This is a genomic window from Shewanella sp. 10N.286.52.B9 (genome assembly GCF_002873635.1).
Taxonomy (GTDB): domain Bacteria; phylum Pseudomonadota; class Gammaproteobacteria; order Enterobacterales; family Shewanellaceae; genus Shewanella.
On record NZ_MCTY01000196.1, the window covers coordinates 57,672 to 102,874 of the forward strand.

Consider the following 45,203-nt stretch of genomic DNA (forward strand, 5'->3'; position numbering starts at 1 on the left):
TGTGACTCTAAACCTTCAACGCGACGCTCATATTGCTCAAACTTCACCATCGCATCATCAATTTTACTTGAATCAAGCTGCTTTTTAACTTCTAAACGTGAAGTGGCAGTTTGCTTGCGCATAATAATGGTTTTTTGGCGTGCTCTGGCATCATTCAGTTTTTCTTGTAACTGTTCAACTTCATGTTTAAGACGAGCAATGTGCTCTTCTACTACTTGAAGTTCCATCTCAAGGGTTTCTAATAATGAAACCGTTTTTTGTTTTTCAATTAGCGCAGCTTTTGCTAAGTCTTCTCTATCTTTCGATAAAGCTAATTCAGCTTTAGCTTGCCAATCAATCACTTGCTCTTGAACTCGGCTAATGCGTCTTAGTAATTCTTTCTTTTCTGCTAATACTTTTGCAGAAGTAGAGCGTACTTCAACTAACGTGTCTTCCATTTCCTGAATGATCAGGCGTACCATTTTTTCTGGATCTTCAGCTTTATCAAGTAAAGCACTGATGTTCGAATTAATGATATCTGCAAAGCGTGAGAAGATTCCCATAATGTGTCCCTCAAAAATATTGTTAATGTCGAAGTTTACTATTCACGAGTTGTGCCAACTTTTAAAAAACCAGACAATTCAACATCATAACCAAAATATTAACTTTTTCTTTCTTTTAATGCCGCAGCCCACTATTATGATTTTCACCACTTGTTAGCGTAATAGACTAAAAATTACAGTGACTAAACAATTTGAGCAAGACAATCTTATCGGACAATCTAATGCTTTGTTAGAGGTATTAGAACATGTTTCTAAAGTTGCCCCACTTTCTAAGCCGGTATTAATTATTGGTGAACGCGGCACAGGTAAAGAATTAATCGCCGAGCGGTTACACTATTTATCAGGCCGTTGGGATAAAGAGTTTATTAAATTAAACTGCTCTTCATTAAGTGAATCATTACTTGAAAGCGAACTGTTTGGCCACGAGTCTGGTGCGTTTACGGGCGCGAAAGGCAAACATGAAGGTCGCTTCGAACGCGCCGATGAAGGCACCTTATTTTTAGATGAGCTGGCCAATACCTCAGGATTAATTCAAGAGAAACTGTTACGTGTCATCGAATACGGTGAATTCGAACGAGTGGGTGGCAGTAAAACAGTTAATACCAATGTAAGGTTAATTTGTGCTGCCAATGAGGACTTACCTTCATTAGCTGAAAATGGTGAATTTAGGGCTGATTTACTGGATAGGTTAGCCTTTGATGTTATCACCCTACCGCCCCTTCGTAGCCGCACAGAAGACATCATGCCTTTAGCAGAGCATTTTGCCGTGAGCATGGCAAGGCAACTGAATTTAGATTATTTTGGCGGTTTTAGTCCAGTAGCTATAGAGCAACTCATGTCATATCGCTGGCCAGGTAATATCCGCGAACTTAAAAACGTGGTCGAACGCAGCGTCTATCGTCGAGGATCTGAAGGTGAAGAAATTGACCACATTATTGTCGATCCTTTTGCCTCTCCTTATCGACCAACATCAAGAATCAAAACTCGTGAAAGGCAGCAAACAGAGCATCAAGCTCCCGATACTTCAGTCGCGGTTCCAGTAACCGATGACTCCACTGAAAATGAAGCATCATCAGTTAGCACCAGTGCAACAGACAGAGATATTCGCTTCCCATTAGACTTTAAAGAGCATACTGAAAACTATGAGATTAACCTGCTAAAAAGTGCCTTAGCCCAAAGCCAATATAATCAAAAGAAAACCGCTGAAATATTAGGTTTAAGCTACCACCAACTGCGGGGCATTTTGAAAAAGTATAATTTACTTGAAAAGTCTTAATAGGATATTTGCTCCTAAGTTATTAACACTGCTAAAATACTTATTCAGTACCTAAATAATATGATGAAAAAATGCGTGAGACATTAAAACGCTTTAAACCTGCTGCATTACTCTGCTTGCTAAGTTTTTTAGTAACAGGTTGTGGTGAACTCAATGTCCCATCAGGTATTGTGTATTGCTCTGAGGGCAATCCTGAAACCTTTAATCCGCAATTGGTCACTTCTGGTACCACTATTGATGCCAGTTCTAATCAGTTATACAACCGCCTAATTGACTATAACAATGACTCATCTGATTTTATGGCTGCGCTGGCAACCCAGTGGCGCATATCCGATGATGGCTTACGTTATCACTTTGTGTTGCGTAAAGGCGTACAGTTCCAGCACAATAATTTGTTCAAACCTTCAAGAAATTTTAATGCCGATGATGTCCTATTCTCATTTAATCGCATCATTAATCCCGCGCATCCTTTTCACTCAGTGAGCAGAACTGGCTATCCATTTTTCCAAAGTATTGATTTTTCCAACTTAGTGAGTCGAGTCGAAAAAGTAAACGATTATGAAGTGGTATTCCACTTAACCCAACCTGATGCATCATTTTTAGCTAATTTGGCCACTGATTTTGCCGTTATTCTTTCTGCCGAATATGGCGAGCAACAATGGCAGGCAGGTACCCCTGAAAATATCGATTACTTCGCCATCGGCACAGGGCCTTTTTACCTCGCAGATTATGTCAAAAATGATTTTATTCGCTATAAACGCAATACCGCATATTGGGGTAAAGCGGCTAAAATTGACCTGTTAGTTTTTGATATCACACCTAAAAGTGAGTCTAGACTGGCTAAAATCATCACTAAAGATTGCCATGTGTCTGCCCTGCCAAAGGCCAATGAACTTGCAGTAATTAAACAGCATAAACACTTAAAAGTTAACACTAAACCGGGGTTAAACGTCGGCTTTTGGGCATTTAACACTCAAAAGCCTCCTCTAGACGATGTGCGAGTTCGACTTGCCCTTGCCCATGCCATTGATAAGAAAAATATCCTTAATGTGGTTTACCATGACACCGCTGTAGAAGCGACCGGAATGCTGCCGCCAGGATCATGGGCTTATTCAGACTCATCCGACCCTAATGATTTTAATCCTGAGAAAGCTAAAAGGCTGTTAGAAGAATCAGGGGTTAATAACTTAACCTTTGATATTTGGGCGATGCCAGTGGTGCGAATTTATAATCCAAACGCCCTCAAGACCGCAGAGCTGATTCAGGCCGACTTAGCCAACATTGGGGTTAAAGTGAATATTGTCAGTTATGACTGGAGCGTGTTTACGCAAAAATTAATTAGCCAAGATTATGATTCAGTATTAATTGGTTGGAATGCTGACAATACCGATCCTGATAATTTCTTTACCCCACTACTCAGTTGCTCAGCCCTAGAATCAAATAATAACCGTTCTAAATGGTGTTCAGCTGAATTGGACGCAATACTTGCACAAGCTAAAGCTACGCCAATAAAAACCACAAGAAAGGCGCTATATCAGCAAGCTGAACAGCTCATTCATCAGCAAGTTCCCTTGGTTAATATTGCCCATGGACAAAAATTGATCCTAAAAAACATTTCAGTATCAACTAAAGATGTTAACCCCTATGGTGGAATGGCTTTCTCTAATATCGAACTAAAAACTGCGGAGAAAAAACCTTAATGTGGCGTTATTTTCTAAGACGAATTAATTTATTTTTTGCCACTTCATTGGTTATGATTGCGGTACTGTTTTTTGCCACCGGTATGTTTCCAGTTGAAAAAAACTACGCCTTAACTGGGATACAGTTCCCTAGCAGTGAGCAACAAGCACAAACCGTTGCAGACTTTAAGCTTGATAGTAACCAGCTTAGTCAATTTATCGCTTATTTAACCGAGCGATTATCAGGCAATTTAGGGATTTCGGTTAACTCACAACAAAGTGTCGCCACAGAGCTCAGTAACGTGTTACCCGCCTCTTTTGAATTGTCATTATTTGCTGGGACGATAGCAATATTTTTTGGAGTGCCACTTGGCGTATTGTCCTCATTAAGTGAAAGCAAGTCAGTCCAGCGCAGTATTTTAGCCCTAACCTTAACCGGTTACTCTATACCTGTATTCTGGCTCGGATTAACCTTGTCATTATGGTTTGGGGTAAAGCTAGAGTGGTTGCCGATCTCTGGACAAATCAATTTATTATATGAAATTGAACCCGTCACAGGTTTTATGCTGATCGATACTTTGCTATCACATGAAGCCTATCGGATCTCAGCATTTAAAGATGCCTTATTACACATCATTTTACCTGCGGTAACCTTAGCGGTATTACCTTTTACTGTCGTTATACGTATCACACGTCAAGCAATGATGACGGTTATGACCCAAACCTATATTCGCGCTGCTGAAGCCCGTGGCCTTAATACCTATAGTATTTTAATGAAACACGCCTTACCTAACGCGCTTATCCCAGTTCTTAAAGCCTTTGGCTTAATGCTTGGCTCGTTTGCCAGTTACGGCATTATTGTCGAGGTAATTTTTGCATGGCCAGGGGTGGGATCATGGCTTATTGCAGGAATATATCAGCGAGATTACACCGTGATTCAAGCAGGGATCCTTTCAGTCTCTTTGCTGATTATCTTTTTAAGCATTATGATTGATTTAGTGCATACCACTATTAACCCTATTAATAGGAAAGAACTGTATGCCAGCAATTAAAATATATCAGGATGAACACATAGCTTCACCTATGATGCAATTGTGGAAAGCATTTGCTAGTAACCCATTTGCTGTCGCAGGCCTTTGGGCGGTAATATTTTTATTACTACTGGTTGTATTGGGGCCGCTACTCGCTCCTTACCCACCAGAAATGCAAAATCCTGATGCCATATTATTACCGCCATCATGGGACGCCCTTGGACATGTTTCGCATTTTTTAGGTACCGATGATTTAGGCCGAGACTTATTCAGCCGCTTATTGCATGGGGTTAGATTAACGTTCGGCATGTCATTAATTGTGGTGCTTTGCGCCTTAATCGTCGGCTTTATTATTGGCTCCCTTTCAGGAATGATGCGTGGGTTAAAATCAAGTATTTTAGGTCATTTGCTCGATGCCTTATTATCAATTCCGTCATTATTGCTCGCCATTTTGGTTGTCGCAGTGACCGGTCCGGGGTTAATAAATGTATTTTGGGCAGTAGGCTTAGCCTTAACGCCGCAATTTGTGCGGGCAATTCACCAAGCAGTACATGAAGAGCTACAAAAAGAATACGTTATTGCCGCTAAACTTGATGGCGCCAGTCAAATACAAATCTTTTGGTATGTCATCATGCCAAACGTCTGGGAAGTGGTTATTATTCAAACGACCATTGCCATATCGGTGGCGATATTAGACATTGCCGCCTTAGGCTTTCTCAATCTTGGAGCACAAGCCCCTAGCTCAGAGTGGGGAGCGATGATTTTTCAAGGGTTAAACAGCCAATTAATTGCGCCTTGGTCGATTACCATTCCAGGTTTGGCGATCCTATTTACTGTGTTATCCATTAATTTGGTGGGTGACGGATTACGCTCGGCGCTCGCGCCGATAAGAAACTAGCCCATGCCATTACTTGATGTCAGAAATCTCACTATCGAACTCGATACCCCACAAGGCACAGTGAAGGTACTTGAGAAAGTCAGTTTAACCATTAATCCGGGTGAAATTCATGGCTTAGTTGGTGAATCAGGTTCTGGGCGTAGCTTATTAGCCAAAGCGGTACTAGGCGTTTTAGGCCCAAACTGGCGCATCATTGCCGATCGCATGATGTGGGATGGCAAAAATTTATTGGAAATGACTAAAAGGCAACGTCGCAGCTTAATGGGCAGTGATATGACCATGATTTTCCAAGACCCTTCTGGCAGTTTAGACCCGGTAAAAACTATCGGCAGTCAGTTAATTGAATCGCTCACGCCAAACAAAGCCGTGCCTTTTTGGCGCAGAGCAAAAGACACTCATTTAACCGCGCAAAAATGGCTTCATAAAGTTGGAATTAAAAAGCCCAAAGCCATTATGAAGCGCTACCCTTGGGAACTTTCTGAAGGTGCCTGCCAAAAGGTAATGATTGCTATGGCAGTAGCTAACCACCCTAAGTTATTAATCGCCGACGAACCAACGAATGCGATGGAATTAAGTACTCAAGCGCAAATATTTCGTTTGTTAGCTCAATTAAACCAACTTCAAAATGTCTCTATACTGCTAGTCAGCCATGAACTAGAAACTTTAGCAAAATGGTGCGATCGCATCAGTATTTTATACAGCGGACAAATCATGGAGTCGGGGCCCGTTAACGAATTAATCAAACAACCCTATCACCCCTATACCAAAGCATTATTCAAAAATCTGCCAGACTTTGCAGGCCAAATACGCCACAAAGCCTATTTACCAACATTGCAAGGTTCCTCGCCGTCATTGCAGCATTTGCCTGCAGGGTGCAGGCTGGGTCCTCGCTGCCCTGACGCCCAAAGAGCATGTGTTATCCAACCCAGTTTGGCCCACGAAAAAGATCGCTATTTTGCCTGCCATTTCCCGTATAACAGTGAGATAGAAGATGACAACTCCATTACTTAAAGTAAACCAGCTAAGCAAACGCTATTTTACGGGTTATAAAAGGTTCAAAGCGCAATATAATCAAGCCCTGTCACCACTATCATTTGAACTTGAGCGTGGACAAACCTTGGCTATTGTCGGTGAAGTAAGCTCAGGTAAAAGTACCTTAGCGCGAATACTGGTTGGCGCAGAGCCTCGCAGCGGTGGAGAAATATTGTTTGAAGGGGAAGCATTGGAGGCGCGAAATCTCAAACAGCGCAGCCGCTTAATTAGAATGATTTTTCAAGACCCTAACACCTCATTAAACCCGAGGTTAACCATTGGTAGCCTACTAGAAGAACCATTACGATTTAACACCACATTGAATTCAGCGGAACGAAAAGTGCGGGTGGCAGATAGACTCAGAAAAGTGGGCTTACTACCTGAACATGCCAATTTCTATCCTCATATGGTCTCTGAAGGTCAAAAACAACGTGTAGCCGTTGCTAGAGCTTTAATGTTAAACCCTAAAATCATTATCGCTGATGAAGCACTTGCCTCATTAGATTTATCAGTGCGTTCTCAAATACTTAATCTGCTGATAAAATTACAAAAAGAAATGGGGCTATCGTATATTTTTGTGACCCACAATTTGAACATTGTACGTCATTTTAGTGACAAGGTACTGGTGCTCAAAAATGGCAGCGTAGTTGAACTAGCGAGCACAGAAGAATTATTCAATCACCCACAACAAGAGTACTCTCGCCGCTTAATATCGCAGCAAACACAACTCACAGCCAAACGCTAAACTGCTCCAACCACTGAGTAATTTAGCCAAAAAACATAAAAACTAGTGCCAATTCGTCGCCTAACTATTTATCCTAGTGCGATTGTTAAAGGAAGAAACCAAATTATGATTATTAAACCTAAAACACGTGGCTTTATTTGTACAACCACTCATCCTATCGGTTGTGAAGCTAACGTCAAAGAACAAATCGAATTAACCAAAGCAAAAGGCAAAATTGCCAATGGCCCTAAAAAAGTCTTAGTGGTTGGCTCTTCAAGTGGCTACGGCTTATCTTCTCGTATTGCATCAGCGTTCGGTAGTGATGCGGCCACCATTGGTGTTTTCTTTGAAAAACCAAGCACAGAAACCAAACCAGGTACGGCCGGTTGGTACAACTCTGCCTACTTTGATAAATTCGCTAAAGCTGAAGGTTTATATTCAAAAAGCATTAACTGTGATGCATTTAGCCATGAAGCTAAACAAAAAGTCATTGAGCTTATCAAACAAGACTTAGGTCAAATTGATATGGTGGTTTACTCTTTAGCTTCTCCAGTGCGTAAATTGCCTGATACCGGTGAAGTGATCCGCTCAAGCCTTAAGCCTATCGGTGAAACTTATACCGCAACTGCGGTAGACACCAACAAAAACACCATCATCGAAACCTCGGTAGAGCCAGCAACAGAGCAAGAAATTGCTGATACCGTGACAGTGATGGGCGGTCAAGATTGGGAATTATGGATGAGCGCCTTAAGTGATGCGGGTGTATTAGCGGATAATTGTAAAACCGTGGCCTACAGCTATATTGGCACCGAGATCACTTGGCCTATCTACTGGCATGGCGCATTAGGTAAAGCCAAAATGGATTTAGACCGTGCGGCTCATAGCCTTAATGAAAAGTTAGCCAAAACAGGCGGTTCTGCCAATGTGGCTGTGCTTAAGAGTGTTGTCACTCAAGCAAGCTCTGCTATCCCGGTAATGCCTTTATACATCGCGATGGTATTTAAGAAAATGCGTGAAGAAGGCGTTCATGAAGGCTGTATGGACCAAATTTACCGTATGTTCAGCGAGCGTTTATATCGCGCTGATGGTCAAGCGGCACCAACAGATGATGAAAATCGTCTTCGTTTAGATGATTGGGAGTTACGCGAAGAAATTCAAAAACATTGCCGTGACTTATGGCCGGATGTCACCACTGAAAACCTTGCTGAACTGACTGATTACAATGAATACAAAGAAGAGTTTTTAAAACTGTTTGGTTTTGGTATTGCTGGCATCGACTATGAAGCTGACGTTAATCCAAACGTGACTTTTGATGTTATCAGCCTTTAATCCCCTAAGGTAATAAGAAAAGCCAAGTTATTATAACTTGGCTTTTTTATATCTGGTTAACTGCACAGTGACTCTTTATTTTATTAATGCGGCGTTATTAATAAAAAAAGGCCAAGTTGATGAGACTTGGCCTTTATAAGGGAATGATGAAATTTAACTAAGAGTTATTTAGTTTTTAGCGCATGCTTAGCGGCGTTTTCACCAGCTTTACGACCAAATACTACCGTATCAGCGATTGCGTTACCGCCTAGACGGTTATAACCATGAACACCACCAGTGACCTCACCAGCCGCAAACAAACCAGGCATTTTCCAGCTTTGTAGGTTCAAGATATTCGTATCGGTATCAATTGCGATCCCGCCCATAGTATGGTGAATACCAGGTGCTACTTTTACAGCGTAGTATGGCGGCGTGCTTAAGCTTAATGGCATATTGGCGCGGCCGAATGCATCATCTTTACCTGCTGCTTTATACTTGTTGTAATCCGCTGCAGTTTTCGGTAAATCAGCCATTCCGGTGATTTTTGCCAGTTCTTCAATGGTGTTGGCTTTACTTAACATACCTAAATGTTCGTAACCACGTACCATTTTCTTTTTCTCAACCAATTGCTCATCGAACACTAACCAAGCATATTGATCTTTTTGCTTTAAGATTGCATCTGATGCACGGTCACGAGTCGTTAGTTCATTAATGAAACGGTTGCCATCAGTATTGACCATAATTGCACCAACACCGCGAACGGTTTCAGAAATCAAAATACGGCTATCTTTACCTACTGTAGGATGCGCTTGAACCCAATCAATATCAGTCATTGAAGCGCCAATTTCTTTAGCAAGTAGCACACCATCACCAGTGGCTGTAACGTTATTTGAACTAGACATGTCTTTCATTGTTGGGCGGTAGTAAGCAACCATTTGCTTATTCATACCATAACCACCTGTCGCTAATACAATAGAATCAGCAGCGACCATGTTGTAGCCTGAATGACGGCCGTGAACCACCACGCCAGCAACTGATTGATCATCATTTAAGACGATTTTTTCAACTCTTGAGTTAACGCGAACTGGAATATCACGTTCTACTGCGGCTTTACGCAAGGTATCAATTAAGTGTGGACCAATTGACGCGCCACCAGAAGGTGCGTGAGTACGCTCTGCTCTTGCGCCGCCTGAACGTTTAAGCTCTGACATATCAGCACCTAAAGACTCAAGCCATGCTACAGCGCCAGCAGACTCTTCAGCCATAGTTTGCACAAGTTTAGGGTCATTTTGATAACGACCGCCTTTCATGGCATCTTCAGCATACCAATCAACAGTGTCTTCAATGCCTTTGGCTTTTTGTTGTGGTGTGCCGACAGCATTAATACCGCCTGCAGCAAGCATTGAGTTACCACCGGTATAAGGGGCTTTTTCAAATAAAACAACGTTGGCACCTGCCAATTTAGCTGAAATCGCTGCATTGAAACCGGCACTACCGCCACCAACAACAATCACATCAACCGTTTCTACAGGGCCTTTATCAATCGCTTGTTGGATTTTGTCTTGATTCCAATCACCATCCCACTTCTTCTTCGCTTTTGAATCAGCAAATGGCATTTCCATTTCAAAGTTATGACAGTTATTACAAGTCAACTCAGGTTTAGCATGGGCGGTATGACAAGAAGTACAGTTGATATCTCCTAAATGAGATGCATGAGGGTCAAACGCAAGTTCATCGTTAACTAAATCAGCATAACCACCATGACAGTCCTGACACTGGGCGTTCTCATGAGTTTGGCTATCAGTCATGCTTTTCTTGATGTCTTTCATTTTTTCTGCAACGTGACAGCTTTGACAGTCACCCATTTCAGTATGGAAAGACGCTAAGTCATTTTTTGCCATTACGCTGCCAGAAGTAAGCATCATCACTGCCACTGCCGAAGCTAAATATTTAAGTTTCATTGGTTCATACCTCTAATTATCATTTTCACAACTTGCTTTGTTGGACGATAGAATACTCATAAAGAGATAGTAAAACTTAGACATTGGTCAACATTGGCACTTGGTTAAGTTTTAATGAAACCAAATTAAAATTAACTTAAATCGCTACAAAGCCACAACATTTGTGACCCAGTTAGAATTTATCTCCATGATTCAATCCTATTATGTATATCAGGTTTACATACGCTGCAACCTCCTCAAAATTGATGATATTGAGGTTTATTAATGAATCTATTCATTAGCTAAAGCAATATAACCAATTGATAATATTACTTTAAAATAGAGATGATTAAGAAGATGAAAAAATCACTAGTTTCACTCACTGTTGTATCAACCCTATCAGCGAGCTCTTTTGCCGCATTCGCTGAGTCACCGCAGTTCTATGGCCGCTTAGAAATGGCACTAACAGGGTCTGATAACGGTTTAACAACACAAAATCAAAAATCGGGTACTGTGCTGGAAAATAACTTTTCTCGCCTAGGGGTAAAAGGCAGTGAGAAAATATATGAAAACATAGAGATTATTTATAATGTTGAAGTGCAAGTTAACGCTGCCACCAACGAAGCTGATGATGATTTATTTAAACCAAGAAACACCTATTTAGGGGTGAGAAGTGGTTTAGGTACTGTCATTGTTGGCCGAAATGATACGGTAATGAAAACCTCAAAAGGCACAGCTGAAGCATTTGCATTAACCAATGCCGCCTACAATAGAATGATTGCTGGGCAAGATCGTAAAGCTGATGGCATTACTTACTATTCACCTAAAATTGCCGATTTAGTCAGTATAAATGCCACCTATTTAGTTGATGATAATTATGATTCTAACGAGAGTCAGTACGCATTAAGCGTTACCGCTGGTGACAAAAAGCTGAAAAAACAACGTTATTACGTTGCAGCGGCTTATAACACCATTGGCGGTGTCGACGCATACCGCGGGGTTGGTCAAGTCAAAATAGGTAGTCTTAAACTAGGCGGTTTATTACAAAATACCCAAAGCCAAACCTATAGTGATAAAGAAGGTAATTCCTACTTCGTTAGCGCAATATATAACTGGAGTGGCATCAACTTTAAAGCTGAATATGGCAAGGATAAGGCCGGTTTTGGTAAGTATTTTAAAAATAATGACGTGTCTTCAGCGCAATACAAGGAAGCGACCGATGTCGATATTAACTCCTTCACTGTAGGTGCCGATTACCGTCTATCAAAATCAACGATGGTGTTTGGCCACTACGCCACCTATGAAGGTGAATATCGGGTTGCTAACACAGGCCCGACGATTGAATTAGAAGATGACAGTGTATTTACTGTAGGCGTGCGCTACGATTTCTAAGTCCAATTTTTATTTCGCGTTAATATCTGCACTTATATCGATCTAGGTCTCGCTGATAAAATATGATAAACCCATCATAAATGATGGGTTTATGCTAACAAGGTAAGACTTTTTCAAATAACTTGAACTCGTTAGCAATTCCTAAAAATAATACCAAAAGTTTACAGAGTAATATTGTCAACTCGTTATACTATTGATGAATTCATAGAATAATTTGCCCATGAAAATCACACTCAAGCAACTGTCAATATTTAAAGCCATCCATATTAATGGTCAGATCTCTAAAGCAGCCAAAACATTACATATGTCAGTCCCCGCTGTCAGTATGGCGTTAAAGGATTTAGAAGGTTCATTAGGCACCCGTCTGTTTGAGAGAAGCAGTAACGGCTTAACCATTAATGATAATGGTGAAGTTATTTTGCCTTACGCCAATGAGATGCTTTCTAAAAGTAATCAATTAGAGCAGATGTTTACTGAGCGAACAGCCATCGGTGGCACCATCAAAGTTGGCAGTAGTAAAACTGCGGGTAACTATATTCTTTCAAGAATCATCCCATTATTTAAACAACAACACCCCTGTGTTGATATTAAACTAGTGATTAACAACAGTTTAGCCATCGAGAAAATGGTGTCTGAAAAAGAACTGGATTTAGGTTTTGTCGATGCCAAGCCTGGGTTAAATAATTTACAGTATCAGCAGTGGCTTAAAGATAGATTGTGTATCGTCATCGGCAGTAACAATCCAATAGCAAGCGAAACCATTACCCCTGAATTGCTGTCGCAACAATTATGGGTTATGGATGAAACCATTTCGGTGTCGAGGCTACGTAATACCCAGCTATTAAAAAGTGCCAGTATCAATATTCATCAAGAATTATCAATGAATACTATGGGCGCGATAAAACGTGCTATTGGTACTGGCATTGGCGTTAGTGTACTGCCCTACCTTGCTGTAAAAGAAGAAATAGCCAGCGGTCAACTTATTGAAATAGATTTACCAGAGTGGGATTTCGAGCGAAACTACTGGTCTATTTGGCGTAATGAAGAAGCATTAAGTCCGTTACTTGAAGAGTTCATCCAATTCTGCAATCAATAACAAAGCGATAAACTAATAAGGTTGCCAATATAAATTATGATTACTGCAGATCCGGTCATTTTTGGCTTGTTGGCCGCGATTATTGGTTTGGTATTTTATACTAGCAAGCTAAAACAAAGCTTTTGGAAACAACTTTACCGTTTTGTGCCCATTATGGTCATGATTTATGTGTTGCCATCATTTTTAAATACCTTAAACATTGTCGATGCTTCCCAAAGTCAATTACCCCACATATCCTCAAAGTATTTAATGCCCGCTTGTTTAACATTACTAATTATCAGTGTAGACATAAAATCCATTCTATTATTGGGCCCTAAAATTGTCATGCTGTTTTTAATTGCCAGCTTAGGCATTATTATTGGCGGCCCGTTAACTCTGATACTTTTTGCGAAAATAGCGCCTGAATCTATTAATTGGCTAGGTGAAGATGCTGCCTGGCGCGGAATGGCGACCTTAGCAGGGAATTGGGTTGGTGGCACAGCGAATCAACTTGCCATGAAAGAAATCTATCAGGTAAAAGAAAACTTATTTGCGATTATGATTTCGGTCAATGTAGTCTACTCAGCGATTTGGATGTCATTTTTATTAATCTGCGCCAATAATGCTGCTGCGATAGATAAAAAAACGGGTGCCGACTCAAGCAATTATCAGCGGTTAATCGCTACAAGCGAATATCAGCAAGCTCACACGGTCAAGAATATCACCATAACTGATTACATATTAATATTCAGTGTGGCATTTGGCGTGACGGGATTAGCACATATGGGGGCTGATATTCTGGCGCCATATTTTGCCGCCCACTACCCTGCAACAGAAAAGTTTAGTCTGACTTCAAATTTCTTTTGGATTGTCATCATAGTGACCACTATCAGTATTGCACTTTCAAATACCAAAGTGCGTGAACTTGAGCAATTAGGTGCATCAAAGGTCTCCACTGTCATGCTGTATATTTTGATTGCTAGTATGGGCCTTAGAATGGACTTGACCATGATTGATGACTTTCCAATCTACTTTGCCATCGGCTTTGTATGGTTAGCAATTCATAGCCTGTTCGTGATTATTGCTGGGCTAGTGATGAAAGCACCTGTGGCTTATATGGCATTAGCAAGTCAATGCTGTATTGGCGGCGCGGCATCATCCCCTGTGGTGGCAATTGCATTTCACCGCTCACTGGTACCTATCGCGATCATGTTCTCAGTATTTGGTTATGCTTGGGCAACTTACATGGCTTGGCTATGCGCCGAGATGATGCGGCTCGTATCGCAATAAAACGATGAGTTAATTTCTTACAGTGAACATATACGGATACCTGTTACTGTAATTTTAAATAGACTCTAACCTCTACAAGCTCTTGGTTGTCATCGGCAATAGCAGCTTCAACAGCCTCACTCTTAATCACATCCAAGCGTTCAATTATCAGCGGCTGGGTCGTTAAAGTCCAATCACTGGCAGCAAGCCAATGACTATAAAGATATTTTATTTTGCTATTGAGCTCTTTTTCAGAACCCAAATGATAAAACTGAGCATAACGCCCCTTAGCCACAGACTTATTCGAAAAATAACCAGACTCAGCGATAACGGGTGCTAATTCAGTAAGCTGCGCTTGATTAACACTCACACCAATATCCAGCGATAACATGGATTGCTCATCAGCTAAGGCATTAATTTGCGGATAAGGCATATCATAAACGAAATTAAAGGTGCGACTAGTACTTGGCGATAAGTGATATTTTTGCCTAAATGCGTTTAAGGCATTTTTCGATTGAGATAAATAACAAGCGGGTCCACGATGCTTAATAACCACTAACTCTGTCGCCGTTAGATCCGATGCCTGAATATTAACCTCAGCAGCAGAAAACTGCTCGTGTCCTTCGGCTAGGGTACTCAGTGGTTGCTGCTTGGCAAAAAAATTCCCCCAATCAGGTGAGGCTTGAAAGCTTTGCGGACTTTGACCAATGCTGTCGGTAAACGCGGTAATAAATGCCGCAGTTGACGGGTAGCCCATTTTTAACGCGACAGTATCTAAGCTAATAGTTTTATCAAAACCCAGTAACTGCGCCGCTTCAAGGTTTTTTAGCAAACGAATATAATCCTGCACTTTAGTATGAAACAGACTGTAAAATAACGCACCAAAATGCACTTCAGCAACCCCTGCAATCGCCGCTAAGCGGCTGTTGAGATTGTCATCAAACGCAGAAATTGCAGGTAGATTATTATCGATATAGCTTAACAGCACTTCAAATTGAGCATGTAAATCTTTCAATTTTTGACTAGACCTCTTAGTTTAAAACTGACTTATCTTTCATATAAACACAACTTACAAGTCCGATTTTTAGTCCCATGACTGCAACAAGTTGTTTGGCTTATAAACCGCTAGATTTACTAGTAAACAGTAAAGCCATACCTTAGTTTTTTACTATATAACGGCGTTAGCCTGTCAGTTTTTGCCATCGGTAATAACTGACATCAGCAAGTTCTAGCATGGGTTTATCTTCTTCTGTATCACCATAGGCATACACTTTATCAAAATCTTGTAGGTCAAACTGAGCTAAAACTCGATTTGATTTTGCAGCGCCGCTACAGTCACCATTAATATACCGTCCGGTCAGTTTACCCTTTTTACTTTCTAGCTCTGCACATATCAGTTTAAATCCATGCTGGCGACACCATGGCGCTAAATAAACATTAAGTGATGCCGAAAGTACAACAATGGTGTCACCTTGCATCTGATGCCATTGCAGACGCGCTAGCGCTTGAGGTTTGATTTGTAGATCAAAACTTGTAGCATAATCTTCGCCGATGGCCTTAATGTGTTGCTCATCTTGTTGCCAAAAAGCAAACTTAGAAATGATGCTACGCGTTCTTGACCCACCAATGAGCTGCCATTTATAAGCGGCTATCACAGGGATTAATATCGGATAACAAACGATTAAACGCCACTTAGGTACACTTGAGTAAATAAATGGCGTGTAAGTATCTTTACTTGTAATAGTTCCATCAAAATCAAACAATGCTAAGTTCATAAATATCCTTATAAGAACCTCAAAATTTTGACATAAAAAAGCCAAGGCGAACCTTGGCTTTTGTGAATTCCAATCAGCTTATTCAGCTACTGGGTATTCAACTGTTGCTTTTGCTTTTAAAGCTGCGACAACTGAACGGTAATCAGCTTCGCTGTATTGAGGTACTAAACGTTGCTTAATACTTTCAACAATATTTGCATCAATACCTTCTGCATCATTAACTTTATCCAAAGCAATAACCGCATAGCCATTAGCTAATGCAGCGGTATCAAATGAGCTTGCACCAGCATCTGGAGCTGCCATTTTAAATGCCTTAGTCGAGATAGCTTGATCAATATCTTGATTAAATCGTGCTAGCTTCTCTTTCGTTGCTACTGCAACTTCAGTGATTTCAGTGCCTACTTTTAATTGCGCTAAATATTCATTGGCTTTTTCACTTGCGGCAAAGTTCGCTTTATCTTGCAATAAACGTGCTTCAATGCTGCTAGATACTTCAGTTAATGGCAATGTACCAGCATCTTTATGTTGCAGTAAACGAATCACAACCACATGGTTAGGTGCTAACTCAATCACTTCACTGTTCATGCCGCTACCAATAACGTCATCAGAAAATGCAGCTTTGATTAAAGCTGGAGTATTTAAATTAACAGGCGCATTATCACGAGAAAATAACGCTGTTGATTGAACCTCAACGCCTAATGCTTTAGCTGTTTCATCTAAAGTGTCAGGTATTTCGTAGCTGGTATCGGCTAAAACACTTTGTAAGCTATAAAATTCATCAACCGCTTTTTTGTTTTGAAGATCAGCGATGATTTTATCTTGCACGTCATCAAACGGCGCTGCAGCACCAGATTCCACATCGAGTAACTTGATAATGTGATAACCAAATTCACTCTTCACAATTTGTGAGTACTCACCAGTTGAAAGTGCAAATAAAGCTGAGTCAAATGCAGGATCCATTACACCTTGTTCGAACCAATCGAGTTGACCGCCCTGCTCTGCGCTAAATTGGTCATCTGAATCTGATTTAGCAACGGCAGCAAAGTCTTCACCAGCTTGTAATTTAGCTAAAGCAGCTTCGGCCTTTGCTTCATCGGCGCTATCATCGCCAGATGCAAATAAAATATGTGCAGCTAAACGTTTTTCTGGCGTTTGATATTGTTGTTGGTTGTCTTCATAAAAAGCACGCGCATCATCAACTGACGTTTCGATACCTTTAGCCAGATCTGCAACGTCCAACTCGACATATTCTAAGCTAACTTTTTCTTGGCTCATGAACTGAATTAAGTTACTTTCGTAATAGGCTTTAATCTCTTCAGCAGAAACTGTTGAAGAAGCTAAGAAAGGTGTAGAGTCCACAACTAAATAACGAATATCACGGGTTTGACCTTGAACTTCAGCTAATTGCTTTGCTTCACCATCAAGAACAAACTCACTGCCCACTAGCGCGGTTAAAAGTTGACGACGAGTCATATCAACACGCATCATATTTCTAAAGCTAGTGGTTTGATAACCTAATTGACGTAGTACAGCTAAGTAGCGGTCATTATCAAATACACCATCGGTTTGGAATGCTTGCTCATTCAGAATCGCTTGTTTAATTTGCTCATCTGAAACACGTAGTCCCAAATCTTCAGCCGCTTGGCTAATTAGCTTATCTGAAATCAAACGATCTAATACATTCTGCTTGATACCATTCATATAGTTATCATCAGCAGCTAAGGCATCAAACATTTCGCCTAGTTGTTGTTCTAAACGGCCACGTTCATTTTGGAATGCTTGTTCTAATTCATTGGCTGTGATTTCGTCACCATTAACTACTGCGGCTGGAACATCTGTCGAGGTTCCTAGGTAACTACTGACACCAGCAAATGCGAACGAAAGGATCACCAGTACTAAAATACTTTTAGCTATAACGCCCTGTGAACCTTCGCGAATTTTTTCTAACATCTGAATTCTCGCTTGTTGCGACATAATAAAATAAAAAGGCGCACCTTTTGGGGATGCGCCTTCTTGTAATTTAGACGGAGTATTCAGACGCTACCGAGGTATGCCTTATCTCTCCTAATATCAAAAAAACAAAGTTAATTCTGATACTTTATTTCGCAAAAAGCACTGTTAAAACAGTGCTTTCTACAAATGCCTTACAAAAGGCAACGATACCAACTATTTAGTTAACAGCGTCTTTTAGTGCTTTACCAGCTTTGAAGGCAGGAATGTTTGCTGCTGCAATTTTGATTTCTGCACCCGTTTGTGGGTTACGGCCAGTACGTTCTGCACGTTGACGTACTTCAAAAGTACCAAAACCAACTAGAGAAATCTTATCGCCTTCTTTAAGCGCTTCAGTAACAGCAGCAATAAAAGAATCTAGTGCACGGCCAGCGCCTGCTTTAGAAATGTCAGCACCAGAAGCGATTTTCTCGATTAGTTCAGATTTGTTCATGTCATCCCCTTGAATGTTATTTTTGCGCCGCAACCAAATCCGTCTTTGGAACGGTCTACGGAGGCTTTTTATCGTAAGCTTGATACCACACCAAACTTAGTTGGAAAACCAAAAAAAATGTACTTGGATACAGCTCAAAGTCAGATGCGCCAAGGGTTTGGTGCTAACTGACTCTACACTTATCTAGGCTACCACAGCTTTCGTGTTTGTTAAGCCCCTTTTTTCATTTTTTTTGGGTTACTAGCAAGTTTTTTTACTGATTAGTTACTTTTTGACCACTTCGAAGCCTTTAACAGGTCTTTCTAAGGCCAATTCAAGGACTTCCTCGACCCACCTTACAGGGTGGATCTTTAAATCAGCAATCACATTTGCTGGAATTTCTTCTAAATCACGCTCATTTTCTTTAGGAATAAGCACAACTTTTATCCCACCGCGATGCGCCGCAAGCAGTTTCTCTTTCAGGCCACCAATTGGTAACACTTCACCACGAAGGGTAATTTCACCCGTCATCGCTACGTCACTTTTAACCGGGTTGCCGGTTAAACTTGATACTAAAGCAGTACACATTGCCGCACCTGCTGAAGGACCATCTTTTGGCGTTGCACCTTCTGGTACATGAACATGGATATCACGCTTTTCATAAAAGTCGTTATTGATCCCCAACTGCTCTGCGCGGCCTCTAACAACGGTCATTGCAGCTTGAATTGACTCTTGCATCACGTCACCTAGCGAACCGGTATAAGCAAGTTTGCCTTTACCTGGCACCGAAGTGGCTTCAATGGTCAGTAAATCACCACCAACTTGAGTCCATGCAAGGCCAGTAACTTGACCAATTTGATTGTTAGATTCAGCTTTACCGTAATCAAAGCGCTGCACACCTAAGAAAGATTTCAGGTTATCTTGATCCACAACAACGGTTTTCACTGACTTATCAAGCAAAATCATTTTTACGACTTTACGACAAACTTTAGACAGCTCACGCTCTAATGAACGCACGCCAGCTTCACGGGTGTAATAACGGATCATGCCAATAATGGCACTGTCTTCTATGGTTATCTCACTCGCTTTTAAGCCATTACGCTCAATCTGTTTGGTTAATAAATGCTTCTTAGCAATATTAAGCTTTTCATCTTCGGTGTAACCCGATAAACGGATCACTTCCATACGGTCAAGTAATGGTCCAGGGATATCCATTGAGTTTGAGGTAGCGACAAACATTACGTCTGATAAGTCGTAATCCACTTCAAGGTAATGATCGTTAAATGCTGAGTTTTGTTCAGGATCTAATACTTCTAATAATGCTGACGATGGATCGCCGCGCATATCAGAACTCATTTTATCAATTTCATCTAATAGGAATAATGGGTTTTTAACGCCCACTTTAGCCATTTTTTGAATGACTTTACCTGGCATAGAACCAATATAAGTACGACGATGACCACGGATCTCGGCTTCATCACGCACACCACCTAATGCAACACGCACATACTTACGACCTGTCGCCTTTGCAATTGACTGACCGAGTGACGTTTTACCGACACCTGGTGGGCCCACTAGACAAAGAATTGGCCCTTTAAGCTGTTTAACACGGCTTTGTACCGCAAGATACTCTAAAATGCGCTCTTTAACCTTCTCAAGCCCATGGTGATCGGTATCAAGAATGGCTTCAGCTTTTGATAAATCACGCTTAATTTTAGAACGCTGACTCCAAGGTACCGAGGTCATCCAATCGACATAGCTTCTGACAACAGTCGCTTCTGCAGACATTGGAGACATCATCTTCAGTTTGTTTAACTCAGCTTCGGCTTTTTCTTTGGCTTCTGCTGGCATTTTAGCCTCAGTGATCTTCCGAGCTAATACTTCAAACTCATCTTGGCCTTCATCAAGATCGCCTAATTCTTTTTGAATGGCTTTCATTTGCTCATTCAAATAGTATTCGCGTTGACTCTTTTCCATTTGTTTCTTAACGCGGCCACGGATGCGTTTTTCAACTTGTAATAAGTCAATCTCGCCTTCCATCATCGCCATTAAGTATTCAAGGCGCTCACCAACATTAATCATCTCAAGCACAGACTGTTTGTCTTCTAGCTTAAGTGGCATATGCGCCGCCATGGTGTCAGCAAGGCGCGCTGCTTCTTCAATACCGGTTAATGAAGTGAGCACTTCAGGCGGTATTTTCTTGTTAAGCTTGATGTAACCTTCAAATTGACTGATTGCACTGCGGACTAAGACTTCTTCTTCTTTGTCAGCTAAGTCTTCAGAAGCTAAGTATTCAGCTGTCGCGACAAAGAATTCATCTTCTTGGGTGTAAGCGGTTACTTTTGCACGCTGACCACCTTCAACTAAGACTTTAACGGTCCCGTCAGGTAGTTTTAATAACTGCAAAATTGAGGCTACGGTACCGACGTCGAAAATATCTTCTTTTGTTGGCTCGTCTAAATCAGCTTCTCGCTGTGCGACCAATAAAATTTGCTTGTCTTGTTCCATTGCCGATTCGAGACAACGAATAGATTTCTCTCGTCCGACGAACAACGGAATTACCATATGGGGATAAACCACTACATCTCGCAGTGGCAGCACGGGGAGTTCGATATGCGCTTCACGCTCTTGGGTCATAGTTCGATTCCGTTTGATGAATGGATTTTATAAGTCAGTATATTGGGATGTTTCTCAAACTTTCAATGGTTAATACGAAAAAAGGAGCCCAATGGACTCCTTATTTTTAATAAAAGACTAAATCGTCTATTTATTGTTCACCACCAGCAACTTGGCTTTCGGCATTTTCGTAAATTAGGATTGGTGCGGATTCGCCTTTTACTACAGACTCATCAACAACGGCCTTAATCACGCCTTCCACTGAAGGGATGTCATACATGGTATCGAGTAAAATATCTTCGATAATTGAACGAAGTCCACGAGCACCGGTTTTACGGGTCATTGCTTTATGAGCAATGGCTTTAAGCGCATCTTCGCGGAACTCTAACTCAACATCTTCCATCTCAAATAAGGCACCATATTGCTTAGTAAGTGCATTTTTAGGTTGAGATAAGATTTGAACCAATGCAGATTCATCTAATTCAGTTAGCGTCGCAACAACAGGTAAACGACCGATAAACTCAGGGATCAAACCAAATTTAATTAAATCTTCTGGTTCAACCTTACCTAATGTTTGCGAGATAGTCGCTTTATCTGCATCACCTTTAACTTCAGCGCCAAAACCGATACCAGTACCTGTTAAGCCACGTTGCTCAATAACTTTTTCAAGCCCAGCAAAAGCACCACCACAAATAAATAAGATCTTTGAAGTATCAACTTGCAAAAACTCTTGTTGTGGATGCTTACGACCACCTTGAGGTGGCACAGAAGCAACAGTACCTTCAATTAGTTTTAGTAACGCCTGCTGAACACCTTCACCCGATACATCACGAGTTATAGAAGGATTGTCAGATTTACGACTAATCTTGTCGATTTCATCGATGTAAACAATACCACGTTCCGCTTTTTCAACGTCGTAATCACATTTTTGCAGGAGTTTCTGAATAATGTTTTCAACGTCTTCACCCACATAACCTGCTTCAGTTAATGTGGTTGCATCAGCCATAGTAAACGGCACATCAAGTGAACGCGCTAAGGTTTCAGCCAGTAATGTTTTACCACTACCTGTAGGCCCAATAAGTAAGATATTACTTTTACCAAGCTCAACACCTTCAATCGGCGTACCATTACGTAAGCGCTTATAGTGATTATAAACCGCTACCGATAGCACCTTTTTTGCCTGATTCTGACCAATGACGTAATCATCGAGGTGATTACGTAATTCGTGTGGCGTTGGTAATTGGTCTTGATCGCGTTTAGGCGAAATTTCTTTTATCTCTTCACGAATTATGTCATTACATAACTCGACACATTCGTCACAAACATATACTGAAGGTCCAGCAATTAGCTTTCTAACTTCATGTTGGCTTTTCCCGCAAAAAGAGCAGTACAGCAGCTTACCGCTGTCACCGGAATTTTTGTTATCGCCCATTAACTCTACCTCTGTTACAGCCTAGACACTGTCTGTAGAAAACCATCTGTACTGTTTAAATGCACAAACACAGTCTTATATTTTAATACTCTATTCTTCAAAGAATAGCGCACTCAGGCGTAAAGATCAGCTACGCTTTTCAAAAACTGAATCAACTAAACCATAATCGGCTGCTTCTTGAGCACTCATGAAGTTATCACGGTCAGTATCACGTTCAATGATTTCCATTGGTTGACCGGTATGTTCCGCCAACATTTGGTTCAATTTGTTCTTAATGCCAAGAATTTCTTGAGCATGAATTGCAATATCTGAAGCCTGACCTTGGAAACCGCCTAATGGTTGGTGGATCATCACGCGAGAATTAGGTAAACAATGACGTTTGCCTTTTGCGCCACCAGCAAGTAAAAAAGCGCCCATGCTTGCTGCTTGACCAATACATACTGTACTGACATTTGGCTTGATAAACTGCATGGTGTCATAAATCGCCATGCCGGCTGTTACAGAGCCTCCTGGCGAGTTAATGTAAATTGAAATATCTTTGTCTGGGCTTTCTGATTCTAGGAACAATAATTGCGCCACGATCAAATTAGCCATGTGTTCTTCAACCTGGCCAACCAAGAAAATTACACGCTCTTTTAATAAACGAGAGTAAATATCATATGAACGCTCACCTTTTGCTGTTTGTTCAACAACCATAGGTACGAGAGCATTGAGTACAGATTCTGGCGCTTTATGCATTTTATACTTTCCCTAAAATAAAAATGGCTCGTATGAGAACCTCATACGAGCCATTATAAATGGCGAACCGCCAATCAAGTCAAGCGAAGGTTACGCTTTACCTGTAGCCTTGTTCATAAATTCTTCAAAAGCAACTTCTTTTAGAGTTACTTTTGCTGATTTTAATAGCACTTCAACAGCTTGCTCTTCAAGAGCTACGTTACGCATGTTCTGCATAAGCTCTTTGTTGCCATTGTAGTATTCAACAACTTCAGTTGGATCTTCGTAAGCAGAAGCCATTGAAGCGATTAAACCTTGAACGCGCTCATCTTCAGCTTGAAGTTCATTCGTTTTGATTACTTCGCCTAATAATAGACCAACTTTAACGCGACGCTCAGCTTGCTCAGTGAATAGATCAGCTGGAAGCTCAGGCATGTTTTCAGCTTGACCACCAAAACGTTGCATAGCTTGTTGACGAAGAACATTCACTTCACCGTCTACAAGTGCTTTAGGGATAGTGATGTCGTTAGCAGCTAATAAGCCTTCGATAACTTGCTCTTTAACATTCGCTTTAAGCGCTTGATCAAGTTCACGAGTCATGTTTTTACGGATTTCAGCTTTAAGGGCTTCTAGGCCACCTTCAGCAATACCGAATAATGAAGCGAACTCGTCATTTACTTCTGGTAATTCTGCAGCTTGAACTTCGGTAAGAGTAATAACGAAATTAGCCGCTTTACCTTTTAAGTTTTCAGCGTGGTAATCTTCAGGGAAAGTGACTTCAACTTCAAATTCTTCACCGGCTTTATGACCAATGATGCCAGTTTCAAAACCTGGGATCATACGGTTGCTACCAAGCTCAAGTTCGAAATCGTCAGCTTTGCCACCTTCAAATTCTTCACCTTCAACTGAACCAACAAAGTTCATTTTAACTTTGTTGCCTTCTTCAGCAGCAGTTTCAACTACAGCGAAAGTAGCGTGTTGCTTGCGAAGCGTTTCAATCATGGTGTCAACGTCAGCGTCATTAACTTCAGCTTGTGGTTGTTCAACAGCGATTGCATCTAAACCAGTTAATTCAACTTCTGGGTAGATTTCAAAAGTAGCAACGAACTCGAAGTTCTCGCCTTCTGCTTTACTAGGAGCAAATACTGGTGCGCCAGCTGGGTTTAGTTTTTCAGCCATGATAGCTTCAATGAAGTTGCGTTGCATAACTTCACCGGTCACATCTTGACGGATAGCTTTACCGTAACGTTGGTTGATTACTGATACTGGTACTTTACCTGGACGGAAACCAGAGATCTTTGCACGCTTCGCTTCACGTAATAAATTGTCTTTAACTAATTTCTCAATTTGCTCAGCAGGTACAGAAATTGTTAGGCGACGTTCTAGGCCTTGAGTTGTTTCAACAGAAACTTGCATTGTTTTACCTCGAAATATGTCTGACGTCCTTTGTAATAGTCGAAAACTCAACTATTAAATATTCATTTCTTGATGATTAATGTTTACTAATAAAAGTAGTGATACAGCAGCGTTTAAGCGCTGTTACCCGTAGTAATCCGTATTAGATATTTATCAAGACGCGACATTATAGCGACCGTTTACTGCCGAGTCGAGTCTGAAAACGCGGTTAAATGGGTATTTTAGACATAAAAAAAGCGACCTTAGGTCGCTTTTTCTACAACTGTGCATTATCAATGCAAAATTTGGGGTGACTGATGGGGCTCGAACCCACGACAACCGGAATCACAATCCGGGGCTCTACCAACTGAGCTACAATCACCATAATTTGGTACGCCCGGCAGGATTCGAACCTGCGACCACCCGCTTAGAAGGCGGGTGCTCTATCCAACTGAGCTACGGGCGCATGGTTTACAGATAAATCTGTATATCCTACTAGCGTGATAAGTTGCTTTGGTTAACAACTTATCTTTTTACAGCTTATTCATAAAACCGAAGCTTTACAAATAAATAAATTTGGTCGGTGATAGAGGATTCGAACCTCTGACCCTCTCGTCCCAAACGAGATGCGCTACCGGGCTGCGCTAATCACCGAGATGTTCAATGCTACAATGTTTATTTTCTTTAAACACCTTCGCTGTGAGAACGGAGCGCATATTAACGAGTCACTTTCCTATCGTCAACGATTTTTTTGACAAACTTGTTCAGCTGCTGCTTTAACAAACAAAAAATTCTGTTTTTAAAAAATCACTAAGGCAATATTCATGACATGACTTTAGCTGACTGATAGAATACGCTTCGTTAATTTCGTCTTATTATCGCGCCATAAAGGAAACTATACCCCCATGACTGCCCAAAATATTGATGGCAAAGCGATCGCTCAATCTATTCGAACCACTTTAAAAGAAAAAGTACTTGCCCGTAAAGAAGCAGGTAAAAGAATTCCTGGCTTAGCGGTCATCTTAGTTGGTGCAGATGCTGCGTCACAAGTCTATGTAGGAAGTAAGCGCCGCGCGTGTGAAGAAGTCGGCTTTCAATCTTATTCATATGATTTAGAGACCACGGCCACTGAAGCAGAATTGTTAGCCTTAATTGATCAATGCAATGATGACCCTAAAATTGATGGCATTTTAGTGCAACTGCCATTACCTGCACACATTGAAGAATCTAAAGTCATTGAGCAAATTCGCCCTGATAAAGATGTTGATGGTTTCCACCCTTATAATGTCGGCCGACTTGCTCAGCGCATCCCAGTGCTGCGTTCATGTACGCCAAAAGGCATTATGACCTTGATCAACTCAACGGGTGTAGATACATATGGTCTTGATGCAACGATTGTTGGCGCGTCTAATATTGTCGGTAGACCAATGACATTGGAGCTACTACTTGCAGGCTGTACTACGACCACCTGTCATCGCTTTACTAAAAACCTTGAACAAAAGGTACGCCAAGCTGACTTGTTGATTGTTGCAGTAGGTAAACCTGGTTTTATTGCTGGTGATTGGATTAAACCTGGTGCGATTGTTATCGATGTGGGCATTAACCGCTTAGACAATGGCCGCTTAGTGGGTGATGTAGAATTTGACCTTGCTGCTGAGAAAGCGGCATTCATTACCCCAGTACCCGGTGGTGTAGGTCCGATGACAATTGCCAGCTTACTAGAAAATACCTTATATGCTGCTGAGACTTACCACGACTAAACCTTTGTTTAATCAGAGTTAATAATTGTATTAACTAAAAAAGCCTGCTAATGCAGGCTTTTTTATGGCGGATTAAACTTAGACGTTACTTTTTACGCCAAGTTGTTACACCATTTTCGCCATCTTCCAGAATAACCCCAAGGGCATTTAGTCTATCTCTAGCGATATCTGCAGCAGGCCAATCTTTTTCAGCGCGGGCGCGATTACGTTCAACGATCAAGGCCTCAATTTCAGCGACTTCATCATCACTGCCCTCGCCTTGGAAATAAACATCAACATCGTTGCTGATAATGCCTAGCACGTCTGTTAATTGCTTAAGGCTAACACCTAAGGCGCTGGCTTGCGCCATATCAACTGATTTAAGACGGTTAATCTCACGTACCATATCAAAGATAACCGAGTAGGCTTCTGGTGTATTAAAATCATCATCCATCGCCAGTTTAAATTTACCGACATACTCAGGTGCAGCTGCTGGAGCAACTGATAAATCTAAGCCTTTTAGCGAAGTATAAATACGTTCTAAAGCCGACTTAGCTTGCTTTAAATTATCTTCAGAATAATTTAGCTGGCTACGATAGTGACCCGATAATAAGAAGTAACGTACTGTTTCTGGATCGTAATGTTCTAACACATCTCTGATTGTGAAGAAGTTGCCCAGTGATTTAGACATTTTTTCTTTATCAACCATCACCATGCCAGTATGCATCCAGTAGTTGACATACTTTGAGCCATGAGCACAGCAAGACTGCGCAATTTCGTTTTCATGATGTGGGAACTGTAAATCGCTACCGCCGCCATGAATATCAAAGTTTTCACCTAAGTGTTTGCCATTCATTGCAGAACATTCAATGTGCCAGCCAGGACGACCAGGCCCCCATGGAGACTCCCACGTTGGTTCGCCAGGTTTTGACATTTTCCACAAAACAAAATCCATAGGATTACGTTTAGCAGCTTCCACTTCAACGCGCGCGCCAGCTTGAAGCTGTTCAAGGTTTTGTCCTGATAAGCGGCCATATTCCGCAAATGAAGCCACACTAAAGAGCACATCGCCATTGTCAGCAACATAAGCATGCTCTTTAGCGATGAGTGTCTGCACCATTTCGATGATCTCATCAATATGCAGGGTCGCTCTTGGTTCGAAATCTGGGCGTAGCATATTTAATGAGTCAAAATCATTGTGCATCTCACCAATCAAACGCTCAGTGAGTGAGTCACAACTTTCGTTATTTTCAGCGGCGCGTTTAATGATTTTATCGTCGACATCGGTGATGTTACGTAAGTAGTTCACCGCATAGCCACTATAACGTAAGTAGCGAACTATCATATCGAAAGACACAAAAGTACGACCATGACCAATGTGACATAAATCATATATGGTGATCCCACATACATACATGTCAATCTTGCCAGGGTTAATCGGTTTAAACTCTTGCTTTTCACGACTCATACTATTGTAAATTTTCAACATCGATGGTTCTCTTTTACTCTTAATAAAACTCAATTTAATTGCCACAAAGTCTACCATGAGCAACACTGTTTTGAACACTGCACTTTAAGCCTCACGTAAGATAAGTTAGAATCGCGCAACAATTTTTATCTAGGTAATTAAATATGATCACTTTGCACACAAATATGGGCGACATCAAAATCGCTTTAAATGCTGAAAAAGCACCTTTAACTGTTGAAAGCTTCATTAAGTACGTAAAAGAAGGTTTCTACGACGGTACTATTTTTCACCGTGTGATTGATGGTTTCATGGTACAAGGTGGTGGCTTTACTGAAGATATGGTTCAGAAAACCCCTCATGCTGCAGTTAAAAATGAAGCGAACAACGGCTTATCAAACAAAGTCGGTACCTTAGCGATGGCGCGTACATCTGATCCGCATTCAGCAACATCACAGTTTTTTATCAATGTGAATGACAACACTTTCTTAGACTTTAAAGCCGAAACATCTCAAGGCTGGGGCTATTGTGTATTCGCTGAAGTTGTTGAAGGTCTTGATATTGTCGAGAAAATCAAAACTGTTAGCACTGGTAACCGTGGCATGCATCAAGACGTACCACTAGAAGCTGTTATCATTAACAGTGCAAGCATTGCTGAATAATCATTAATGCAGACTGTTTTTATGGGCGATTTGCACTTAAGTGCAGACCGCCCAGATATTAGCCAAGCTTTTATTCGCTACCTCAACTCAGATCTTGCTGATGTTGAAGCGATTTATATCATCGGTGACTTGTTTGAAGTCTGGACCAGTGATGATATTGCCGAGCCCTTTACTGACGAAATAGCCACCCATCTAAAACGTGTCGCCACAAGCATCCCTATTTATTTTATCCACGGTAATCGAGATTTTATGATTGGCAAATCATTTGCTCGTAAAGCTGGAATGATCATACTCCCAGAAGTTGTCGAGTTAGATTTGTATGGGATAAAAACAGTAGTCTTGCATGGTGATAGCCTTTGCACGCTCGATAAGGCTTATCAAAGATTTAGAAGCTTCAGAAATTCATCATTCGTGAAATGGATTTACCGTAACTTGCCTAAATCAACGCGACAGAACATCGCTGCTGATATTCGCAAAAAAAGTCAAAAAAGCAATCAACAAAAAAGCTATACCATTATGGATGTTGAGCAATCAGCCGTTGACAGCCTACTGCTAAAAACCAACTGCCAAAGAATGATCCATGGCCATACCCACCGTCCGGCAATACATCAATTAGCCGATAACAAGCAGCGCATTGTGGTTGGTGACTGGTACGAGCAAGGCAGCATACTGATTGTCGACCAATACACTGCCAATCTTAAACAACTGCCCTTGCTAACTTGAGGACTTCAAATACCGCAAGGATATAGTGTTAATTGGGTAAACCACTGTGGAATTTAAAATCGGTATCAGGGGTTAAAATAAGCTCAGCTTCAACCTCGGTCAAAAACCTTACTCTGTCACTAATATCTTTATCCGATACTAACCCGGCCAACGTCAGGTAATCTTGGTAGTGACGAGCTTCAGAGCGAAGTAGCGATACGTAGAATTTACTTAATTCTTCATCCAGATGCGGGGCAAGTTTGGCAAAACGTTCACAAGATCTGGCCTCAATTAGTGCACCAATAATTAACTTATCGACTAATGCATCTGGCTCGAAGGTTTTAACATGTTTCAGTAAGCCTTTGGCATAACGTCCGGCCTCTATTAGCTCATACTGTACCTGTTTTTTTTCCATCAACTCCATTACTTGATAGAAATGATGTAATTCTTCTTTGATCAGCAATACCATTTTATCAACTAACTCTTGACCATAAACACAGCCTTCACGCACTGTGATTTGTTTGCTGACGTTACTTTTTCCTTTAAGAGAGGCTAAATCGCCGACCTTTTTATAGGCAAACTCTTCGTATGGCTTTATCCATTGGGATAACTGCTCAGCACTGGGTTTATCCACCGCGTATTTCCTAATTAAAAACATCGCGCTTTGGGCGGCTTTTAACTCACAAATCATATGATCACGAAGAATGATGGATAAGTTTTCAGGCTTGCTGGCCATTTCAATCCACTTATCAGGTGTTTCACAATTCAAAAAAGAGTAAATCGGCTCAAGTAAACCCTGCTCATACATCATTGAAGTACCACTAAATATTTTATGTGGCGCCATTGTATTAAAAAAATGAAACAGATACGACAACCCATCTGCATATTCTAAGATTGCATTAAGCAGCAAATAGATATTTAACAATCATCAACTAAGTTACATTAACGTCGAATATTTACATATAAATCGACAATCTAAAGAGAAAAATACTGCATGAGCCAACTTCTGATGAGCTTATTAGCTTTTTATACTGATAAAACAACAATAGCACTTGACGAATGGCCGCTAATGTTCAATAAATAGTCTATACATCTGCGTAACAATAGTTGCTTAAGTTGTATTTCAATCACCTTTAATGGATAAGCTTCGATAGGGATGAAGTTATTACTTAAACGGCTCACTAGTAACGAGTGCATTAAGTATGTGTAGGACTGATTAAGGCGATTGATATATGGGGCTATGATCAGTTCGTCTGAAGTTTGGCGAGCTATGTATGAAATGCTAAACAAGGATAATAACAATGATATTGAATCACCTAATGGGGCTATACACTCATCCGAAACAAGAGTGGCAAACAATTGAACGTAATCACGAGGCAGTTAAAAGCAGCCTTAGTCATATCTTACTTATCGCCTTAATTCCTGCTGTGTGCAGTTTTGTAGCAACCGCTTATATAGGCTGGCATCCTGCTAACGGCGAGCTACTATTTCTCACTCCACAAAGCGCCATGTTCATGTCAGTGGGTATGTACTTTGGCCTCATTGCTGGCGTATTTGCGCTGGCATATTTATCTTATTGGATGGCAAAAACCTTTGATGCCGCACCAACCTTCACTCAAGCACTTGAGTTAGCCGCCTATACCGCTACACCATTATTTATGGTTGGCATATCAGCGCTATACCCTGTGTTATGGTTTATGATGTTAGTGGGCCTTGCAGGCTTAGCCTACTCAGTATATCTACTTTATGCTGGTGTCCCCATCATTATGAATATCCCTGAAGAAAAAGGCTTTATTTACGCAAGTTCAGTCGTTACTGCAGGTTTAGTGCTATTGGTCGGATTAATGGGCACTAGCGTTATATTATGGAGCTTAGGCTTAGGACCTATGATGCAGTAAATGTTTTTGTACTATATTTAAAAGGCGCTTTCGCGCCTTTTTTGTTATGGCTCGGCCCATAAAGTGAGTTTGAACTAAGGTGATATATGACCAAAAATACCTATCAAAAAATCCTTTTTGTATTGCTGCTTCTAGCGGGTTTATTTGCCATCAACTACTGGGTTAAGCCATCCACTACAGAAAATGAGACTGATACTACTGGTACAAACGCGACTAAATCTCCAACGGCAACAATTGAGCCAGATGTTAATCATCAATATATAGATGCCGCAAACAACAAACTCACAACTAAAAAACCGCAAACCAAGGCCTCAACAGAGATTATTTTAAACTCGCTCGATCAATTAATTGAATTATTCGACTCGTTAAATTACAACAAACAAAGCTGGGATGCCGGTGTAAGGGAAGTACCTCGATTAACCTTTAATAGCGTGAGTGAGAATTGGCAAAAAACCTCAAATGAGATCCCTGTACAGGTTAAGAAAATGGTTTTTTTCAGATTAATGGCGCCATTAATATTACTCAGTAATGAAAATATTATTTTAGAGCGAAAATGGGTGAAACAGGCTGAGCTAACCGATAACAAGCTTATTGATATCGCAACAAAATACAAGGTCATCCCCGATAAGCAAACACCATTAACTCAAGATTTGCGAAAACAACTGCTTAAGCGCGTAGACATCATGCCGCCGTCATTAGTGCTAGCCCAAGCGGCTGAAGAAAGCGGCTGGGCGACATCGCGATTTACCGTTGAAGGTAACGCCTTTTTTGGCCAGTGGGATTTCAGTGGCAACGGCATGGCTCCTAAAAAGCAAAGAACAGAGTTAGGCAATTACGGTTTAGCACGATTTAATACTCCGCAAGCATCCGTTGAGGGCTATATGCTAAATATCAATACCCATGCAGCCTACCTTAAACTGAGACAAATGAGACAGCAATTACGTTATGAGAAAGAACCGATAACAGGCCTTAAATTAGTCACCACTTTAGATAAATATTCCGAACGTGGCCAAGCCTATATTGATAGTATCCAGCAGATGATCCGTTACAACAAACTTGATCAAGTGGACGCCGCCTATTTAAGTGATGGTGCGCCAATACACTTAATTTCCGCAAATAACCAAGCCAGTTCTACTGATGATTAACCAAAAAAATGCCAGAACAATATTGTTCTGGCATTTTTATTAACTGACTTAGGGATAAACTACCCCCAGTAAAAGCTACAGGTAAACTTTAAGCAAAAGAATCACGTAGTGCCACAGTTAAGTTAAACACTAAAGCCTCTTTTGATGAATCCTTGTTATCAGCGCAGAAGTAACCTTCACGTTCAAACTGGTACGCTTTTTCTGCCACTGCATTGGCTAAGCTTGCTTCAGCGACACCCTTAAGCACAGTTAAAGAGTCATCGCTTAACACTTCGTCTAAGGTTTCAAAAGCTGCTGGAGACGCTTCAGTAAATAAACGGTGGTATAAACGAAATTCAGCTGGTTTGGCCGTTGTCGCTTCAACCCAATGAATAACACCTTTAACTTTGCGGCCATCACTTGGGTTCTTACCCAATGTTTCATTGTCGTAAGTACAATAAACCGTGGTGACATTACCGTCTTCATCTTGATCAAAACGTTCAGCTTTAATCACATAAGCATTACGTAAACGAACTTCTTTACCAAGTACTAAACGCTTAAAATGCTTATTAGCAGACTCTTTAAAGTCTTCGGCATCGATGAATAACTCTTTACCAAATGCAATTTCGCGGGTACCCATTTCAGGTTTATTCGGATGCATTGGGGCATTAATTATTTCAGGTGTATCCGACGGGTAGTTTTCAATTACCACTTTAATCGGTCTTAACACAGCCATGGCACGAGGTGCATTTTCGTTGAGCTCTTCACGAATACACGCATCAAGCACGCCACCTTCAATAAGGTTTTCTTGCTTTGTAACACCGATACGTTGGCAGAATTCACGAATAGACGCCGGAGTATAACCGCGACGGCGTAAACCTGCGATAGTTGGCATACGAGGATCATCCCAACCAGCCACAATTTCACGCGTTACTAAATCGTTCAATTTACGTTTCGACATCATGGTGTATTCAAGGTTAAGTCTTGAAAATTCATACTGACGTGTACGGTTTGGTTGATTAAAATCATCTAAATGATCTAACACCCAATCATACAAACGACGGTTGTCTTGGAACTCTAAAGTACATAACGAATGAGTGATGTTTTCAATCGCATCTGAAATACAGTGAGTAAAGTCGTACATTGGGTAAATGCACCACTTATCGCCTGTTTGATGATGGTGAGCAAAACGAATACGGTAAATAACCGGATCACGCATGCACATGAATGGTGAAGCCATATCGATTTTAGCCCGCAGTGCACACTCACCCTCTTTGAATTCACCTGCACGCATTTTTTCAAATAGGTTCAAGTTTTCTTCAACTGAGGTATCACGGTAAGGGCTATTTTTACCAGGTGCTTTTAATGTGCCACGGTACTCGCGTGTTTCTTCAGCATTTAAGAAGCACACATAAGCTAAACCTTTTGAGATTAGCTCAACCGCATATTGATGTAATTGATCGAAGTAATTCGAAGAATAACGAACTTCACCTGACCATTTAAAGCCTAACCAACGTACATCATCCTGAATAGAATGAACATAATCGATGTCTTCCTTTTCAGGGTTAGTATCATCAAAACGTAAGTTACATTGACCTTGATAATCTTGTGCTATGCCAAAATTTAAACAAATAGACTTTGCATGGCCAATGTGTAAAAAACCATTTGGCTCTGGCGGAAAACGGGTTTGCACACTGGTGTGTTTACCACTTTTTAAGTCTTCATCAATAATATTACGAATGAAGTTACTTGGACGTACTTCGTTGTCCACTTGGCTCATGGAGTTCCTCTTGGTGCACGATGGTGAAATTTATGACCTTTGATGATCCTACAGATTTACGCGAGTTACAATGCCTGTTTGCTAAAAATAACCCTCAAAAAACAAAAAACCAGCATTTCGTAAAATGCTGGTTTTAATTTGAACACAAAATCTCTTATTCAGTGATGATTTTAATTCCTGGGATAATCTGTTGACTCTTTTTACCTTGCTTTTTAAGCCAGAAATAAAAGCCCACTAGCGCAATAGAAAAGAATGAAATCCACCCGATAGATTGCACTGGATGCTTAGCAATGTTGGCACCTTGATATACTACCGTTGCACTGCCATAAGCTAATGCAAAGGTCCATAGCGCAGCAAATCGAGCCCACTTAGCACCAAACTCATTCACTAATGCGCCCATTGCCGCAACACAAGGCGTGTATAGCAAGATGAAGAGCAAATATGAGAATGCTGCAATTTTGGTTGTGAAACCAGCTTGCAGTGCACTGAATGTTGAACTATCAACTTCAAGCTCTGCAGCGGCTTCTTCTAAATTTTCGACATTTCCAACATCAATTGATAAAGGATCTTCAGGTGCAATTCCCAATAAGTTTTCAGGGATAGTACTTAATGCCTCTGAAAAGCTGTCAGACAGACTCGCTAACTCTTCGTCTTCGCCTGCTGGCGTGGCATATAAGCTGTTTAATGTCCCTACAACAGCCTCTTTAGCAAATATACCCGTGATAATACCTACTGTTGCAGGCCAGTTATCTTGCTCTACACCCATTGGTGAGAAAAATGGTGTTACTTTTTGGCTTAATACACTTAGTACTGACTCGTTACTGTCTTCATGGCCGAAACTACCATCGGTACCAATTGCATTGACAAAATTCAGCAGCGTCACCACGATAACAATGGTTTTACCGGCACCTAAAATAAAGCTTTTAGTACGCTTAACAGTACGAGAAAAAACCGCCTTCGCTTTTGGCATTTCATAGCTTGGCAGTTCCATCACTACCGCGCTGCTTGAACCTGGCAATACTGTGCTGCGAAGTAATAAACCGGTACCAATAGCAGCAAAAATACCAATGATATAAAGTAAAAATACTAAGTTTTGACCAGAATCAGGAAAGAACGCCGCGGCAAATAAAGCATAAACGGGAAGACGTGCACCACATGACATAAAGGGCGCCATCATGCCGGTAACGATTCTTTCACGCTCACTACCCAGTGTCCTTGTTGCCATAATGGCAGGTACAGAACAACCAAAACCGACAATCATTGGTACAAACGCTTTGCCCGGTAAACCAATGCGTCTCATTAATCCATCAACGACAAATGCAGCACGAGACATGTAACCCGATGCTTCAAGTACAGATAAAGCAAGAAATAGTGCTGCAATAACCGGTATAAAGGTGGCCACGGTTTGAATGCCCTGACCTATACCGCCAGCAATAATTGTCACTAACCATACTGGAGCACCAATTGTGGTTAACAATGCACCTAAATGATCGACAAAAATAGCCCCAGCTGTAATATCAAAAAAGTCAATAAACGAGCTACCAACATTGATACTGAACATGAACATTAAATACATCACTAACAAAAACACCGGAACACCGAGTGCTGGATGTAAAATCAATTTATCGAGCTTGTCACTGGTGCTTTCAAACTCACCCACTTCGACAGAATGGCTAAATACTTTTTCAACAAAGTCAAAACGCGTAGTCGCAACAAGTACTTCAACGTCTGTACCTGATTGTTCCGCAATTTTAGTACAATCATTAACAACATCTTTTAAGCTAGTATTATTACATTTTCCACAGCCATTACCGTTACCAAGCATAGCAAGTGCTCGGCCGCGACTTAGATCGCTAGCATGTTGTTGCAGAGTTTGCACGCCCGCTTCAATACGCTCATCATAATTAAGCATTAAAGCAGACTCTGAGATTTCGCCTTTGAGTAACTTTAAGACTTGATCTTGCACCTGCTTAACATCATTTGACTCTCTTGAACAAACGGCAATAACAGGGCAACCAAGCTCTGCAGACATTTTCTTAAGGTTGACTTCGATACCTAATTTTTTAGCCGCATCGATTTTATTCAACACCACAACCATTGGAATACCCAGCTCTCTTAATTGAACTGTGAGGTAAAGATGTCGCTCGATATTGGTTGCGTCCACAAGGTTGATGATGCCATCAATTCTTTGTTCGGCGAGATATTGCTGGGCGATTTGTTCATCTAAAGAACAGTCACAGCTATTTCCTGCCGGTAATAAATCATAAATACCTGGTAAATCCGTCAAATGGATATTGGTGTTATCAAGAGTGAAATAACCGGTTTTCTTTTCTACCGTTACGCCAGACCAATTACCCACCTGCTGATTAGAGCCCGTTAATGCATTAAACAGCGTTGACTTGCCTGCATTAGGATTACCTACGGTGACGCAATGAAATTCTTTAGTCATTTGTTTTTATTACCTCAATAACATCCGCTAAATCACGGCGCATACATAAACGGCTACCACGTAAATCTAATTCAACTCCTGAACCCATCGGCGCTCTGCGTAACATTTTAAATGACGTATGAGGAGTGATGCCCATAGAGAGTAATTTACGCTTTACTGTTTGAGGTAAAGAGAGTTGGCCAACCTCTGCAATCTTAGCGCTATCGCCGGGATTGAGTTCACTAAGCTTCATAAAGAGTTACCTTGGGATTATAAATATGAATTACACTAATTTTATATGAGCTAACTAAGCAAAACCTTTACCTAGATCATGTTTTACGAGTGCAAACGAGAATGGTTTTCAATTGTATTGTCAATTATGTGATAAAAGCCCAAAAGAAAATAGTGCTTTGAGTATTATATTTTGATAACGGCTAAATTGGCTGCTTATATGAGGTGTTTGATTACTTAAATGTTAACGAGTGTCTTGAGTAAGTAGGCCAAAAGTAAATTCATCATGCCAATCGGGGCCTATTTTATAATTTTGTCTTAAGCAGCCTTCATTAATAAAACCACAAGCCGTCATTACCTTGGCTGAAGCGAGATTGTTAGTTGAACAGATACCAATATACTTGTGGACCCCAAATTGATGGATCCCCCAATCAATAACTGCGTTTAAGCTTTCAGTAGCGTAACCTTGACCGGACATCTCAGGTGCTATGATATAACCTACCTCAGCGCGCCTTAGCAAGGCATCATCACAATGAAAACCTGTAAAACCAATAAAAGCACCGGTGTGAATATCTTCAATCACTAACGTTAACCACTCTCCTAAATCAAACTCCCACGGTGCAAGTCTTGAATTAAATTTCTGTTTAATGGCTAACTCAGTCATTGGCTCACAGATATATTGGATGACATCAGGATTTTGATGCAGGCGGTTAAAACTGTCCCAATCCTCCTTGATTAAGGTTCTAATTTTTAATCTGTCAGTATATAACGCAATCATTAAGTGGTGACCTCCAATAAAAAAGGCAGCCTAAGCTGCCTTAATCAACATAAGGCGTTTAGCCTCTGCTGGTTACTTCTAATAAATGGTAACCAAATTGAGTTTTAACTGGGCCTTGTACTTCATTTAAAGGCGCGCTAAATACGACTTCATCAAACTCACGAACCATCATACCTGGACCGAAAGAGCCAAGTTCTCCACCTTGTGCACCTGATGGACATGATGAATGGGCTTTAGCAATTTCAGCGAAGTCTGCACCTGCTATGATTTGCTGCTTAAGCGTTTCACATTGTTCTTCAGAACTCACAAGAAGATGCCTAGCTGTTGCCTGTACCATTTATAGCTCCTTTGGCAGTTGATGCCATTAATTAGTCATTTTTTTATAAAAAATAAAAGGGAGCATAAATTGCTCCCTTGTTACTCAGATTACATTTACTAAACTATCAGTTATTGGTTATTTTGCCAATTCGGATTCAATCCAGCGGGCAATTTTTTTCTCCATGACTGCCATAGGTAACGAACCGGTTGTTAAAATTTGATCATGAAAGCCCTTAAGATCAAATTTATCACTAAGCTGGGCTTCAGCATCAGCACGTAATCTTAAAATAGTCAGCTGACCAATTTTGTAAGATAACGCCTGACCAGGGATAGCCATATAACGTTCTACTTCCGCAATAATGTCAGACTCTGCCATTGGCGAGTTGTCCTTCATATACTGAATAGCTTGCTCACGGCTCCAGCCTTTAGCATGTAAGCCAGTATCAACCACCAACCGCATTGCACGGAGCATTTCATCAGATAGCTTACCAAAGTACTGATAAGGATCGCTGAATAAGCCCATTTCGATGCCTAAGTACTCAGCATATAATGCCCAGCCTTCTTCAAATGCAGTATAACCTTGGAAACGTTGGAACTCAGGAATACCGGTTAACTCTTGTTTAATGGCAATTTGAAAGTGATGCCCAGGCGCGGCTTCATGTAAAGAAAGCGTTGTCATGCCCCACTTAGGCTGTGCTTTTAAATTAAAGGTATTAATATAAAACACACCAGGACGTGAGCCATCTACCGCAGGAGATTGATAAGAAGCCCCTGCTGCTGATTTTTCTCTAAAGCTTTCAACAGGTTTAACAACATAATCAGCTTTTGGCATCACGTTAAAGTATTTAGGTAACTCTTTATTGATGTCATCTTTTAGTGCCATATAGCCATCAATTAAGCCTTGGCGCTCACTAAAGAAATATTCTGGATCACTTGAAAGTGATGCGAAGAAAGCGCTTAAATCACCTTCAAAGCCAACTTGTTCACGTACTGTATCCATTTCAGTTAAAATGCGTTTTACTTCTGAAAGACCAATTTGATGAATTTCATCAACCGGCATTTTAGTGGTGGTATGACTATTTGCTAGCGTTTGATACCACTCTTTACCATTAGGTAATCCCCACCAACCATCAGAAGCTCTTGCGTGGGAAAGATAACTATCTTTAAAATAATTTCTTAAATCTGTTAAAGCTGGAATTAACTGAGATTGAATAAGCTTACTGTACTCTGCTGTTAATTGAGTCTTATCTTGCTCACTAAAGTCTTCAGGCATGATATTAATTGGTGCATAAAATAAGCTTTGCTTAGCCTCTTTAACCAATTGAGCATCTAACTGAGGGATAATACGTTCAACCAAGACTTTAGGTAACACAACTTTACTGGCGATCCCCTCATCCATTCTTGCTTGAGCCAGGCCTATCCAATTGATAAAACCTGTAAGACGACCTAACCAGTTGTTATAATCTTCAACGGTGTTAAAAGGCTGGGCACTTTCACCACTGCCCAATTGGATCATGCTGATAACCGTACTGTAAAACTGATTCATTGGCATAAAATGCTCAGGATACGACTCGGCAACAAGATCCATATGACGGTCATACATGAACATATCAAAGCTTAATTGTAAATCTGCAGGAAGTTCATTTGCATTAATTGATTTTGCTCGTTTTAGAAACTGACTATTTAGTTCATGTCGTTGTTTTAGGTAAGCCTCAGTTAATGAACCACCAAACTCAGCGTTGTAATCATTAACCCCTACATAGGTTGCATAGATAGGTTCTAATGCTAACAGTGCTTTAAAGTAATCATCCGCTAAAGCATTATATGCTTGTGCTGCTGTCTGGCTACTTTGTTGCGCGCTTTGTAGACTTGCGGTGCTTGAGTTGTTTGGACTTGTTTGCTCGCTGCATGCTTGAAGCGATAATAAAGAAGCAATAGCAACGGTCAGTAATGTTTTTTTCATCATCAGATCCCTGTCAGAGCCACAAATTTAGCGGCCTTAAAATATGATTTATCTTTTTAGTTATTATTTACAATGTATCGCAATTAGTTGTTATTAGTTAGCAAATAATTGTAACTGAGAATAACAATCTATTCTCTTTATACCTAAAAATGCGACTCAAAAAAAAAGCCCCTTGAAAGGGGCTTTTTTCAAATTAACCAGATTACAAAGTAATATTGTTAATTCGCGCTTTTTCTTTGATATAAGAAATATAGCTGTTAGCGCTGCGCTTCGTTTTGCTGTGTTTAGCAGCACGATTTGCGCGCTTATAAGCAGACTTATATTGCTTCAAACTTAAATGGGCTAAAGTTAACTCAAGTTCAGCTTCACCTGGCTCATCCAAACCTGCTGCAAGTGCTTTTTCAAACACAGGAATTGCAGCTTTAGGCTCTTCAGCGATAGCAAGAATTTTACCTTGTTTAAGGTATAACTCAGCATCACCAGATAACTCAGCAGCTTGACCATATAATTTGGCTGCTTGCTTGAAGTTTTTAGCATTATGGTAGAAACCCGCTAAGATTTTAATCGACTTTTCAGTCTCTTTAATCATTCCCGATTTCATGTGCTTTTCATAAAGCTTAGCAGCGTTATACGGCGCACCATTTTGCGACATAAGTTGTGCTAATCGAGTAATGTTAGCGTCAGTTTCTAAAAAACCATTTTTATAAGCTAAATCATAAGTTTGCAATGACTTGGTATAGTCTTCAGTCATCAAATAAAATTGCGCTAACTGTACCCATAAACGTTTATCGTCTTGGAACAGCGGTACCATAATTTCGAGTACCTTTACCGCTTCTTTATACTTCTTTTGATTGAAGTATGCAGTTAATTTCATTTGATAAAGGCCTTTATCAGGCTTCTCTACTAGAGAAAGTCCTTTATCGGCAACTTCAAGTACTTTATCCCACTGCTTAAGTTCGCTGTATGCAATACCGATACGACGGTATACAACAGGGTCGACTTTACAAGTAAAGTCCATCCACTTGTAGTAGTAAGGAATAGCGTCTTTAAACTTCTTTTCTTGTAGTAATAAGTCAGCATACAAACGTAATGTTGCTGCGTGATCTGTACCACCAAGAATGTCAGCATCTACTGCTGTTTTTAAATACTTGATTGACGTTGCCATTTGACCTTTTTCAGCATAGAAAGAACCGATCATTCGTCCTATATACGCTGCATCAAAATCATTTTTGGTATTCACTTCAAGCAAAATTTCAATTGCTTGGTCCAAACGTCCTTCTGTGTATTCTTCGAAAGCTTTTTGAACTTTCTTACCAGCACTAGCACCAACTGCACGAGATTGACGCTCATCAATTGGACATTTTTCAGCTGCTTGAGCAGTTGAAACTGTGAGTAGCGAACTACCACACAAAGTTAGTAGCAACGCACTAGCGATTTTATTTACTTTACGCATTATCTACCTCCTTTATCCAATGTGAAATCAAGTTGTACAGTCATACCAGGAACCTTCATAGCCTTACCATCAATGATTTTAGGCTTGTATTTCCATTTCTTTAACGCACGAACTGCTTCGCGGTCAAAAATACGTTTAGGTTCTGCTTTAATAACTTTAACGTCTTCGATGCCACCTAATTCGTTGATGGTAAATGAAAGTTGTACATAACCTTCTTTACCATCACGTGCTGCAGCAATTGGGTATTGAGGATCAATACGTACAATTGGTGTTGCATCACCGTCACGTGTCATCATGTTACCAAGTTTAAAACCTGTGCTAGCACCGCCAGCGACAACACCACTCATGTTAAATGCCATATTCGTATCAATATCTGATGACGTATCTGGCGGAGTAGTATCCGGTTTCGGTGGTTGCTCAGGTGGTGCTGGTGGCTTAGGTTTAACCCTAGGCTTATCCTGCACTTTCGTATCCTGCTTATCCATACTGATCTCAATAATAGGAGAATCAGTTGAAGTGTCGGCGCGTTTAGCGCCGCCACCGACCAAGAAGGCCATGAAGACAAACAGGGCGAAAGTAACAGCAGCACCAACTATGAGTGATACTATTGCTCTCAGCATATTAGTCTTTCCCCGCTGAAATCGAGATTTTATCGATACCCGCTTTCTTTACGTTGTCCATAACCTTAACTACAAGGCCATGTTCTGCTTCTTGGTCTGCTTCGATTAATACAGCCGCTTCTGGTGCTTCAGCTAACATACGCTCTACGTTCGCTGTTACACGCTCGATGTCAACCTGACGGTTTTCCATCTTAATTACGCCTGTCTTACTCACACCAATAAAGATGTTTGCAGATTTTTGTTGTGTCGCTGTAGAAGCTTCAGGTTTCTTATAATCAAGACCTGATGGCTTAATGAACGAAGTCGTCACAATAAAGAAGATCAACATGATAAACACGATGTCGAGCATCGGAGTCATATCTACTTGTGCTTCTTCTTCTACACTAAAATGCTTTTTACGTGCCATTTTCAATACTCTCTCTAGTGGTGTGGCAAGCTATCTTTTAGCTTTTCGAGACTAATTTTCAATTTTGCATCTAATCGAGTGCTAAAAAATACACCTGATAGTGCTGCTACCATTCCTGCCATTGTCGGCATGGTTGCCATTGAAATACCAGCCGCCATCATACGAGCGTTACTCGTACCATGAACTGCCATCACATCGAACACTGCTATCATTCCGGTTACGGTACCTAGTAGACCAATCATTGGACAAATGGCTACTAATGTTTTGATAAGCAGCATACGAGCATTCATATCTTGCTTAGCTTGGGACACCCAAGCTTCACGGATACGGTGTGCATACCAAGAGGTTGAATCCTCTCTATTATTCCATGCGTTGATAATCGCTTTATGCTCTTTTGGTGCAGTTAAATTGATATACCAAAAACGCTCAAGCATTAACACCCACATTAGAAATAGCACTGCCGCTACCAACCAGAGGATATCTCCTCCGGTGGCCATGAAGCCCCTGACAGAGTCCCAAACATCCATCAGGATTAGCATCATTAGTCAGCCCTCTTCTCAGCGTGCTCTGCAATGATACCAGCGCTTTGTTCTTCAAGAACTTGAACTACTGACTTGCTACGAGCGATAACAACTGCGTGCATAAGCATTAGAGGAAGTGCAGCAACAAGACCTTGTACCGTTGTCATCAATGCCATAGAGATACCACCTGCCATTAGACGTGGATCACCAGTACCGAACAATTGAATTGTTTGGAAGGTTGCAATCATACCGGTTACTGTACCAAGTAGACCCATCATAGGCGCGATAGCTGCTAGAACTTTAATGATTGAAATACGTGCTTCTAGAGCTGGCGTTTCTTTCAAAATAGCTTCATCAAGTTTAAGTTCAAGCGTTTCAACATCAACGTCTTTGTTTTCTTGATAAACTTTAAGTACACGACCTAATGCGTTATTACCTGGGTTTGCAGTATCTTTACGTTGAGCTTTAACTTTAGCACCAACAATATAAAGAGTAACTAAACGCTCAATTGAAATTAGCGCACCAAGAACAAGTAAACCGATGATGATGTAACCAATTGGTCCACCCGCTTCAATACGCTCTTCGATTGTCGCTTTTTGAGTGAATACACTTAGTAACACACCACGTGCAGGGTCAACAAACAGCTTTTCATAGCCAGAAGTCGCACTTGTAAATGACTTAACACTTGATACTTGTGCACTACCTGGTTGCTGTGAAAGCTCTTGGATTAGACCAAGGTCAGCGTTGTAAACAACGTATTTGCCATCAGCAAGTAAGTTATATGCACCAACACGAGTAACTGTAGTATTAGTAACACCGCCATCTAAACCTGTTACATCAGCATCGAAAGTAACAACTTTACCAGATTCGACCATTTCAAAAAGTTGAGCTTCCCAGAATTGTTCTAGCTCATTAATTTTTGGAAGTTCTTTACGAGCACCAAGTTCTGCAATAAATGCATCACGGCCAGGGAACTGTGCAGTAATGTTAGAACCAACTAACTTACCAGCAAAGTCACCTGCTTCACCTTTAACAACACCGAACATTTCGCCTAAGTCACCAGAAGCAATCTTACGATCTTCTTCTAATTGTGCGATTTTACGTTCGTTATCAGTAAATGCTTGCGCTAGATCTTTACCACGTTGTCTTTCAGCTGCAAGCGCTGATTTTTCACGTTTAAGAAGAGCAGCTTTATCGCCACGCTCATTTAAGAACTCTGCTTCACGCTTTTTATTGGTTTTAGTCGCATTAGCACGGTCTGTTTGAACTTGCTTTAATAGTTGTTCAATCGTTTTTGGTGCATCTGCAGCGCTAACCATACCTGATGTTAGTGACAGAGTTGCAGCAACGATTGCTGTAGTAATAAACTTTTTCATTATTGTGCAGCCTCCGCAGCAGGGATTGGTAAGGCGAATAGATCAGGAGCACCTTGACCACGAGCCTGTTTAATAGCTTTGCTTAAGTTACGAAGATAGCTATCTTCTAACACATCCCAACCTTTAGTTTCTGCGTTATACATCCAAGCTGACTTTTGGTCTTGGCTTTGAGCGTATAGGCTTACACGACCGAAGTTTAAGAAATCAACTAGAATTTCTTTACCATCAATTTGTAATTGACCAGTTTCTGCAATTAACTTAGAACCATATTCACGTTCAATGTTATACGCATCTAAGATCAAGCGGTACTTTTCAGCAAGTGTTACTTCAGCGCTATTTAATGTATCTTTTAAGCGTTGAACACGAGCTTCACGAGCGTCTTTGTTAAATGGTAAGTCTAAAGCGATAAATTGCTCTAAAGCGTCTACCATTTTAAACATTAAAGGAACAACACCTTGTCTAAGAGCATCAACACCGTCGATATCGTCTTGGATAAGTTTCATTGTCGCCTGTTGGTCTGCAACCAATCCGGCAACATAGTCATTGTATGATTTTAAAGATTCGCGTTCGTCAGCAACTGAGCCATACTCAAAAAGCATATCTTGTGCTTGATCAAAATACTTATCAACTTTGTTTTGCGACGCAGCAGCATCAGCATGAATTTTGCCGTCTGCTTTTTGTACGTCACTTAGAGGATCTGCAATCACGAAGTTGCTGCTAGCTAATGCAAGCGCGCCAACAAGTGCAGTAGCGATTTTTGTTCTATTGCTTACCTTGGACATAGTTCCCAACCAATTTATAGTGAATTAGAAAGCTTTAACTCAAAAGTAACAACTGCGATTTTATTGTTAACCGATGTTGCACTCACTAAGTGTATCTTTCTCTTGTGATTGTTAGTTTTTTCTTCCCTATTCTATACCCGCTAAGGCATAGACCCGCTCGCATCATTTCACAAAATGTTGACCTGTGTCAACAATTGAGAACATCAAAAACTAGAGAAAATGAAGGGTTCGTCATTACAAATGTTTTAAAAGGTTAAATAGTAAACATTCTTAGTAAAACATTCGATTTATCTATGACACCAGCCAAGTAAAAAACAAACAACGATACTTTTAATGTCACGCCTTGCTTATTGTTCAATTTGTTTTTAACTTACTATTAAATATAAAAAAGCACCGAACATTTTAAGTCCAGTGCTTTTACAAACTTTAAAAAT

Annotated in this window: 39 protein-coding genes and 3 tRNA genes (1 of these 42 only partly in view); 15 read left to right on the forward strand and 27 right to left on the reverse strand. The window is 40.7% G+C overall.

Annotated elements, in window-relative coordinates:
- Window positions 1-542 carry the 5' portion of a phage shock protein PspA gene (gene pspA / locus BCU91_RS15135; RefSeq protein WP_076536951.1) on the reverse strand. 154 nt of this gene lie to the left of the window's left edge, so the window shows 542 of its 696 coding nt (coding positions 1-542); its start codon is at window positions 540-542; the stop codon falls past the left edge of the window.
- 178 nt (window positions 543-720) lie between these two features.
- On the opposite strand from pspA, the gene pspF reads away from it, so the two are divergent.
- The 7 genes from pspF to fabV all read left to right on the forward strand — a co-directional run bounded on the left by pspF (window position 721) and on the right by fabV (window position 8,511).
- Entirely contained in the window at window positions 721-1,818 is a 1,098-nt protein-coding gene (gene pspF, locus BCU91_RS15140; RefSeq protein ID WP_102440531.1) for a phage shock protein operon transcriptional activator, read from the forward strand.
- 71 nt (window positions 1,819-1,889) lie between these two features.
- Window positions 1,890-3,518 (forward strand): ABC transporter substrate-binding protein, encoded by a 1,629-nt coding sequence (locus tag BCU91_RS15145; protein WP_102531818.1) that lies wholly within the window; start codon window positions 1,890-1,892, stop codon window positions 3,516-3,518.
- Entirely contained in the window at window positions 3,518-4,549 is a 1,032-nt protein-coding gene (locus tag BCU91_RS15150; RefSeq protein ID WP_102531819.1) for an ABC transporter permease subunit, read from the forward strand. The genes BCU91_RS15145 and BCU91_RS15150 overlap by 1 nt, the downstream gene beginning before the upstream one ends.
- Window positions 4,536-5,426 (forward strand): ABC transporter permease subunit, encoded by an 891-nt coding sequence (locus BCU91_RS15155; protein ID WP_102440528.1) that lies wholly within the window; start codon window positions 4,536-4,538, stop codon window positions 5,424-5,426. Before BCU91_RS15150 ends, BCU91_RS15155 begins: the two co-directional genes overlap by 14 nt.
- 3 nt (window positions 5,427-5,429) lie before the next feature.
- On the forward strand, window positions 5,430-6,437 hold the full coding sequence (locus BCU91_RS15160) for an oligopeptide/dipeptide ABC transporter ATP-binding protein (RefSeq protein WP_102531820.1): 1,008 nt from the start codon (window positions 5,430-5,432) through the stop codon (window positions 6,435-6,437).
- Window positions 6,418-7,203: an ATP-binding cassette domain-containing protein gene (locus BCU91_RS15165; RefSeq protein WP_076536964.1), complete on the forward strand. Its 786-nt coding sequence runs from the start codon at window positions 6,418-6,420 to the stop codon at window positions 7,201-7,203. The genes BCU91_RS15160 and BCU91_RS15165 overlap by 20 nt, the downstream gene beginning before the upstream one ends.
- A 105-nt stretch (window positions 7,204-7,308) precedes the next feature.
- Window positions 7,309-8,511, forward strand: a complete 1,203-nt coding sequence (fabV, locus tag BCU91_RS15170) for an enoyl-ACP reductase FabV (protein WP_102440525.1) — start codon at window positions 7,309-7,311, stop codon at window positions 8,509-8,511.
- Window positions 8,512-8,675: 164 nt separating this feature from the next.
- Here the strand turns inward: fabV and BCU91_RS15175 are convergent, their stop codons facing one another.
- On the reverse strand, window positions 8,676-10,451 hold the full coding sequence (locus BCU91_RS15175; protein ID WP_102440524.1) for a flavocytochrome c: 1,776 nt from the start codon (window positions 10,449-10,451) through the stop codon (window positions 8,676-8,678).
- Window positions 10,452-10,787: 336 nt separating this feature from the next.
- On the opposite strand from BCU91_RS15175, the gene BCU91_RS15180 reads away from it, so the two are divergent.
- From BCU91_RS15180 to BCU91_RS15190, 3 genes are all read left to right on the forward strand, one after another.
- Entirely contained in the window at window positions 10,788-11,822 is a 1,035-nt protein-coding gene (locus BCU91_RS15180) for a porin (RefSeq protein WP_102531821.1), read from the forward strand.
- A 220-nt stretch (window positions 11,823-12,042) separates the two neighbouring features.
- Window positions 12,043-12,918 carry a LysR family transcriptional regulator gene (locus BCU91_RS15185; protein ID WP_102440522.1) on the forward strand — a complete coding sequence of 292 codons (876 nt, stop codon included), beginning with the start codon at window positions 12,043-12,045 and terminating at the stop codon, window positions 12,916-12,918.
- A 36-nt stretch (window positions 12,919-12,954) separates the two neighbouring features.
- Complete coding sequence (locus BCU91_RS15190) at window positions 12,955-14,187, forward strand: DUF819 family protein (protein WP_102440521.1); 1,233 nt, start codon at window positions 12,955-12,957, stop codon at window positions 14,185-14,187.
- A 43-nt stretch (window positions 14,188-14,230) separates the two neighbouring features.
- Here BCU91_RS15190 and BCU91_RS15195 read toward each other — a convergent pair whose 3' ends face one another.
- The 11 genes from BCU91_RS15195 to BCU91_RS15245 form a co-directional block, all read right to left on the reverse strand.
- Window positions 14,231-15,181, reverse strand: coding sequence for an AraC family transcriptional regulator (locus tag BCU91_RS15195; RefSeq protein WP_102440520.1), 951 nt, complete (start codon window positions 15,179-15,181; stop codon window positions 14,231-14,233).
- A 166-nt stretch (window positions 15,182-15,347) separates the two neighbouring features.
- Window positions 15,348-15,941 (reverse strand): HAD-IB family hydrolase, encoded by a 594-nt coding sequence (locus tag BCU91_RS15200; RefSeq protein WP_102531822.1) that lies wholly within the window; start codon window positions 15,939-15,941, stop codon window positions 15,348-15,350.
- Between the two features lie 78 nt (window positions 15,942-16,019).
- Window positions 16,020-17,891 (reverse strand): SurA N-terminal domain-containing protein, encoded by a 1,872-nt coding sequence (locus BCU91_RS15205; RefSeq protein WP_102531828.1) that lies wholly within the window; start codon window positions 17,889-17,891, stop codon window positions 16,020-16,022.
- Between the two features lie 220 nt (window positions 17,892-18,111).
- Entirely contained in the window at window positions 18,112-18,384 is a 273-nt protein-coding gene (locus BCU91_RS15210) for an HU family DNA-binding protein (protein ID WP_076536981.1), read from the reverse strand.
- 264 nt (window positions 18,385-18,648) lie between these two features.
- A complete protein-coding gene (lon, locus tag BCU91_RS15215; protein ID WP_102440518.1) occupies window positions 18,649-21,000 on the reverse strand; it encodes an endopeptidase La in 2,352 nt (783 codons plus the stop codon).
- A gap of 130 nt (window positions 21,001-21,130) precedes the next feature.
- On the reverse strand, window positions 21,131-22,411 hold the full coding sequence (gene clpX / locus BCU91_RS15220) for an ATP-dependent protease ATP-binding subunit ClpX (RefSeq protein WP_076536985.1): 1,281 nt from the start codon (window positions 22,409-22,411) through the stop codon (window positions 21,131-21,133).
- Window positions 22,412-22,537: 126 nt separating this feature from the next.
- The gene (gene clpP, locus BCU91_RS15225) at window positions 22,538-23,149 is read right to left on the reverse strand and encodes an ATP-dependent Clp endopeptidase proteolytic subunit ClpP (protein WP_076536986.1); all 612 of its coding nucleotides are present in this window, start codon (window positions 23,147-23,149) and stop codon (window positions 22,538-22,540) included.
- 90 nt (window positions 23,150-23,239) lie between these two features.
- Window positions 23,240-24,544, reverse strand: a complete 1,305-nt coding sequence (tig, locus tag BCU91_RS15230; RefSeq protein WP_102440517.1) for a trigger factor — start codon at window positions 24,542-24,544, stop codon at window positions 23,240-23,242.
- A 285-nt stretch (window positions 24,545-24,829) separates the two neighbouring features.
- A tRNA-His gene (locus tag BCU91_RS15235) sits at window positions 24,830-24,905 on the reverse strand.
- A gap of 7 nt (window positions 24,906-24,912) precedes the next feature.
- Window positions 24,913-24,989 (reverse strand) — tRNA-Arg (locus tag BCU91_RS15240).
- 111 nt (window positions 24,990-25,100) lie between these two features.
- Window positions 25,101-25,177, reverse strand: a tRNA-Pro gene (locus BCU91_RS15245).
- Between the two features lie 251 nt (window positions 25,178-25,428).
- Between BCU91_RS15245 and folD the strand changes: the two genes are divergently transcribed.
- A complete protein-coding gene (gene folD, locus BCU91_RS15250; RefSeq protein WP_102476354.1) occupies window positions 25,429-26,283 on the forward strand; it encodes a bifunctional methylenetetrahydrofolate dehydrogenase/methenyltetrahydrofolate cyclohydrolase FolD in 855 nt (284 codons plus the stop codon).
- Window positions 26,284-26,368: 85 nt separating this feature from the next.
- On the opposite strand, the gene cysS is transcribed toward folD, so the two are convergent.
- Entirely contained in the window at window positions 26,369-27,751 is a 1,383-nt protein-coding gene (gene cysS / locus BCU91_RS15255; RefSeq protein WP_102476355.1) for a cysteine--tRNA ligase, read from the reverse strand.
- A gap of 143 nt (window positions 27,752-27,894) precedes the next feature.
- Between cysS and BCU91_RS15260 the strand changes: the two genes are divergently transcribed.
- Together BCU91_RS15260 and BCU91_RS15265 are read left to right on the forward strand one after the other, a co-directional pair.
- Window positions 27,895-28,389, forward strand: a complete 495-nt coding sequence (locus tag BCU91_RS15260) for a peptidylprolyl isomerase (protein ID WP_102519804.1) — start codon at window positions 27,895-27,897, stop codon at window positions 28,387-28,389.
- 6 nt (window positions 28,390-28,395) lie between these two features.
- Window positions 28,396-29,112, forward strand: a complete 717-nt coding sequence (locus BCU91_RS15265; RefSeq protein ID WP_102476356.1) for a UDP-2,3-diacylglucosamine diphosphatase — start codon at window positions 28,396-28,398, stop codon at window positions 29,110-29,112.
- A gap of 28 nt (window positions 29,113-29,140) precedes the next feature.
- Here BCU91_RS15265 and miaE read toward each other — a convergent pair whose 3' ends face one another.
- Entirely contained in the window at window positions 29,141-29,902 is a 762-nt protein-coding gene (gene miaE / locus BCU91_RS15270; RefSeq protein WP_198590482.1) for a tRNA isopentenyl-2-thiomethyl-A-37 hydroxylase MiaE, read from the reverse strand.
- A 490-nt stretch (window positions 29,903-30,392) separates the two neighbouring features.
- Between miaE and BCU91_RS15275 the strand changes: the two genes are divergently transcribed.
- Window positions 30,393-30,989, forward strand: coding sequence for a Yip1 family protein (locus tag BCU91_RS15275; protein ID WP_102440512.1), 597 nt, complete (start codon window positions 30,393-30,395; stop codon window positions 30,987-30,989).
- Window positions 30,990-31,075: 86 nt separating this feature from the next.
- Window positions 31,076-32,134: a glucosaminidase domain-containing protein gene (locus tag BCU91_RS15280; protein ID WP_102531823.1), complete on the forward strand. Its 1,059-nt coding sequence runs from the start codon at window positions 31,076-31,078 to the stop codon at window positions 32,132-32,134.
- Between the two features lie 88 nt (window positions 32,135-32,222).
- On the opposite strand, the gene glnS is transcribed toward BCU91_RS15280, so the two are convergent.
- The 12 genes from glnS to BCU91_RS15340 all read right to left on the reverse strand — a co-directional run bounded on the left by glnS (window position 32,223) and on the right by BCU91_RS15340 (window position 44,769).
- Entirely contained in the window at window positions 32,223-33,893 is a 1,671-nt protein-coding gene (glnS, locus tag BCU91_RS15285; protein ID WP_102531824.1) for a glutamine--tRNA ligase, read from the reverse strand.
- 154 nt (window positions 33,894-34,047) lie between these two features.
- The gene (gene feoB / locus BCU91_RS15290; RefSeq protein ID WP_102531825.1) at window positions 34,048-36,342 is read right to left on the reverse strand and encodes a Fe(2+) transporter permease subunit FeoB; all 2,295 of its coding nucleotides are present in this window, start codon (window positions 36,340-36,342) and stop codon (window positions 34,048-34,050) included.
- On the reverse strand, window positions 36,335-36,574 hold the full coding sequence (locus BCU91_RS15295) for a FeoA family protein (RefSeq protein ID WP_102531826.1): 240 nt from the start codon (window positions 36,572-36,574) through the stop codon (window positions 36,335-36,337). The genes feoB and BCU91_RS15295 overlap by 8 nt, the downstream gene beginning before the upstream one ends.
- 222 nt (window positions 36,575-36,796) lie before the next feature.
- Window positions 36,797-37,330, reverse strand: a complete 534-nt coding sequence (locus BCU91_RS15300; RefSeq protein ID WP_102476361.1) for a GNAT family N-acetyltransferase — start codon at window positions 37,328-37,330, stop codon at window positions 36,797-36,799.
- A gap of 58 nt (window positions 37,331-37,388) precedes the next feature.
- Window positions 37,389-37,667: a peptidylprolyl isomerase gene (locus BCU91_RS15305; protein WP_076537011.1), complete on the reverse strand. Its 279-nt coding sequence runs from the start codon at window positions 37,665-37,667 to the stop codon at window positions 37,389-37,391.
- A 117-nt stretch (window positions 37,668-37,784) separates the two neighbouring features.
- Entirely contained in the window at window positions 37,785-39,611 is a 1,827-nt protein-coding gene (locus BCU91_RS15310) for a DUF885 domain-containing protein (RefSeq protein WP_102531827.1), read from the reverse strand.
- Between the two features lie 202 nt (window positions 39,612-39,813).
- Window positions 39,814-41,064: a tetratricopeptide repeat protein gene (locus BCU91_RS15315; protein WP_102519798.1), complete on the reverse strand. Its 1,251-nt coding sequence runs from the start codon at window positions 41,062-41,064 to the stop codon at window positions 39,814-39,816.
- On the reverse strand, window positions 41,064-41,684 hold the full coding sequence (locus BCU91_RS15320) for an energy transducer TonB (RefSeq protein ID WP_076537016.1): 621 nt from the start codon (window positions 41,682-41,684) through the stop codon (window positions 41,064-41,066). Before BCU91_RS15320 ends, BCU91_RS15315 begins: the two co-directional genes overlap by 1 nt.
- Window position 41,685: 1 nt before the next feature.
- Complete coding sequence (locus BCU91_RS15325; protein ID WP_076537018.1) at window positions 41,686-42,090, reverse strand: biopolymer transporter ExbD; 405 nt, start codon at window positions 42,088-42,090, stop codon at window positions 41,686-41,688.
- A gap of 14 nt (window positions 42,091-42,104) precedes the next feature.
- Complete coding sequence (locus BCU91_RS15330; protein WP_076537019.1) at window positions 42,105-42,632, reverse strand: MotA/TolQ/ExbB proton channel family protein; 528 nt, start codon at window positions 42,630-42,632, stop codon at window positions 42,105-42,107.
- Entirely contained in the window at window positions 42,632-43,987 is a 1,356-nt protein-coding gene (locus tag BCU91_RS15335; protein WP_102476363.1) for a MotA/TolQ/ExbB proton channel family protein, read from the reverse strand. The genes BCU91_RS15330 and BCU91_RS15335 overlap by 1 nt, the downstream gene beginning before the upstream one ends.
- A complete protein-coding gene (locus BCU91_RS15340) occupies window positions 43,987-44,769 on the reverse strand; it encodes a DUF3450 domain-containing protein (RefSeq protein ID WP_102436074.1) in 783 nt (260 codons plus the stop codon). Before BCU91_RS15340 ends, BCU91_RS15335 begins: the two co-directional genes overlap by 1 nt.
- Window positions 44,770-45,203 lie beyond the last annotated feature (434 nt).

Coding starts and splice junctions, on each gene's coding strand:
- BCU91_RS15155 (WP_102440528.1), top strand. CDS start 4,536: ATGCCAGCAATTAAAATATATCAGGATGAACACATAGCTTCACCTATG.
- BCU91_RS15295 (WP_102531826.1), bottom strand. CDS start 36,574: ATGAAGCTTAGTGAACTCAATCCCGGCGATAGCGCTAAGATTGCAGAG.
- feoB (WP_102531825.1), bottom strand. CDS start 36,342: ATGACTAAAGAATTTCATTGCGTCACCGTAGGTAATCCTAATGCAGGC.
- clpX (WP_076536985.1), bottom strand. CDS start 22,411: ATGGGCGATAACAAAAATTCCGGTGACAGCGGTAAGCTGCTGTACTGC.
- BCU91_RS15185 (WP_102440522.1), top strand. CDS start 12,043: ATGAAAATCACACTCAAGCAACTGTCAATATTTAAAGCCATCCATATT.
- BCU91_RS15335 (WP_102476363.1), bottom strand. CDS start 43,987: ATGAAAAAGTTTATTACTACAGCAATCGTTGCTGCAACTCTGTCACTA.
- BCU91_RS15330 (WP_076537019.1), bottom strand. CDS start 42,632: ATGATGCTAATCCTGATGGATGTTTGGGACTCTGTCAGGGGCTTCATG.
- clpP (WP_076536986.1), bottom strand. CDS start 23,149: ATGCATAAAGCGCCAGAATCTGTACTCAATGCTCTCGTACCTATGGTT.
- BCU91_RS15320 (WP_076537016.1), bottom strand. CDS start 41,684: ATGCTGAGAGCAATAGTATCACTCATAGTTGGTGCTGCTGTTACTTTC.
- BCU91_RS15175 (WP_102440524.1), bottom strand. CDS start 10,451: ATGAAACTTAAATATTTAGCTTCGGCAGTGGCAGTGATGATGCTTACT.
- BCU91_RS15340 (WP_102436074.1), bottom strand. CDS start 44,769: ATGTCCAAGGTAAGCAATAGAACAAAAATCGCTACTGCACTTGTTGGC.
- BCU91_RS15190 (WP_102440521.1), top strand. CDS start 12,955: ATGATTACTGCAGATCCGGTCATTTTTGGCTTGTTGGCCGCGATTATT.
- BCU91_RS15150 (WP_102531819.1), top strand. CDS start 3,518: ATGTGGCGTTATTTTCTAAGACGAATTAATTTATTTTTTGCCACTTCA.
- fabV (WP_102440525.1), top strand. CDS start 7,309: ATGATTATTAAACCTAAAACACGTGGCTTTATTTGTACAACCACTCAT.
- BCU91_RS15180 (WP_102531821.1), top strand. CDS start 10,788: ATGAAAAAATCACTAGTTTCACTCACTGTTGTATCAACCCTATCAGCG.
- BCU91_RS15200 (WP_102531822.1), bottom strand. CDS start 15,941: ATGAACTTAGCATTGTTTGATTTTGATGGAACTATTACAAGTAAAGAT.
- folD (WP_102476354.1), top strand. CDS start 25,429: ATGACTGCCCAAAATATTGATGGCAAAGCGATCGCTCAATCTATTCGA.
- BCU91_RS15160 (WP_102531820.1), top strand. CDS start 5,430: ATGCCATTACTTGATGTCAGAAATCTCACTATCGAACTCGATACCCCA.
- BCU91_RS15325 (WP_076537018.1), bottom strand. CDS start 42,090: ATGGCACGTAAAAAGCATTTTAGTGTAGAAGAAGAAGCACAAGTAGAT.
- BCU91_RS15305 (WP_076537011.1), bottom strand. CDS start 37,667: ATGGTACAGGCAACAGCTAGGCATCTTCTTGTGAGTTCTGAAGAACAA.
- BCU91_RS15315 (WP_102519798.1), bottom strand. CDS start 41,064: ATGCGTAAAGTAAATAAAATCGCTAGTGCGTTGCTACTAACTTTGTGT.
- BCU91_RS15280 (WP_102531823.1), top strand. CDS start 31,076: ATGACCAAAAATACCTATCAAAAAATCCTTTTTGTATTGCTGCTTCTA.
- lon (WP_102440518.1), bottom strand. CDS start 21,000: ATGACCCAAGAGCGTGAAGCGCATATCGAACTCCCCGTGCTGCCACTG.
- glnS (WP_102531824.1), bottom strand. CDS start 33,893: ATGAGCCAAGTGGACAACGAAGTACGTCCAAGTAACTTCATTCGTAAT.
- miaE (WP_198590482.1), bottom strand. CDS start 29,902: ATGATGTATGAGCAGGGTTTACTTGAGCCGATTTACTCTTTTTTGAAT.
- BCU91_RS15310 (WP_102531827.1), bottom strand. CDS start 39,611: ATGAAAAAAACATTACTGACCGTTGCTATTGCTTCTTTATTATCGCTT.
- BCU91_RS15300 (WP_102476361.1), bottom strand. CDS start 37,330: ATGATTGCGTTATATACTGACAGATTAAAAATTAGAACCTTAATCAAG.
- BCU91_RS15205 (WP_102531828.1), bottom strand. CDS start 17,891: ATGTTAGAAAAAATTCGCGAAGGTTCACAGGGCGTTATAGCTAAAAGT.
- cysS (WP_102476355.1), bottom strand. CDS start 27,751: ATGTTGAAAATTTACAATAGTATGAGTCGTGAAAAGCAAGAGTTTAAA.
- tig (WP_102440517.1), bottom strand. CDS start 24,544: ATGCAAGTTTCTGTTGAAACAACTCAAGGCCTAGAACGTCGCCTAACA.
- BCU91_RS15275 (WP_102440512.1), top strand. CDS start 30,393: ATGATATTGAATCACCTAATGGGGCTATACACTCATCCGAAACAAGAG.
- BCU91_RS15210 (WP_076536981.1), bottom strand. CDS start 18,384: ATGAACAAATCTGAACTAATCGAGAAAATCGCTTCTGGTGCTGACATT.
- BCU91_RS15260 (WP_102519804.1), top strand. CDS start 27,895: ATGATCACTTTGCACACAAATATGGGCGACATCAAAATCGCTTTAAAT.
- BCU91_RS15265 (WP_102476356.1), top strand. CDS start 28,396: ATGCAGACTGTTTTTATGGGCGATTTGCACTTAAGTGCAGACCGCCCA.
- BCU91_RS15145 (WP_102531818.1), top strand. CDS start 1,890: ATGCGTGAGACATTAAAACGCTTTAAACCTGCTGCATTACTCTGCTTG.
- BCU91_RS15165 (WP_076536964.1), top strand. CDS start 6,418: ATGACAACTCCATTACTTAAAGTAAACCAGCTAAGCAAACGCTATTTT.